Below are 56661 nucleotides of genomic sequence, written 5' to 3'. Positions count from 1 at the left end.
GAAGTCGTCCTCCTCCTCGGACTCCCAGTCGAGGGCGACACCGTCGCCGTCGGTGACCGAGACCACGGTGAGGTCGGTGGGCGCGCCCTGGTACTCGTCGACGAGGGCGCGCTGGATGCCCCTGTTCTGGTCGATCTCCGGGAACTCGGCGGTGAGCCTCTCGACGGTGCGCAGGGTCGCTCTGCCGTCCGCGTCCCGGTCCAGGTGGTAGTCGGCCTCGAACGAGCTGAACGTGAAGTCGCCGACGTCGGCGTTCGCGGGCGCCACGGCGCCGAGGAGGACGAGGACCAGGGCCAGCGCCCCCGAGAGGGCGGCGACGGGGGTGCGCACGGAACCGACTCTAGGGGGTGGGATCCGATTCCCGGGCCGTCGTAGGGTGTCGTCCATGCCGTCCCCGCTCCCGCTCGAGGAGGCGGTGCAGCGCGGCCCCGTCGTGCTCGACGGCGGGCTGGGCACACTGCTCGAGGCGCGGGGGAACGACCTCAGCGGCGGCGTGTGGTCCGCCCGGCTCCTCCGCGACCGGCCCGAGGAGATCGTCGCCGCGCACCGCGAGTTCTTCGACGCCGGCGCCCGCGTCGCCATCGCCGCGTCCTACCAGGCGTCCTTCGAGGGGTTCGCCAGGGAGGGCGTCGAGAGGCGGGAGGCGGAGGCCCTGCTCCGACGCGCGGTCGCGCTCGCCGACGAGGCGCGCGCGGAACGGGAGGCCTGGGTGGCCGCCTCGGTCGGGCCGTACGGCGCCATGCTCGCGGATGGGTCCGAGTACCGAGGCAACTACGGCCTGACGGTCGACGAGCTGCGGGCCTGGCACCGGCCGCGCCTCGAGATCCTCGCCGACGCGGGTGCGGACCTGCTCGCCGTCGAGACGGTCCCCTCGCTCGCCGAGGTGGAGGCGGTCACCGCGGAGGTGGACCGGCTCGGCGTACCGGCGTGGATCTCGGTCACGGTGTCGCTCGGCACGCTGCGCAGCGGCGAGTCGCTCGCGGAGGCCTTCGGGGTGGCGGCCTCCTCGCCCGCGGTGGTCGCCGTCGGCGTCAACTGCAGCGCCCCGTCCGAGGTGCTCGGCTCGATCGCCGTGGCGCGGCAGGCGACCCGCAAGGCGATCGTCGTCTACCCGAACAGCGGCGAGGAGTGGGACGCCAAGAACCGCACGTGGGTCGGCTCCCCCGCCTTCCCCGACGAGCTGATCCGCCGGTGGCGCCACGCGGGCGCGACGCTCATCGGCGGCTGCTGCAGGGTGCGCCCCGAGCAGATCGCGCACCTCGCCGAGGTGCTGGAGGAGGCGGCATGACCCGGACCGGAGCAGCCCGGATCGAGGCGGTGCTCGGCGACATCACCGAGGAGCGGGTCGACGCGATCGTCAACGCCGCCAACAGCTCGCTGCTCGGCGGCGGCGGCGTGGACGGCGCCATCCACCGGGCCGGCGGTCCGGAGATCCTGGCCGCGTGCCGGGAGCTGCGCCGGACCCGCCTGCCGGACGGGCTGCCCGCAGGAGACGCCGTCGCGACGACGGCCGGGCGCCTTCCGGCGCGCTGGGTGATCCACACGGTCGGCCCTGTGCACAGCGACCGGGAGGATCGGTCGGCGGTCCTCGCGTCCTGCTACCGGCGCTCGCTCCAGGTGGCGCGGGAGCTCGGCGCCGCGAGCGTCGCGTTCCCCGCCGTGTCGGCCGGCGTGTACGGCTGGCCGATGGACGATGCGGCCCGCATCGCGGTCAGCACGACCCGGGAGGAGCTCGACGCGCACGGCGCGCCCGAGCTCGTCCGGTTCGTGCTGTTCAGTCCGCCCGCGCTGCGGGAGTTCGAGGCCGCGCTGGGCTAGCCCGCTCCGTGTGACGGTTCCGAGGCTCGCTGCGCTCGCACCGCGACCGCCGGGTACCGCGGGGTCAGAGGCGCTCGCGGAGCACCTGCGCCCACGCCTCGTAGCCGGCCTCGTTGAGGTGCAGCCGGTCGCCGCTGAGCTCGGCGCGGATCTCGCCGTCCTCCTCCGCGAAGACGGGCCAGAGGTCCACCCACTCCGCCTTCACGGTCGGGGCGAACTGACGGAGGTGGATGTTGATCTCGCGCACCCGGTCGGCGAGCTCCCTGTCGCGCGGAAGCACCGACTGCACCAGGATGCGCGCGTTCGGCAGCTCGTTGCGGAGCTTCCACAGGATCGACTCCATGTTGCGGACGATCTGCTCGACGCCGCGCCGCCAGGCGAGGTCGTTGGTGCCCACCATCACGACGACGGTTGCGGGTGCGCTCTCGGTCACGGCGGAGAGCCGCTCGAGGACCTGCTCGGTGGTGTCGCCGCTGACACCCAGGTTCACCACGTCCAGTTCGGGGAAGCGCTCGGCCCAGTTGCCCGCCTCGGTGAGGCTGTCCCCCAGGAAGACGGTGGTCGTGCTGTCGGATTCGGCCATGCTCCGAGGCTACGGCGAGGCGGTCGCCGCCCGCCAGCGAGCGGCCGTGCCGTCCCGAGCGGGACCGTTTCGTCCTCGGCTGGCTGCGGCGAGCGTCAGAGCTCTGCGGCGAGGAAGGCCAGGATCCGCTCGCTCATCGCGGTGTCGAGCATCAGCACGGAGTGCGCGGAGCCGGGCCGCAGCTCCAGCTCGGCCGTTCCGCCCGCGGCCCTGAGCGCCTCGGCGAGCGCGACCGCCGACTGCTCGGGCAGCTCCTCGTCCACCGAGTGGGCGAGGTAGAACGGCGGATCCGTGGGATCGGCCGCGGCCAGCGGCGATGCCTCGACGCCGACCGGGCAGGCGGACGGGTCGGTGCAGTCGAGGTACGCGAGGCCGGTGCGCCGGTCGGCCGCGCCGAGGTCCGGGGTCAGCGCGCCCTCGGTGAAGTCCATGATGCCGGAGAGGGCGACGACCGCCCCGAGGCGGGCGCCCTCGTCGAGCGGCCCCTCCCCCGCCGTGCCGGCTTCGGCCACGAGGATCGCGCCCGCGGAGCCGCCGAAGGCGCCGATGCGGGCGGGATCGATGCCGAACGACGCCACCTGCTCGGGCTCGCGCAGCCAGCGGATCGCCGCCTGCAGATCCTCGAGGGCGGCCGGATACGGATGCTCGGGCAGGAGGCGGTAGTCGATCGAGAACGCGGCGTACCCGGCCTGGGCGAGGACGGAGGCGAGCGGCGCCGCGTCCAGTCCGTCGCGGCTGCCGCTCGTGAAGCCGCCGCCGTGCACGACGACGATCGCCGGGACCGGATCGGCGATCGGCTCCGCGGGCAGGTACGCGTCGAGCGCGAGGTCCGTCCCGTCCACGGTGCGGTAGACGATGCCGGTCTGCCGGATGCCCGATTTCGCCGGATCGCTGGGCGACGGCGACACCGCGGGAGCCGGCTCGCGAGTCTCAGGGCCGGCGTCCGCAGCCGCGGTGCAGCCGGCGAGCGCGAGCAGCACGGCGAGGGCCGCCGCCGTTCCGCTCCGCCTCATTCCTCGACGGTAACCGGCACCGCCTGCCGGGAGGCTGGACGCGTGAGGGCCGCAGGGTCAGCGCCCGGGCGCGCGGTGCACGAGTGCCGCCGCGCCGACGAGCGGCCCCTCCGACCCGAGCCCGCTGAGCACGATCTCCGCGCGGCGGACGAACGCCGGCGTCGTGTCCCGGTCCCGGGAGGCGCGGACGAGGTCGAGGTAGTCGGGCGCGACCCGGGAGAAGCCTCCGCCGATCACGGCGAGGTCGATGTCGCACAGCGCCGTGACGGACGCGATCGCCCGGCCGACGGCGGCGGCGCTGCGGCGCACCGCGGCGAGCGCGGCGGGTGCGCCCTCGGCGTAGGCGGCGGCGAGCTCCTCGCCGGTCGCCCCCGTCCAGCCGAGGCTGTTGGCGTAGGCGACGGTGTTGGGGCCGCTCGCGATCGACTCGAGCATCGCCGCATCGCCGGCGACGCCGGGCTCGGTGAACCCGGCGACCTCGATCTGGCCGATGTGCCCGGCGTTCCCGGTCGTCGCCTGCACCGGGCGGCCGCCGAGCACGAGTCCGCCACCGACGCCGGTCGAGACCACCATGCCGAGCATCGAGGTCACGCCGCGGCCCGCGCCGATCCAGTGCTCGGCCACCGCGATGCACAGTCCGTCGAGCGCGAGGGCGACGGGGAGATCCGGCACCTGCTCCCGCACGAGGTCGACGATCGGGTGGCCGGCGAACGCCGGCAGGTTGAGCGGCGCGACGCGCCCGCCGGGGATGTCGACGGGGCCGGCGCTGCCGATCCCCGCTCCCACCAGTCGCGCATCCGCCGGGGTCGCGGCGAGCGCGGACGCCACCACGCGGCGGATCGAGTCCGCGATGTCCTCGCGCGTGGCGGTCGGGCCGGTCGGTGCCCGGAAGCGGCTGTCCGGGAGCACGGCGCCGTCGGAGTCGACGAGGGCGGCCTCCACCTTGGTGCCGCCGAGGTCGACGGCGAGCGCCAGGTCCATGGCTCCGAGCATAGGAGGAGGAGCCGGGCCGGTCCGGCGGAACCGGGCCTCCGCGGCGGCCCGGTTCCGCCGGACCGGCCCGCTTTCCGGCGGAGTGCCCGGACGGCGCCGGACGAGGGGCCCTGCCGTACGCTTGACGGGTCGCCCCGCGCAGCTTGCGCCGGGCGCGAAGCGGGAGAGAACCAGTGACCATCGACACCGGAGCCGGGGCACGCCCGGCAGGTGCTGCGCCGAGCGCCGGCGCCGCCCGAGCCCTCGATCTCCTCGACGGGCCGGTGACCGACACCACGCTGCGGCGGTATCTCGAAGGCATCCCCGGCGTCGACGCCGTCGGCCTCGAGCAGCGCGCGGCGAGCCTCGGCACGCGCTCCATCAAGACCACGTCGAAGGCCATGGCCCTCGACCGGATCATCGAGCTCGTCGACCTGACGACCCTCGAGGGCGCGGACACGCCCGGCAAGGTGCGCTCCCTCGTGGCCAAGGCGATCACGCCCGACCCCTCCGACCCGAGCTGCCCCCGCGTCGCCGCGGTGTGCGTGTACGGCGACCTCGTGCCCGTCGCGGTCGAGGCGCTCGGCTCGCTGCACGCGCCGAAGGCCCGCGCGGCGGGCAACGGCGAGGGGATCGCCGTGGCCGCCGTCGCCACCGCGTTCCCGAGCGGCCGCGCGTCGCGCGAGGTGAAGCTCGCGGACGTCGCCGACGCGGTTCGCAACGGAGCGGACGAGATCGACATGGTGATCGACCGCGGTGCTTTCCTCGCGGGCCGGTACGGCCAGGTGTTCGAGGAGATCGTCGCCGTCAAGGAGGCGTGCCGCCGCCCGGACGGGAACGACGCGCACCTCAAGGTGATCCTCGAGGTCGGCGAGCTCGTCACCTACGACAACGTGCGCCGCGCCTCCTGGCTCTCGGTGCTCGCGGGCGCCGACTTCATCAAGACCTCCACCGGCAAGGTCACGAGCAACGCGACGCTGCCCGTGACGCTGCTGATGCTCGAGGTCGTGCGCGACTGGCACCGGATGACCGGCGAGAAGGTCGGCGTGAAGCCGGCGGGCGGCATCCGCACCTCGAAGGACGCGATCAAGTACCTCGTGACGGTCGCCGAGACCGCAGGTGAGGAGTGGCTGCAGCCGCACCTGTTCCGCTTCGGCGCGTCGAGCCTCCTCAACGACGTGCTGCTGCAGCGGCAGAAGCTGCACAGCGGCCACTACTCCGGCGCCGACTACGTCACGATCGACTGACCAGCAAGGACCAGAGCCATGAGCTTCCTCGACTACGCCCCCGCGCCGGAATCCCGGTCGGTCGTGCACCTCCGCCCCTCCTATGGCCTGTTCATCGACGGCGCGTTCGTCGACGGGCATGGCACCCCCTTCCCCACCATCTCCCCCGCCACCGAGGAGCACCTCGCCGAGGTCGCGACCGCCGACGAGCACGACGTCGACCTCGCCGTCGCCGCCGCCCGGAAGGCCTACGACCGCGTCTGGTCGCGGATGAGCGGCGCCGACCGGGGCAAGTACCTGTTCCGCATCGCGCGCCTCGTCCAGGAGCGGGCCCGCGAGCTCGCCGTCGCCGAGAGCCTCAACAACGGCAAGCCGATCAAGGAGAGCCGGGACCTCGACATCCCGCTCGTGGCCGCCTGGTTCTTCTACTACGCGGGCTGGGCCGACAAGCTCGACTACGCGGGCCTCGGCGCGAATCCGAAGGCGCTCGGCGTCGCCGGGCAGATCATTCCCTGGAATTTCCCGCTGCTCATGCTGGCGTGGAAGATCGCGCCCGCGCTCGCCGCGGGCAACACGGTCGTGCTGAAGCCGGCGGAGACGACGCCGCTCACGGCGCTCCTGTTCGCGGAGATCCTGCAGCAGGCCGACCTCCCGCCCGGCGTCGTCAACATCGTCACCGGCGCGGGCGCGACCGGGCAGTCGCTCGTCCGGCACCCCGGCGTCGACAAGATCGCGTTCACCGGCTCCACCGCTGTCGGCCGCGAGATCGCGCGCGCGACGGCGGGCACCGGCAAGCGCCTCACCCTCGAACTCGGCGGCAAGGCGGCGAACATCGTCTTCGACGACGCCCCCTTCGACCAGGCCATCGAGGGCGTCGTCAACGGGATCTTCTTCAACCAGGGCCACGTCTGCTGCGCGGGCTCCCGTCTGCTCGTGCAGGAGAACGTGCACGACGACGTCGTGGACCGGCTGAAGCAGCGCCTCTCGACACTGCGCCTCGGCGACCCGCTCGACAAGAACACGGACATCGGCGCGATCAACAGCGCGGAGCAGCTGGAGCGGATCCGCGAGCTGACCGCCGTCGGCGAGCAGGAGGGCGCGACCCCGTGGAGCCCTGCGTGCGAGATCCCGGAGAACGGGTTCTGGTTCGCACCGACCATCTTCACCGGCGTCCAGTCCTCATCCCGCATCGCGCGTGAGGAGGTCTTCGGCCCGGTGCTGTCGATCCTCACCTTCCGCACGCCCCAGGAGGCGATCGCGAAGGCGAACAACACCCCCTACGGCCTCTCCGCCGGCATCTGGAGCGACAAGGGCAGCCGCATCCTCGCGGTCGCCGACGGTCTCAAGGCCGGCGTGGTGTGGTCCAACACGTTCAACCGGTTCGATCCGGCGTCGCCGTTCGGCGGCTACAAGGAGTCCGGCTACGGCCGGGAGGGCGGCAAGCAGGGCCTGTCCGCCTACCTCGCCCCTTCAGGAGGAGTTTCGTGAGCCGTCTCGCCGTTCCCAAGACGTACAAGCTCTACATCGGCGGGAAGTTCCCGCGCAGCGAGAGCGGCCGCAGCTACGAGGTCGTGTCCGCCGAGGGCGCGTTCCTCGCGAACGCCGCACAGGCCTCGCGGAAGGACGCCCGCGACGCGGTCGTCGCCGCGCGGGCCGCGGGAAAGGGCTGGGCCGGAACCACTGCGTACAACCGCGGCCAGGTGCTGTACCGCATCGCGGAGCTGCTCGAGGGCCGCCGCGTGCAGTTCGTGGACGAGCTGGTCCGGTCGGAGGGCCTCACCTCGGAGCGGGCGGAGGCGGCCGTCGACCTCGCCATCGACCGGTGGGTCTGGTACGCCGGCTGGGCCGACAAGTACGCCCAGGTGCTCGGCAACGGCAACCCGGTCGCCGGCCCCTACTTCAACCTTTCGGTACCTGAGCCGACCGGCGTCGTCGCGATCATCGGGCCGCAGACCGGTGAGGGGCACTCCCTCGTCGGCTTCGTCAGCGCGGTCGCGCCCGCCCTGGTCGCGGGCAACACCGTCGTCGTGGTCGCCTCGGAGAAGGCGCCGCTGTCGGCGATCAGCCTCAGCGAGGTGCTCGCGACGAGCGACGTGCCGGGCGGCGTGGTCAACGTCCTCACCGGCTCTCCCCAGGAGATCGCGCCGTGGCTCGCGTCCCACGCGGATGTCAACGCGCTCGACCTCGTCGGCGCCGGCGCGCTCGACTGGGTGCAGCTGCAGGTCGACGCGGCCGAGACCCTCAAGCGCGTCCTCGCGCCCGAGGACGGGGTCGGGGCAGCGGCTCCGTCCCTCGACCGGATCAGCGCGTTCACGGAGACGAAGACCGTGTGGCACACGAAGGGTCTCCTCTAGGGGGTTCCCGCTCCCCCGCCGCGCCGTCCGGTCAAGACGCAACGTCCGATGCAGAACGCAACGCTCTCCTGTTGCGCTTTGCATCGGACGTTGCGTTTTTCCGCTGAGGATCAGCGCCAGGCGGCGAGCCGCTCCACGAGGGCGTCGGCGAACGCGCCCGGCCGCTCCAGGGCGAGGGCGACGCGGCAGTTGCCGTCCGCCTGGTCCGGACTGCCGCGGTAGCGGCCGCGGGTGTCGCACACGGTCGCGCCGCGGGCGGGGCCGGATCCGCACTCCACCTCCACCCGCAGCAGCGGGAAGACGGACGGCACCACCTCGCCCGTGAGCACCGCGGCGGCGAGCGCGTCGTGCTGCGGGGCCGCGCGCCGGCCGAGGATCGGGGCGTAGAAGTCCATGTAGTGGTCGCTGATCGTCGCCACGAAGCGGCCGACCTCGCCGGCCTCCGCGAGGCGGGCGCAGTGCTCCTCGGTGAGCAGCTCGGGCATCGTGACGTCGAGCGGGACGAGGGTCACCGGCCAGCCGGCGGACAGCACCACGGCGGCGGCCTCCGGGTCGTGCGCGATGTTCGCCTCCGCCGCCGGGGTGCGGTTGCCGGGGGCGTCCGCGGCGCCGCCCATCACGACGACGTCGGCGATCCGGGGAACGAGCGCCGGGTCGGCGCGGACGGCGAGGGCCAGGTTCGTGAGCGCGCCGAGGGCGAGGATGCGCAGCCGGCCCTCGTGCTCCCGGGACAGGTCGTCGATCAGCCGGAGCGCACGCCGCTCGTCGAGGAGCGACGGGTCGGCGGAGGCGAGGCCCGCGTCGCCCATCCCGTCTCCGCCGTGCACGGCGGACGAGTGCGGCAGCGGCTCGGCGAGGAACGGGCGCTCGGCGCCGACCGCGACGGGGATGTCCTCGCGTCCGGCGAGCGCGAGCACCCGCAGCGTATTGAGCGCGCAGGAGCGGGCGGGCGCGTTGCCGGACACCGTCGTGATCCCGACCACGTCGACCTCGGGAGAGGCGAGCAGGTAGAGCAGCGCGACGGCGTCGTCGATGCCGGTGTCGCAGTCGACGAGGACGGGTACGGTCATCGGCTCCCCTTCGGCAGGGCGTCCCCCGCGAGATCGTCCTCGAGCATGCGCGGGCGCGTCAGGGCGATGCCCGCGGGGATCGCCGCGACGCCCATCGCGGTGACGAGCAGCAGCGGCGGAGTCCACGACCCGGTTCCCTGGTGCAGCAGACCGAGCAGCAGCGGACCGGTCGCGCCGACCGTGTAGCCGACGCCCTGGGTGAAGCCGCTGAGCGCCGCGGACCCCTGGTGCGTCCGGGTCCGCAGGTTGATGAGCACCATCGCGAGCGGGAACAGGAGCGGCCCGAGTCCGGCTGCGCTGACCCAGAGCCAGGTGGCCGTGCCGGGCACGAGCAGGAGGCCGCCGTAGCCGATCAGGAAGAACGCGACACCGGCGTAGACGAGGAGGCCGGTGTTGCGCATCCGGACCGCGAGCAGCGGCACGAGGATCCCCGCGGGGAAGCCCACGATCGCGTAGAGGGAGAGGAGGGCGCCCGCGGTGAACGCGTCGGTGCCCGCGGTGTCGACGAGGATCTGCGGCAGCCAGGCGAACATGGCGTAGGCGTTGAAGCTGGAGGCGGCGAACACGGTGGCCGTCGACCACGCGACCGGCGATCGCCAGGTGCGGCCGAGCAGCGCAGGCTCCTCCACCTCCGGATCGTCGCCGAGAGCGGCGGCGGAGCGGACACGGCGCTCCCGCAGCCACAGCACGACCCAGGGCACGACGGCGGTGATCGCGATGAGGCCCCACACCGCGAGGTCCGTGCGCCAGCCTGCCGACGTGGCGAGCGGCGCCGAGATCAGGGGCGGCACCGCGGCGCTCATCGCCAGCAGGGCGCTCGTCAGCGCGGTCAGCGCGCCGATCCGCTCCGGGAAGTAGCGCTTCACGGCGGGCGGCAGCAGCACGTTGCCGACACCGACGCCCGCGAGCGCGAGGACGCTGCCGATCAACAGCACCGAGTAGTCGGGCGCGAAGCCGCGCACGAGGTGGCCGACCGTCATGACCACCGCGGAGAGCAGGATGCCCGTGTCGAGGCCGATGCGCCGGCCGATCGCGGGCGCGAGCAGGCCGAAGACCGCGAAGCAGATCGGGGGCAGCGTCCCGAGCACGCCGATCGCGACACTCGACAGCGGGATGTCCGCGTCGATCTCGTCGAACACCGGTGAGAGCGACGCGACCGCCGTGCGCAGGTTGAGCGCAAGCAGGACGATGCAGACGAGAGCGAGGATGCGCCCGGTCCGCACGGGGAGAGGAGCCGCGGTCACCCGCCGGTGCTCGATCCGCGCCCGTCCGGGGCGGGAGCGCCGAGCAGCTGCCGGGCCTCCGCGACGTCCTGCCCCATCTGCGCGATGAGCGGCTCGACGCCCGCGTAGGCGACCATGCCGCGGAGCCGCCGGGTGAACTCGACCTCGACGTGATGCCCGTACAGGTCGAGGTCCTCGTCGAGGACGTAGGCCTCCACCGTCTTGCGCGTCACGTCGTCGAACGTCGGGTTGCTGCCGACCGAGATCGCGGCCGGGTAGCGGGGCGTGCCGGGCGCCGAGGAGTCGGTGAGCCAGCCGGCGTACACCCCGTCGCCGGGGGCGAGGCCCTCCGACTCGGCGGCGAGGTTGGCGGTCGGATAGCCGAGCTCGCGGCCGCGCTGCAGCCCCCGCACCACCTCGCCGCGCACCGTGGGCGCCCGGCCGAGCAGGAGCGCGGCGTGCTCGACGTCGCCCTCGTCCAGGAGCCGGCGGATGCGGCTGGAGGACGCGCGGCCGCCGTCGGCGAGCACGTCGCCGACGACCTGCACCTCGAAGCCGTGCACGGCGCCCAGCTCACGGAGCGTGTCGACGGTTCCGGCGCCGCGCGCGCCGAAGCGGAAGTCGGCGCCGACCAGCACGAGCCGGGCCTCGAGGGCGGTCGCGAGCACGCGCTCGGCGAACTCCTCGGCCGTCCAGGCCGCGAGCTCGCGCGTGAACTCGAGCACGACGGTGGCGGCGACCCCGGCCTCCTCCAGCAGCTCGAGCTTCTGCCCCAGGCTGACGAGGTTCTCGGGGCACGCCTCCGGGCGGAGCACGGCGAGAGGGTTGCGGTCGAAGGTGACGACGACGGGCGTGAGGCTACGCTGCTCCGACGCGGCGAGCAGCTCGGCGAGCACGGCACGGTGGCCGGCGTGGACGCCGTCGAACTTGCCGATCGTCACCGCGCTCGGCCGGACCTCGTCGGGGATCCGGTCGAGCGAGCGGGCGATGATCACGACTCGACCTTCTCCGCTCCCGGGCGGTGCCGGGACAGCCAGAGCATGCCGAGCACGGGCAGCACGAGCGGGACGAGCAGGTAGCCGAGCCCGTAGTAGGACCAGACGGTGTCGCGCGGGAAGAGCGCCGCATCGACGACGCTCAGCGTGCCGACGGTGAGCACGAAGAGCAGCTCGAACGCGATCGTGATCCACGCGATCCGGTACCAGAGCACGCCGCGCGCCACGAGGGCGACGGTCGCGAGGATGTAGACGACGGCGGCGACCGCGGACAGCGTGTAGGCGAGCGGGGCCTCGGAGAAGTCGGTGAGGATCTGCACCGTGGAGCGGCCGGTCGCGGCGAGCGCGAGGATGCCGTAGACCGCGACGAGGACGAGGCCGACGCCGCTGATGCGCCGCCGCCGGACGGGAGGGGCGGACGTGCGAGAGGTCATGGCCCTCCGATTATCCCGCACCGGAGGGGTGACTCGTCCCCGTTCCGGCGATCGGGTGGGGACGATCAGAGCGAGGCGATCAGGCGGACTGGATGGTCCAGATGACGTACATGCGCCACAGCATGATGGCGATGGCGAGGCAGGCGACCCCGACGACCACGGTGCTCCAGTTGCTGCGCTCCAGGAGCGCCCACAGGATGGCGACCGGCGGCAGGATGACGGCGCTGATCAGGTAGGCCCAGAACTCGTACGGGTTGCCGGTGGGCGGGTTGCCGCTGAGGGGCGCGACGATCGCGACCACCACCTGGGCGATCAGCAGCACGCCGACGAGTGCGGCTCCCCCGAGCGTCAGGTCGGATGGCGGCTTCTTCGCGAGGCCGACCGCCACCGCGAGGACGCCCGCGAGCACCGCGATCGCGATCTGCAGGATCGTGAACCAGAGGATCATCGAGCGGCCTCCGTGGTCGGGGACGAGGGGAAGACGACGAGCACCCGCGCCCGCCCGCCTGCGACCTCGACGAGGGCGACGAGCCGGCCGTCCGGTGCGACGGCGGCGATGGGTGCGCCGTCCGGGAGGTCGACCGGGATGCGCTTGCCGTTGCCGAGGTCGGTCGCGGCGGACTCGTCGAGGGCTAGGGTCGGGAAGAGCCGCCCGGCCACGTCCGCGGGTGCCGTCGGCGGGCGGTCGGCGCCGAGGTCGTCGACCGGGGTGGCGTCCTCGACCGCGAACGGCCCGACCGCGGCCCGCCGCAGGGCGGTCAGGTGGCCGCCGACCCCGAGCGCCGCGCCGAGGTCGCGGGCGAGGGCGCGGATGTAGGTGCCGGACGAGCAGGCCACCCGCACGTCGAGGTCGAGCGCGCCGTCCGCGCCCTCCGGGATGCGCCGGTCGAGCAGCGCGAACTCGGACACGGTGACGGGCCGGGCGGGCAGCTCCACGTCCTCGCCGGCGCGGACCCTGGCGTAGCTGCGCTTGCCGTCGACCTTGATGGCGCTGACGGAGCTCGGCACCTGCTGGATCGGCCCGGTCAGCTCCGCCATGGCGGCCGCGATCGCGTCCGGAGCGACGTCGCGCGCATCGGCGGCCGCGCCGAGGGGCTCCCCCTCGCGGTCGTCGGTGGTGGTGGCGCGGCCGAGCCGGATCGTCGCCGTGTAGACCTTGTCGAGCCCCACGAGGTAGGTGAGCAGTCGTGTGGACTGGCCGAGGCCGAGCAGCAGCAGGCCGGTCGCCATCGGGTCGAGGGTGCCGGCGTGGCCGACCTTGCGGGTGCCGTAGGCGCGGCGGGTGCGCGCGACGACGCCGTGGCTCGTGATGCCCTCCGGCTTGTCGACGAGCAGGATGCCGTTCGGGGCGGCCTCCGCAGCGGAGTCGTGCGGGCCCGGCATGCTTCGCACTCTACAGCGGCGGGCGGGCGCGGGCGCGCGGCTAGGATCGGCCCGTGCGGGTGGGCGTTCTCGGGGCGGGCGCCGTCGGCGGCGCTCTCGCCGCCCTGCTCGACCGGGAGGGCCACGAGGTCGCCGTCACCGCCCGGGGCGAGGCCGTCGGCGCGATCGCCGCGCGCGGCATCCGCCTCACCGGCGCGTGGGGCGACTCCACCGCCCGGGTGGCCGTGGCGGACCGGCTGCAGGCGCAGGATCTCGTCCTCGTCACGACGAAGGCGATGGATGCGCCCGCCGCGATCGCGGCGAGCGCGGACGCGTGTGCCGGCGCGACCGTCGTGGTGGTGCAGAACGGGCTCGAGGGGGTCACGGCCGCCGAGCGGCTGCTGCCGGAGTCCCGCGTGCTCGGCGGGCTGGCGCTCTTCGCGGCGTCCCTCGTCGCGCCCGGCGAGGTGCTGATCACCGCCCCCGGCGCCCTGCACATCGGGCCGACCGACGCGGCGGATCCGGTGGTCGCCGCCCTGTCCGCCGCGCTGCCGACGACCGCGGTCGCCGATCTCGTCGGGATGCAGTGGACGAAGCTGGTGGTCAACCAGGTGAACGCCCTTCCGGCGATCACGGGACTCAGCGTGCAGGAGGTCGTCGCCGATCCCGGGCTCCGCCGCCTCCTCGCCCGCTCGATTCAGGAGACGGTGCGCACCGGCGCCGCGGCGGGCATCCGGTTCGGCCGGATGAGCGGCCTCAGCGCCCCGCTGCTGCGCGTCGTCGCGTCCGTGCCCGCTGGTGCGGCGGAGCTGCTCCCCCGGCTGATGGCACGCCGGATGGGCTCCGTCCCCAACCCGGGCTCGACGCTTCAGAGCATCCGCCGCGGCCAGCGCACGGAGATCGACTACCTGAACGGTGCGGTCGCGGCCGAGGCCGCGCGGCTCGGCCGCACCGCGCCGGTGAACGCCGCACTCACCGAGCTCGTGCACGAGGTGGAGTCGGCGGGCCGCTTCCTCCCGCCCGCCGAGGTCCTCCGCCGCGTCCCCTGACCCGCGTCCCCTGACCCGCGTCCCCTGACCCGCGGCGCCGGCCGCGCGCTTGCAACCGAACGGACGTTCTGCAACGGCACGCGGTTGCAGCATGTCCGTTCGGTCGCAGCGGCGGCGGTGCGGGCGCCGGGAGCGGTGGCGTCAGCCGGGGAGGGTGTCGAGGATCGCGAAGAGGTCGTCGAAGCCGAGGTCGGCCCCGCGGCGGCACTCGCGCTCGTACTCCTCGGCCGTCATCCCGGCCGCGACACGGTCGCGGTGGCCACGCGCCTCCTCCCCCTCGGCGGTGACGGGGTTGTAGCCGTAGCGGACGCCGAGCCGGTCGACCGCGCCGAAGATGCGGGCGCCGTCGCGGTGCCGGCCGATCAGGGCGCACACGCCCGCCGCCTGGTGGAAGCCCGCGAGCATCGAGGCGCCGTCCTGGGCATCGGCGGCGAGGCCGATCGAGCGCCGCAGCTCCGCAACGGCATCCTCGGCCCTGCCCCGGTCGGTGAGCACCTTCGCGGCGACGTAGCTGGCGGAGGCGGCCATCCACCAGTAGCCGAGGCGCAGCGACAGCTCGTAGGAGGCGTAGAGGCTCGCGAGGGCCTCCTCCCCCTCGCCGAGGGCGCGGAGCATCTGGCCCTGACACATGAGGAACTCGGCCTTCGCCCAGTCCTCCGCCCGGTCGGCGTAGGCCTTCGCCTCCGCCATCGAGGCCCTGGCGGCCTCCGGCTCGCCGAAGATGGACCGCGCGTAGGCGGTGCGCGCGAGCGCCACCGCGGGCACGGTGCTGTCCCCCGCGGCGACGCCGCGTTCGAACGCGCGCTCGAGCAGCTCGAAGGTGCGCTGCGCGTCCCCGGTCTGATAGGTCAGCACCATCAGGCCGATCGCGGTCTCCGCCTCGAGCAGCGGCGGCAGCCGCCCTGGCACGTCGAGGGCGCGATCGATGCTGCGCATGCCGTCGAAGAGCAGCCCGCGCGTGAAGAAGTGGTGCGCCTGGCTGCCGGCGATGGTCACGGCGGTCACCCGATCGCCCGCCGCGATCGAGTTCTCGAGCGCCAGCCGGAGGTCCGGCCGCAGCAGGTCGAAGGCGGCGTTCGCTTCGCGCGCCCTGCCCGTCCGGGTCAGCGGGCCGGTGCGGCGGGCGAAGTCGGCGAACCAGGCGCGGTGCCGCTCGAACCAGGCGTCCTCGCCGCCGTCGAGCGCGGACGCGACCCGGCGGACCGAGTCGAGCAGCCGGTGGCGCCGCTCCCCGTCGTCGCCCCGGCTGACGGCGACGAGCGACTTGTCGACGAGCCGCTGCAGCACGGCGGTGGGGTCGTCGTCGTCGATGTCGCAGATGCCGAGGACTGCGTCCTCGGTGAACGGACCGGCGAACCGCGACAGCTGGACGAGGAGGTCGCGCTGCGTCGCCGTGAGGAGGTCGATGCTCCAGCGCACCGCGTTCTCGACACTGTCGTGGCGGGCGGCGCCCGTGCCGCGCTCTCCTCCGCCGGCGCCCTGACGCACGGCCTCGAGGAGCTCCGCCCCGCTCAGCACGTCGAGCCGGGCGGCGGTGAGCTCGAGAGCGAGAGGGATGGCCTCGACGGATGCGCAGATGCGCGCGAGAAGCTCGTCGGCCTCGCGGAGGTCCCCGCCTCGGGCGTCGGCGGCCCGCTCCACGAAGAGGGCGAGAGCGTCGTGGTCGTTCAGGGGCGCGACGGTCACGACGTGCTCGCCGGGCAGACGGAGCGGCTCACGGCTCGTGACGAGCACCGTGACGTCCCTGCTTCGGGCGAGCATGCCCGCCGCCACGGCGGCCGCCGCCCCGACCACGTGCTCGGCGTTGTCGAGGACGACGAGGGTGGGCCGGTCGACGAGGCGCGCCGTGAGCGAGTCGAGCGTGTGACCGACCGCGCCGATCGTGTCGGCCACGACGGGCAGCACCCGCTCGGGTGCGGCGGCGGCGACGAGGTCGACGAACCACTGCTCGTCATCGCCCGTCCACGCCCTGGCCGCCTCGAGGGCGAGGCGCGTCTTGCCGACGCCGCCCGGCCCCACGAGCGTGATCAGCCGGTGCCCGGCCCTGCGGGCGGCGGACACGGCGGCGAGGTCGTCCGGGCGGCCGACGAAGCGGGTGACCGGATTCGGCAGCCCGGCCCGCGAGGTGGTGCGCGCCGCTCGCCCGCCGGCGGCGTCCGGTGCTCCCGCCAGCGGGTCGTGGAGAGCGGGTTGGGGCGGGGCACCGGCGTCCATGGCACGAGACTACGAAGGCCGATCGCCCGCGGGCGAGCATCGTCCCGCGCTGTTGCGCGCGTGCAACCTCGCCCGCTGGGACGGCCGGTCTCAGCAGCTGTCGGCGAAGGTGCGGCGCGGGTGCTCGGGATCGGTGTTGTCGACGTTCGCGATCGCCTTGACGCGGGGCTGCACCCGGTCGAGGTAGAGCTCCTCGGCCTGGGCGCGAATCGACGACGGGTCGAGGCCTGCTCGGGCGAACGCCTCGTCGGCGGGGACGAAGAGGACGACCGTGGAGCTCCAGGAGCCGATCAGCTCAGGGCGGAGGAGGAATACGCCGTCGACGATGAGCACCGCGTCGCCCTCGAGCGTCCGAGGATCGCCGCCCGGCACGAGGGCGAAGGGCTTCTCGCGGCGGAAGGGGCGCGCCAGCTGGTCCTTGAACGCGTCGTAGTCATGGGCCTCGGCGTAGAAGCGGGGAACCGCGGCGTCGCCCTGCGGCAGGGCGGCCGGGAAGTCGGCGATGGATGCGCGCACGACCTGGGTGCCCCTGCGCCGGAAGGCGTCGGCGAGGTCGTCGGCGAAGGGGCCGGTGCCCGAGCCGGTGAGGCCGTCGACCGCCACCGTGACCCGGCCGCGGGGATAGTTGTGCTGGATCTCGCCGACCAGCTCGTCGAGGATGTCCGCCTTCGCGGGAGCCCATCGCGCCATGCCGTCAGCCTAGGCTCGCCGGACGGCCGGGAGCCGGGCGCCCGCCTAGAGTGTGCGGGTGACCGTTCCGGGAGAGCTCGCGCCCCCGATCCGGGACTGGTTCGCGCGCGCCGGCCGCGACCTGCCCTGGCGGCGGCCGGGCTTCTCCGCCTGGGGCACGCTCGTCAGCGAGTTCATGCTCCAGCAGACGCCCGTGGTGCGGGTCGTCCCCCGCCTGCTCGAGTGGCTGGAGCGGTGGCCGACCCCCGCCGACCTCGCGTCCGCGCCGCCCGGGGAGGCGGTGCGCGCCTGGGGTCGCCTCGGCTATCCGCGCCGGGCCCTCGCGCTGCACGCGTGCGCGACGGCCATCGCGGAGCGGCACGGGAACCGGGTGCCCGAGTCGGTCGACGACCTCCTCGCGCTGCCCGGCGTCGGCCCGTACACGGCCCGCGCGGTCGCGGCCTTCGCGTACGGGCATCGCCACCCGGTGGTCGACACGAACGTCCGCCGGGTGCTGGCGCGCACGGTGCTCGGCCAGGCGGAGCCGGGGCCGCCGTCGACCACGCGCGACCTCGCGCTCATGGCGGAGCACCTGCCGCTTCCCCGCGCGGAGGCGAGGGCGTTCAACGCGGGCGTCATGGAGCTCGGCGCGATCGTGTGCACCGCGCGGACGCCGCGCTGCGACGAGTGCCCGGTGGCGCACCTCTGCGCGTGGCGAGCCGCCGGCTACCCGGAGTACGAGGGACCGCGGAAGGCCGCGCAGAAGCGGTACGAGGGCTCGGACCGGCAGGCCCGCGGACGCATCCTCGCCCTCCTCCGGAACGCGACGGTGCCGGTGGACGAGGAGCTGCTCCTCGCCGAGGCGGACGACGCCGCACAGGCGCGACGGGCGCTCGAGGCCCTGCTGCGCGACGGGCTCGCCGAGCGCACGCCCGCCGGAGTCGTCCTCCCGGCCGGCTGAGCCCGCCGACCAGCGTCGGCGCCCCCATCCGCGCGCCCCCCGATGTGGGTCTGCCGGCCGGCGGAGCCAGCGGCGAGCATGGGAGTGAGCCGCCGGCGACACGCCACCCGGTCGCCGGCGCTCCTCACAACGGCCGCGCCGTCTCTTCTCGAGCCGCCGCCGCGGGTTCAGCGTTGGAGCGCTGCCGCTGCCGCCGCGAGGATCGCCACCCGGCCCTCGCGGCGGTCAGCGGCGGCCCGGACCTCTCGAGCCCCGCGGGCGCGGATCAGCGCTCGTCGTCCTCGAGGTCGCGCGGCTTCACGTACGGGTCCTCGTCGCCGGCGTACTGCGCGTTCTGGGCGAGCGCGCGCGACGCCTCGTCCCGCTGCCGGGCCTCCTGCAGGAGGGACTCGATCTGTGCCGCGTTCTCCGGCACGGCGTCCGGGACGAACTCGAGGCTCGGCGTGAGCCGGGCGGTGAGGTTGCGGCCCACCTCGGTGCGCAGCATGCCCGTCGCCGCCTTCAGGGCGGCGGCGCTGTCCGCGCGCTCCTCATCCGTCCCGTAGACGGTGTAGAAGACGGAGGCGTGCTGCAGGTCACCGGTGAGCCGCACGTCGGTGATCGTCACGAAGCCGAGACGCGGGTCGCGGATGCCGCGCTCCAGCCGGCGCGCGACGATCTCCTTGATCCGGTCCGCCATCTTCGCGGCGCGGGTTCCGTCAGCCATGTGTCTCTCCTTCACCACCGGTGACCGGCGTTAACCGGCTGTTCCGGCACAGGGTTGCCGTTATGGCACCCTGCGCCGGAACAGCGCGTGCGAGCAAGGGGGTTGTGACGCCCTCCTACGCGCGGATCTTTTCCTTCATCTCGATCGTCTCGATCTCGTCGCCGACCTGGATGTCGTTGAACTTGCCGAGGCCGATGCCCGCCTCGAAGTCCGTGCGGACCTCGGTGACGTCGTCCTTGAAGCGGCGCAGCGACTCGATGGAGAGGTTGTCCCCCACCACGACGCCGTTGCGGATGACGCGCGCCTTCGCGTTGCGCGTGATCGTGCCCGACCGGACGATGACACCGGCGATGTTGCCGAACTTCGACGAGCGGAAGACCTCGCGGATCTCCGCGACACCCGACTGGACCTCCTCGAACTCGGGCTTGAGCATGCCCTTGAGCGAGTTCTCGATGTCCTCGAGCGCCGAGTAGATGACCGAGTAGAACCGGATGTCCACACCCTCGCGGGCGGCACGCTCACGGGCCTTCGGGTCAGGGCGCACGTTGAAGCCGACGATGATCGCGTTGTCGACGGTCGCGAGGTTGACGTCGCTCTCCGTGACAGCACCGACACCGCGGTGGATGATGCGCAGCTGGACCGACTCGTCCACGTCGATCTTGAGCAGCGCCTCCTCGAGCGCCTCGACGGCACCGGAGACGTCACCCTTGATGATGAGGTTGAGCGAGTCGACCTTGCCCTCTTCGAGAGCACGCGTGAAGTCCTCGAGCGAGATGCGCTTGCGGGCCTTCGCCAGCTGGGCGTTCCGCTGGACGGCCTCGCGCTTCTCGGCGATCTGGCGCGCGGTGCGGTCCTCCTCGGTGACGAGGAAGGTGTCGCCGGCACGCGGGACCGTGGAGAGACCCTGCACCTGGACGGGACGCGAAGGCCACGCCTCGGTGACCGTCTCGCCGTTCTCGTCCATCATCGCCCGCACGCGGCCGTAGGCCGTGCCCGCGACGATCGCGTCGCCGACGCGCAGCGTGCCGGACTGGATGAGCACGGTCGCGACGGCGCCGCGGCCCTTGTCAAGCTTCGCCTCGATGGCGACACCGCGCGCGTCCTTGTTCGGGTTCGCGCTGAGGTCGAGCCCCGCATCCGCGGTGAGCAGCACGGCGTCGAGGAGGTCCTCGATGCCGGTGCCGGCGAGCGCGGACACGTCGATGAACATCGTGTCGCCGCCGTACTCCTCCGCGACGAGGCCGAACTCGGTGAGCTGCTGGCGCACCTTGGCGGGGTTGGCCCCCTCCTTGTCCACCTTGTTCACCGCGACCACGATCGGCACGTTCGCCGCCTGGGCGTGGTTCAGGGCCTCCACCGTCTGCGGCATGATGCCGTCATCGGCCGCGACCACGAGGATCGCGAGGTCCGTCACCTGCGCACCACGGGCACGCATGGCGGTGAACGCCTCGTGACCCGGGGTGTCGATGAACGTGATGGCGCGCTCGATGCCCTCGTGCTCGGTCCACACCTGGTAGGCGCCGATGTGCTGCGTGATGCCGCCGGCCTCGCCCGCGAGGACGTTGGTCTTGCGGATCGCGTCGAGCAGTCGCGTCTTTCCGTGGTCGACGTGGCCCATGACGGTGACGACCGGCGGGCGGATCTCGAGATCCTCCGCCGTCTCGTCCTCGAGCTCCTGGTCGAGGTCGATGTCGAAGCCCTCGAGGAGCTCCTTGTCCTCGTCCTCGGGCGAGACCATCTGGATCTTGTACCCGAGCTCGTCGCCGAGGACCTCGAAGGTCGCCTCGTCGAGCGACTCGGTCGCGGTCGCCATCTCACCGAGGTGGAACAGCACCGTGACCAGGTTGCCCGGGCTCGCGTCGATCTTGTCCGCGAAGTCCGTGATGGACGCGCCGCGGCGCAGTCGGATGACCGTGTTGCCGTCGCCGCGGGGAACGCTCACGCCGCCGAGCGACGGGGCCTCCCGCATCTCGAACTCTTGGCGCTTCGTCCGCTTCGACTTGCGGGCCTTGCTCTTGCCGCCACCGCGACCGAAGGCACCCGCGGTGCCGCCGCCGGGGCCACGACCGCGACCGCCGCCGCCGGCCGGGCGGGGACCGCCGAAGCCGGTGCCGGGGGCGCCGCCGGGACGCTGGAAGCCGCCGCCAGCGCCCGCCGGACGGCCGGGGCCGCCGGGACGCTGGAAGCCGCCGCCGGGACGTGCGCCCGGAGCACCGGGACGCGCACCCTGGCCGGGAGCACCCGGACGCGGGGCGCCGGGGCGGGGAGCGCCGGGACGGGGAGCGGCCGGACGCGGGATGTTGCCCGCGGGACCGCGGCCCATGCCCTGCTGGCTCGCGAAGGGGTTGTTGCCGGGACGCGGGGCGCCCGGACGGGCCATGCCCTGGCTGCTCGCGTACGGGTTGTTGCCCGGACGGGGCGAGCCGGGACGCGGGACCGGGCGCGGGATGGCGCTGCCGGGATTGGGCGTCTGAGCCGCCGGACGCTCCGCCTCGGCGGGGCGCGGCGTGTCGCCGCCGGGACGCGGGGCGCGGGGGGCGTCCGTGCGCGGCGCCGGGGTGCGCGGGGTGTCGGTGCGCGGGGTCTCCGTGCGGGGAGTCTCGGTGCGCGGGGTCTCGCTGCGCGGGGCCTCGGCGCGGGGCGCCTCGGACCGCGGTGCGGCGGGCGCGCCGGGGCGCGGGCCGGACGAGCGAGGGGTCTCCGCGGCGGGGCGCGGGGCGGGCGCGGCGGCGGCCGGCGTGGGCGCCGCCTTCGCAGGAGCGGCCGGGGAGGCGGGCTTGGCGCCGCCGGTGATCCCCTCAGCCGCGAGTGCCGCCCTCAGCTTGCGGGCGACGGGGGGCTCGATGCTGGACGACGGTCCCTTGACGAACTCGCCCATCTCCTTGAGCTTCGCGAGTGCGACCTTGGTGTCGATCCCGAGGTCACTGGCGACCTCGTGCACGCGTGGTTTCGCTGGCACATTTCTCCTGTCTGGGATCCACCCGGACAGGGTGGACCATTAGTGGTGAGGGGAACTCATTTCGAGTCGCTCATCAGTTGTCCATAAGCCGTTCAGCCTGTTCTCTCGGTCGATCCCGCTCTCGGCGCAGAGGCGCCCAGCGTCGAAGACGACGCCGAAAGAGGGGAACCGGACAAGTCTAACCGCAACCGGGAGCCGCGCGACCGACGGGAGCGCCGATCCGGGAACCCGGTGCTTCTCGAACAACGGGAACCGGGGCGTCCCTATTCCCCCAGCCACTCTCCCCCAACAGGCAGAGATCCCCTCAACAGGCAGAATCGGCCGGATCCTGCCTGTTGGAGGCGGAAGTGCCTGTTGAACGACAGAAGCGGGGCCGAGGAAGCGGAGGACCGGGCAGCCAGGTCAGGTGTGGCCAAAGCGGGGAGGTCAGGGCAGGCGGAGGAGGGCGCCCTCGGAGCGGCAGGTGGCCGCCGCGATGCCCATCGCCCGGGTGAGCGCCTGCTGCCAGAACGCGATGTCGCGCGCGTCGGTGGAGAGCAGCGAGTCGGTGACCGACGCGGTGGTGGCGTCCCCGGCGCCCATCGTGTCGATGATCGGGCCGGGCAGCGGGACGATCGACTCGTGCACCCGGATGCCGTCCTGGGTGGCGATCCCGGCACCGTGCCGGCCCGCGGTGCCGAGCACGGCGCGGGCGCCGAGGCCGAGGAGCTGCTCCTCGGCGTCGCGCAGGCCGGAGCCGTAGAGGAGCCGGGCGTCCTCGTCGCCGATCTTCACGAGGGCGGCACTGGAGCTCGCCCGGTTCGCGTTGGCGCCGAAGCGGTCGAGGTCGTGGATCAGGCCGGGGCGCGGGTTGGCGTCGAGCACGAGGCGCCGCTCCGGCTCCTCGACCGCCTCGGCCAGCGCGTCGGCCTGGAACTGGTCGTCGAACGGGAAGCAGCTCGCCACGACGAGGTCCGCGTCCGCGAGGGCGGCGCGCTGCTGCCGGTCGAAGGCGATGCGGCGGTTGAGGGCGGCGTCGTTGAACTCGTAGCGCGGCTCCCCCGCGGTGCGGTCCGACACGGCGCGCGACGAGCCGTTCGGGGCCCGCGTGGCGATCAGCGCGACGCCGTGCTCGTCGAGGAACCGGCGGATGCTCGCGCCGTCCTCGTCGTCGCCCACCATCGCGAGCAGGGTCGGCCGGTGGCCAAGCACGGCGAGGCCGACGGCGACGTTGAGGGCCGCCCCGCCGACGAAGTCCCGCGACCCGCTCTCGTCCCGGATCTCGTCGATGAGCGCGTCCCCGACGACCACCACCGTCTGTGCCATAGCCGTCCTCCCGCGAGTTCCTGATCCTTCACGCTAGCGGCCGGATCCGGTGGTTGAGGAGCCCGCCGAAGGCGGACTCGCGGATCACAGGACCCAGCCACGGTGGTGGCCGGGTCCCGAGGTCCGTTGCGTGGTTTCGAGACGCCGCCTTCGGCGGCTCCTCAACCACCGGGAGGGGCACTCCCCGCCTCACTCGCTCCGAAGGAGCGGTGAGGCGAGGGGCATCGCCGAGGCGAGTTTTGCGGGCCACGCTTGGCCCGCAACTGTCTGAGCAGCGGTGATGCCCCTCGCCTCAGCGCGTCACATCAGCGACAGCTCTACTTCGTCGAGAACGCCGCGTCGAACGCCGCAGCAGGAGCGTCGAACGAGAACCGACGCACGAACTCGAGCGCCTCAGGGGCACCGACGAGACGGTCCATGCCGGCGTCCTCCCACTCCACGGAGAGCGGGCCCTGGTAGTCGATGGCGTTGAGCATCCGGAACGCGTCCTCCCACGGCACGTCGCCGTGGCCGGTGGAGATGAAGTCCCAGCCGCGGCGGGGGTCGGCCCAGGCGAGGTGGGAGGACAGGCGCCCGTTGCGGCCGTTGTGCAGGCGCTTCTTCGTGTCCTTGCAGTGCACGTGGTAGATCCGGTCCTTGAAGTCCCAGAGGAAGGCAACCGGGTCGAGGTCCTGCCACACCATGTGGCTGGGATCCCAGTTGAGGCCGAACGCCTCGCGGTGGCCGATCGCCTCGAGCGCGCGCACGGTCGTCCAGTAGTCGTAGGCGATCTCGGACGGGTGCACCTCGTGCGCGAAGCGGACGCCGACCTCGTCGAACACGTCGAGGATCGGGTTCCAGCGGTCGGCGAAGTCCTGGTAGCCGGCGTTCACCATCTCCTGGGAGGCCGGCGGGAACATGGCCACGTACTTCCAGATCGACGACCCGGTGAACCCGGTGACGGTCTTCACGCCGAGCTTCGCGGCGAGGCGGGCCGTGTTCTTCAGCTCCTCGGCGGCCCGCCGGCGGACGCCCTCCGGGTCGCCGTCGCCCCAGACCACGTCCGGCAGGATGTCGCGGTGCCGCTGGTCGATCGGGTCGTCGCAGACGGCCTGACCCTTCAGGTGGTTCGAGATCGTGAACACCTTGAGGTTGTTGCGCTCGAGGACGTCGAGCTTGCCCTGGACGTAGGCCTCGTCGTCCCAGCGCCACGGGTCGAGGTGGTCGCCCCAGCAGGCGATCTCGAGGCCGTCGTAGCCCCACTCGCCGGCCAGCCGCGCCACCTCCTCGAAGGGCAGGTCGGCCCACTGGCCGGTGAAGAGCGTGATCGGTCGTGCCATGTGCGGTTCTCCTTCGTCGCGTCGTCGCTGCGGGTGCTGGGGATCAGGCGATCGGGGTCCAGGCGCTGCCGGAGCCGGCGCTGCGGTCGACGGCGTCGAGCACCTGCTGGATCTGCAGGCCGTCGGCGAAGGACGGAGTGGGCTGCTCCCCCGCGGCGATCGCCTCGACGAGGTCCTTCGCCTGGTGGGAGAAGCCGTGCTCGTAGCCGATCATGTGGCCGGTCGGCCACCAGTTCGCCATGTAGGGGTGCTCCGGCTCGGTGACGAGCACGCGCGTGAAGCCCTGGCGGTCGGCGGGCGCGGTGCGGTCGTAGACCTGCAGCACGTTCATGTCCTCGAGGTCGAAGCTGAGAGCGCCGTCGGAGCCGGCGACCTCGATGCGGAACGCGTTCTTCCGGCCGGTGCTGAAGCGCGTCGCCTCGAACGAGCCGACCGCGCCGCCGTCGAAGCGGCCGGTGAAGAGGGCGAGGTCGTCCACCGTGACCTCGCCGCGCTCCTCCGAGGCGGTGCCGGAGAGGCCCGAGCTCTCGGCGAGCAGCGGGCGCTCCTTCACGAACGTCTCGAGCATCCCGGAGACGGTGGTGAGCCGCTGCCCGGTGATGTACTGGGCGAGGTCGATGGCGTGCGCGCCGATGTCGCCGAGGGCGCCGGAGCCCGCGAGCTCCTTCTTCATGCGCCAGGTGAGCGGGGCGTCGGCGTCGACGAGCCAGTCCTGCAGGTAGTTCGCCCGCACCTGGCGGATCTCGCCGAGGGCGCCGGACGCGACGAGGTCGCGTGCGAACGTGGCCGCGGGCACGCGGCGGTAGGTGAAGCCGACCATGGCGTAGACGCCGCGCTCGGCGGCCCGCGCCGCGGCGTCCGCCATCTGCCGCGCCTCCTCCACGGTGTTGGCGAGCGGCTTCTCGCACAGGACGTGCTTGCCGGCCTCGAGCGCGGCGATGGCGATCTCGGCGTGCGTGTCACCGGGGGTGACGATGTCGACGATGTCGATGTCGTCGCGCTCGAGCAGCGACCGCCAGTCGGTGGAGGTCTCGCTCCAGCCCCACTTGGCCGCCGCGGCCTCGGTGCGGCCGGCGTCGCGGCCGACGAGGACGGCCATCTCCACGTCGCTCGGCAGGTCGAAGAACTTCGGAGCGACGCGCCAGCCCTGGGAATGGGCGGCGCCCATGAAGCCGATACCGATCATTCCCACACGGAGAGCGGGCATCTGTTCCTCTTTCGTCGTTGAAGCGCTCCGAGCGAGCGCAGGGCTTTTGTTCGATGTTGCCGCATTTCGCGGCGGGCGTGGGACCGATTTCAGGAGCGCATGTCGACGACCGTCTTGATGGACTCGTGTCCGGCGGGGTCGGCGAACAGCGCGGGCAGGTCGCGGAGGGGGATCGTCCGGTCCGCGAGCTCGGAGGGGCGGACGAAGCCGAGGGCGCTCAGCCGCTGCGCGCGGTCGATCCAGCGCAGCACGTCCTCCCGGCTGCGGTGGTGGAGACTCAGCACCTTGAGCGCGCGGTAGTTCCAGCTCTCCATGTCGACGGTGCGCTTGCCGCCCGAGGACTGGTGGTAGCCCATGATGCCGAGCGTGCCGGCGATCCGCACGAGGTCGGACGCGAGCTGCAGCCCTGAGGCGGCGCCCGTGGCCTCGACCACGACGGAGCAGCCCTGCCGGAGGTCGTCGGGCACCTCGTCGGGATGCAGCACCCGGTCGGCTCCCCACGCGGCGGCGAGGTCGCGGGCGTGCTCGCGCGGCTCGATCACGGTGACGCGGTGGCCGTTCGCGACGAGGAGCCGCAGCGCCATCAGGCCCATGAAGCCGCTGCCGACGAGCACGATCTCGCGCTCGTGGGCGAGGTCGAGCATCTCGATGCCGCCGATCACGCAGGCGAGCGGCTCGGCGAGCGCCGCGTCGACGAGGGAGCAGTCGGCATGCACGGGCACGATGCGCTCAGCGGGCACGATCAGCTCGGTCGCGTAGCCGTCCTCGACGTAGGCGACGACGCGCGTGCCCACGGTGAGGCCGGGAGCGGCGCTCTCGACGACGACGCCGGACACCTCGTGGCCGAGCCGGGCGGGGAAGGGCCCGCGGCCGCCCGCCACCCGGGCGGTGTCGGAGTGGCAGACGCCGACGTAGGCGACCTCGACGCGGACGGAGCCGGTCGGCAGGGCGGGCGCGCCGTCCTCGGCCACCTCGACCGTCTGCGGCGCGGTCTCGAGCAGGTACTTCATGCGGTGCTCCCGGTGCGTCCGGCCGCGAACGACTCGCGGTCGGGATTCGTGACGGTCGGCACGGTGCGGGCTCGGCCGGGCTGCGCCGCCCAGCGGACCCCGTTCGCGAGCACCTTGCGGACCGTCGGGTGGTGGTAGACGGGGTACTCCTGGTCGCCCGGGCTGAAGTAGAAGATCCGCCCGTGCCCGCGGGTGAAGGTGACACCGGAGCGGAACACCTCGCCGCCCTCGAACGAGCTGATGAAGACCAGGTCGTCGGGGGTCGGGATGTCGAACAGCTCGCCGTACATCTCCTGCCGCGGGATGACGATGGGGCTCTCGATGCCCTCCGCGATCGGATGTCCGGGGGCGACCGTCCAGACGAGCTCGCGGCCGCCGTCGTTGCGCCAGGCGAGGGAGCACGTGGTGCCCATCAGCGAGACGAAGATCTTCGAGAAGTGGCCGGAGTGGAGGACGAGCAGCCCCATGCCGCCGAGGACGTGCCGCTTGACCCGCTCGACCACCTCGTCGGCGACCTGATCGTGCGCGGCGTGACCCCACCAGAGCAGCACGTCGGTGCCGGCGAGCACCTCCTCGGTCAGCCCGTGCTCGGGATCGGCGAGCACCGCGGTGCGGATGCGGGCGTCCGGAAGGTGCTCGGCGAGCCCGGCGGCGATGGCGCCGTGGATGCCGTCCGGGTAGTCCTCACCGATCGAGGGCGGCGAGTTGCGGGCCTCGTGCACGCCCTCGTTCCAGACGGTGATGCTCAGCTCGGTGTTCGGCACGGTCTCGTTCTCCTCGGGTTCGGGGCGCGGGCAATGGACGGGAGAGGGTCGTCCCCTGCTTCAGTCGCTCTGCAGTCCAGCCTGGTCCACCGCGCCGTGCGGCAGGAGCAGGATCTTGCCGCAGACGCCCCGGTCCTGGATGTCCATGGCGTCCGCGACCTGCTCGAGCGGCAGCACGTGGGTGATCATCAGGTCGATGAGGTCCCCGGCCTTGCGGACGGTGCGCCACATCTCCTCGGCGAGGGTGAGGCTGTTCCAGTGCCACACGCCGAAGATGTCGAGGCCCTGCGGCACGAGAGGCGGGAAGGTCACGTCCCCGGCCCAGGCGACGACGCTGAGCCTGCCGCGCGACCGGATCGACAGCGCGAGCGACTTCGCCCCGTTCGGCGCGCCGCTCGTCTCGATGCCGGCGTCGGCGCCGCGCCCCGTGAGCTCGCGGACGAGGGCGGGCACGTCCTCCTCGAGCGGGTTGAAGACGCGCTCGGCGCCGAGCCTGCGCGCGAGCTCGGCCCGGTACGGGTGGGTCTCGATCGCGAAGACGCGGGCACCGCGCGTCACCCCCTGCACGACGGCGCCGAGCCCGACGGGACCGCAGCCCGACACGAGGAGGACGTCGAGCGCGTCGACGCCCATCCGCTCGAGCGCGCCGAACGTGGGGCCGAAGCCGCAGCACGCCATGGCGCCGTGCTCGAGCGAGATGTCGTCGGGGATCCGGATCACGAGCCAGTCCGGCTTCAGCAGGTACTGGGAGTAGGTGGCCGTCCCGTACTCCTGCCCGGTCTCCGCGAGCACGTCCCGCTGGTCCGGGCAGTGCATGTAGTCGCCCGAGGTGCAGAGGTAGCACTCGCCGCAGCCGTGGTGCGGCATGACGGCCACGCGGTCGCCCACGGCGAACCTCCGTGACTCCCCCGCGTCGACGATGACACCGACCGCCTCGTGACCGAGCGAGCGGTCCTCGATGCCGTTCTGGCGCTTCTTGAACTCGGTGCACATCGGGGCGACGAGCACCTTCACGACGACGAGGTCGCCGCTCGCCTTCGGCACGGGCCGCTCGACGACCTCGACGACCCCCTTGCCGGTGATCTCGGCGGCGATCACGAGGCGAGGCTCGGCTGGGTCGACGCGAGGAGCTCGACGAGGCGGGCGCGACTGCGGACGACCTCGGGGAACGGGTCGTAGTGCTCGGGCTCGTGCTCGACGCTGATCGGGCCGGTGTAGCCGATCTCGCGGAGCGCGCGCACGCAGTCCTCGATGGGCACGATGCCGTCGCCGTACGCGCACGTGTCGTGGGCGCCGGCGGCGCGGACGTCCTTCAGATGCACGTAGAAGACGCGGTCACCGAGCTCGCGGATCGCCTGCGCGGCGTCGAAGCCCTGGGTGCCGAACCAGCCGGTGTCGACGGTGGCGCCGATCACGTCTGCGCCGTCGTCGCCGATCTCCTCGAGCAGCTCGGCGGCGGAGCGCTGCGGGTGGTTCTCGAGTCCGAGGACGTTGCCGTACTCCTGCAGGATCGAGACCACGGCTGCGCGGTCCGACTTCAGCAGCGCGGTCTGCCCGCCGAGGATGCGCGTGCCGAGCGCCTTCGCGACCTCGTTCGCGGCCCGGAACTGCTCCGGGGTGTCACCGTAGTAGCTGCCGTAGCTCGCGACCGTGACCCCGTGCCGCTGCAGCACGCGCTGCGCGGCCGCGAGATGCTCCTCGGTCGCCCACTCGTAGCTCAGCTGCGGGTGCCACACGTCGACCGTGTCGAAGCCCGCGTCCACCGCGCTCGCGACGAACGCGTCGAAGCGCTCCTCGAAGGTCTCGAGAGGCCGGTACCACTCGTTGGCGGCCGTGTCGCCCTGGTTCCAGCCCTTCGTCATGTTCCAGTCCAGCTGCTGGGCGACCAGGTTGGCGCCCATGAACGAGATCGCGTTCACTGTGGCGGCGGCGTCGGGGACGGTCATGCTGCTCCTCGCTTCGTTGCTCAGGATGGGGAGGGCCGGTCGTTCCGCGCCTTCCGGAAAAGTATATGCCCGCATACCTTTCGCGCACAGCGCCCCCGCCGGGTCAGTCGGGGGCCGGCCGCAGCCGCGACAGGACGCGCTCGGTGTACAGCGCGAAGGAGCGCTCGAGGTCGAACGCGGGATTCAGCAGGAACTGGATCTCGAGCCCGTCGAGCGCCGCCAGCAGGTACTCCGCCTCGTGGGCGATGTCCGCCCGGCTGAGCGGGCGCAGGTGGCCCGCATCCACCGCCTCCTGGAACCACCCGCGCATGCTCGCGAGGGCGTCCCGGTAGCGGCGGGTCATGAACTCGTGCGCGGGATGCTGGGCCGACGTCGCCTCGGCGGCCATCGTCGTGTACAGCTGCAGGAGCCCGGGATGCGCGACGTGGTACCGCATCAGCTTCGCGAAGCCGTCGAGGTGCGCGTACGGCGCGGTTCCCTCCAGGACGATCTCGTTCGTCACCGCGCCCCAGTGCTCGAGGACGGCGATGAGCAGCTTCTCCTTGGTGCCGAACAGCTTGAGCACCGCGGCCGGCGTTCCGCCGACCCGGTCGGCGACCTGCTGCAGCGTGCCGCCGCGGAAGCCGTGCTCGCCGAACACCTCGGTGGCGGTGATGACCACCTGCCGGCGCCTCTCGATGCCCCGCCGGTAGGGACCGCGCAGCGCCGGCGCGCTCACCGCTCCCCCGGCCGGAGGATGCCGCCGGGGCTCCTCCTGCTCAGCCCGCCCTCCGGCCCCGAGCGGCCGCGAGGACGCGCACGTCGGCGGCGAAGGCCTCGAGGTCCGGCGCCGCCACCCCGTCGAGGACGAGCCCGTGCAGTCGGCGCCAGGCGGCGCGATGCGCGCTCTCGTACGCGGTGACGAGCAGCGTCTCGCCGTCGGGACCGCTCACGACCGCGCGTCCCGGCGCCGCCGTGTCGGGTGCCGGGACGGTGAGCTCGACCGCGTCGGCCGGCTTCACGATCCGGACCGCCGCCGATGCGGGGCGCGAGTCGGTGAGGATCACGCTCAGCATGCCGGAGGCTCCGCTCCCGAAGCTCGCGACCGCGTCCCAGCCGGTGCGGGCGTGCCGCACGAAGTCCAGCTCGGTGACGGGTCCCGTGGCGCGGCGGAGGAGCGCGAGCACATCGAGAGCGGCCTGGTCGAGGTCCGAGCCGACCGGCAGGTCGACACGAGCCTCGATCAGTGCTCGCTCGTCGGCGAGCAGGGCGAACGAGGGCGCGCTGCGCCCGACCGCAGGATTGGGGGCCCAGAGCGAGTCGAGGACGACGGGCACGGACCGCTCGCCGGCGAGCGCCGTCAGCTCCGTCACGTCCGCGGCGACCGGCTCTGTGACGAGCACGCCGCGCGCGCCGGAGCGGATCGCGTCTGCGGCCGCCCGGGGCCACCCCTCGATGCCGAGCACGCCGACCACGTCCGCGGCGTCGCCGGCGCGGCGGAGCGACTCGGGCAGGGTGACCACCGCCGCCAGGGTGTCCGCGTGCGGCGCGGGGGCCGTCCCCACGGTCAGCTGCCGGCTCATGCGTGCACCTCCGCCTGCTCCGCGGCCTCGCGGACGGTCGCGGTCGCGGTCTCGGCGATGCCGAGCGCGAACTCCAGGTCGTCGACGAGCACCTGCGTGTCGAGGGGCTCGGCCTCGCCCTTCACGAGAGCGGCGAGGTAGCGCCACTCCTCCTCGTAGCCGTTGGCGCGGTACGGGCCGTAGGTGCGGGTCTCGTTCGCAGAGCGGAACGTCGCCCAGCCGGAGCCGGCGTGCACGTAGGGCGGCGGGAAGTCGACGACGAGCGAGACGTCGTCGGCGATCGCCTCCACCCGCCACTCGGGCCGCCATGACTCGTTGTTGAGGCCGTGGACCTGCACATGCCTCTCGCCGATGCGGAGGTTCAGCAGGTAGCCGCCCGGCTCGAGGGTCCTCGCGGAGAGCAGCTCGACGTCGCGGAAGTCCGGGCAGAGTTGCCGGACGAGGGGGAGGTCGTGGATCGCGAGACCCATGATGCTGCCGAACATCATCCCGGCAGCCCGCTCGGCCGGGGTCAGCTCGGGCCAGCTCCGCTCGGGCCGGGAGTGGATCTCGGTGGCGAAGTCCTCGGACCGTGTATTGGGCGTCAGGACGATCGAATACCGGATCGTGTGGACCTTCTCCACGAGGTCGCCCCAGTTCAGGGTGGCCGCGATCCAGGCCGGGTCGAACGTGTGCATGGCCCCGACGACGATCGGCACGCCGGTCTCGGCGGACATGGCAGCGATCTCGCGCGCCTCCTCGTGGCTCACCGCGAGGGGCTTCTCGCAGAGCACGGCCTTCTTGCCGGCGCGGCAGGCGGCGATCACCTGCTCGGCGTGGAACTGGTTGGGACTGCAGACGAGCACCACCTGCACGTCCTCGTCCGCGATCACCTCGTCCGCGCTCGTCGTCCAGGCGCTGTCCGCGCGGCTGGCGACGGCCTGGGCGACGTCGGCATCGACGTCCATCACCCGGGCGACGTGGAAGGTCTCGGCGAAGCGGGCCAGCGTGGGCAGGTGGATCGCCTGCGTCACGGGGCCGCAGCCGAGGATCCCCACCCCGAAGGTCGGAAGGGTCATCTTGGGCTCCTTCTGCGGACGGCGCCCGGGAGCGCCGTCGGCGGAGCGTCGGCTGCGGGGGTCGTCCTGATCGGAAAACGGCGTGCCCCCGGCGGGAGGCACCCGACCCGGGAACGTCGCTGTGCCCCGTGCCGTCACCACTTCCCCGGCGACAGGAAAAGTATATAGACCTTTACCTTTCGCGCAACGGATGCCCGCGGACAGCACCGCGGCCCGGCGCCATCAGGGCAGGCCGGGCCGCGGGGGTCCATGCGAGAGCGGTGAGCCGATCAGCGGCTGCGCCCGCTCGGGAGTCAGTCCTCGTCGAGGATCGGCTGTGTCCTCCGGATTCAATCCTCGTCGAGGATTGAATCCGGTTGGATATCGATCTTGGCGCCGGTCAGCTTGGCCGCGAGGCGGGCGTTCTGGCCCTCCTTGCCGATCGCGAGCGACAGCTGGTAGTCGGGGACGAGCGCCCGGACAGCCTTGATGTTGGGGTCGAGCACGAACGCGCTCGACACCTTGGCGGGCGAGAGGGCGTTCGCGACGAAGGTCGGCAGGTCGTCCGAGTAGTCGACGATGTCGATCTTCTCGCCGGAGAGCTCGGCGCTGACCGCGCGGACGCGCTGGCCGAGCTCGCCGATGCAGGCGCCCTTCGCGTTGACGCCGGGCTCGGTGGCGCGCACCGCGATCTTCGACCGGTGGCCGGCCTCGCGGGCGAGGGACACGATCTCGACGACGCCGCTCGCGATCTCCGGCACCTCGAGGGCGAAGAGCTTGCGGACGAGCGACGGGTGGGTGCGGGAGACGGTGATGGAGGGGCCCTTGGCGCCCTTGGCGACGCTCGTCACGTAGACGCGGATGCGCTCGCCGTGCGGGTAGGTCTCCCCCGGCACCTGCTCCTCGGGCGGGAGGATCGCCTCGATCGTGCCGAGGTCGACGTGCACCATGCGGGGGTTCGGCCCCTGCTGGATGACGCCGGCGACGATGTCGCCCTCCTTGCCGCGGAACTCGCCGAGGATGCGCTCGTCGCCGATGTCGCGCAGGCGCTGGTTGATCACCTGCTTCGCGGCGAAGGCGGCGATGCGGCCGAAGTCGTGCGGGTCGTCCTCCGCCTCGCCGATCACCGCGCCCTCGTCGTCGAGCTCGGGGACGTGGACGGTGACGTGACCGGTCTTGCGGTCGATGTGCACGCGGGCGGGAGCCGGCTCGGTGCTGCCGTGCTTCGGCTCGGGCTTTCCCACGTGCTTCAGGTATGCGGTGAGGATCGCCTGCTCGATGATCCGCACCAGCTCCTCGAACGGGATCTCGCGCTCGCGCTCCATGAGGCGCAGCACGCTGAGGTCGATATCCACGGGCCGGACTCCACTATTCGCGATGTGACACCTCCCTGCGGGGAGGCTCCGTCTAAAGTACCCGATCCGCCCCGGCACCGTGCCCGGGGTTGCGGCGGGAGGGCCGCCCGCCCCATCTGCGCGGATCAGGAAACCCGGGCCGCGAGACGGCGTGTTCTCCTGAACGGCGTGCGAAACCGAGCGGATGTCCTGATCCGCGCGCGATGTCCTGATCCGCGCACATGGCGGGAGGGGGAGGCCCGGCCCGTTCGGCGGCGGCTCAGGCGCGCAGCTCGGCGAGGAGCGTCGCGGCGGCCTGCTCCACCGGAACCGGCGTGCGGGCGCCCGTGCGGCGGTCCCACAGCTCGACGATCCCGTCCGCGAGGCCCTTGCCGACGATGAGGATGGTCGGCACGCCGAGCAGCTCCGCGTCGCCGAACTTCACGCCGGGCGACACCTTCGGGCGGTCGTCGTAGAGCACCTCGACGCCGCTCGCCTCGAGCTCGGCCGAGATCGCCTCGGCAGCCGTGTAGACCGCCTCGTCCTTGCCGGTCGCGACGATGTGCACGTCGTAGGGCGCGATCTCGCGGGGCCAGACGAGCCCGCGCTCGTCCGAGTTCGCTTCGGCGACGAGGGCCAGGTTGCGCGTGACGCCGATGCCGTACGAGCCCATCGTCACCGTGACGAGCTTGCCGTTCGGGTCGAGCACCTGCAGCCCGAGCGCCTCCGCGTACTTGCGGCCGAGCTGGAAGACGTGGCCGATCTCGGTGCCGCGATCGAGCGCGACCGGGCCGGAGCCGTCGGGCGCCGGGTCGCCTGCGCGCACCTCGGCCACCTCGACGAAGCCGTCGGCGGTGAAGTCGCGGCCCGCGACGAGGCTCAGGACGTGCTTCTCGTGCTCGTTGGCACCCGTGATCCAGGCCGTGCCGTCGACGACGCGCGGGTCGAGGAGGTAGCGGATGCCCGTGGCCGACTCGAGGCCGAGCACGGGTCCGCGGGGCGACCAGGGGCCGATGTAGCCCTTCACCAGGGCGGTGGTGCGGTCGAAGTCGCCCTCGGACGCGGCCTCCACCTCGGCGGGCTGGAAGGCCACCTCGGCCCGCTTCAGGTCGACGTCGCGGTCGCCGGGGAGGCCGACGACGACGAGTTCGCGGGTGCCGTCGAGGTGCGTGAGCGCGAGCACGACGTTCTTGAGCGTGTCGGCCGCGGTCCAGGGCCGGTCGTCGCGCGGCTGCTCGGCGTTCGCGAGCGCGACCAGCGTCTCGATGGTCGGCGTGTTCGGCGAGTCGAAGATGCGCGCCTCCGGCCGGCCGTCGATCGGAAGCGCCTCGGGCGCGAGGGTCGTGAACGCCTCGACGTTGGCGGTGTAGCCGCCCGGCGAGCGGACGAAGGTGTCCTCGCCGATCGGGGTGGGGTGGAGGAACTCCTCGCTCTTGCTGCCGCCCATCGCGCCGGCGTCCGCGGCGACGATGACGTACTCGAGGCCGAGGCGGTTGAAGATCCGCTCGTACGCGTCGCGCTGCAGCTGGTAGCTCGCGTCGAGGCCCTCGTCCGTCCAGTCGAAGGAGTACGCGTCCTTCATCGTGAACTCGCGGCCGCGGAGCAGACCGGCCCGGGGGCGTGCCTCGTCGCGGTACTTGTCCTGCACCTGGAAGATCGTGAGCGGCAGGTCCTTGTACGAGGAGTAGAGGTCCTTCACGAGCAGCGTGAAGACCTCCTCGTGCGTCGGGGCGAGCAGGTAGTCGGCGCCCTTGCGGTCCTTGAGGCGGAAGATGCCGTCGCCGTACTCCTCCCACCGGCCGGTCGCCTCGTAGGGCTCGCGTGGCAGCAGCGCCGGGAACAGCACCTCCTGTGCCCCCGCGGCGGCCATCTCCTCGCGGATGACCCGCTCGACGTTCGCGCGCACCCGCAGGCCGAGCGGCAGCCAGGCGAAGACGCCGGGAGCCTGGCGGCGGATGTAGCCGGCGCGGACGAGGAGGCGGTGGCTCGTCACCTCCGCGTCGGCGGGGTCCTCGCGCAGGGTGCGGACGAACAGCTGGGACAGACGTGTTGGCACGGCGAACGAGTCTATCCGCGGGTCCCCCGTCCCCGGCCGCGCGGGTGCTGCGGATCGGTGCACCCCCGCACACCGTCGCGACCTGTCCGCGCGACCCGCGTCGGGGTCAGCGGATGCGGCCCCGCGCGGCGACGACCGCGAAGACGGCACAGCCGAGGGCGGGCACGATCAGCGGCGGCAGCTGCCACGTGAAGACCGCGAGCAGCGCCACGCCGAGGAGCGCCGCGCCCGCGGCGAACGGGTCGCGCCGCACGTCGGCGGGCAGCGTGCGCAGGGCCCGCCGCCAGCCGGCCTCCGGGGTCCAGGCATCGGCGGCGAGCAGGAGCGCGGCGGCGAGGACGGCGAGGCCGCCGGCACCGACCGCGCCGACGAGCGCGCCGCCCGGCAGGCGGCCGCCGACGGCGAGGAGCACGTCGAACGCGAGCAGCGCCGCGACCGCGACGGCGCCGAGGCCGACGACCGCTCCTCCGGCGACGGCGGCCCGGAAGTCGCGGGCGAAGGGCCGGAACCCGGACTCCTCGGCGCGCAGGTAGCTCCGCAGCGAGCGGGAGCCGGCCGCGAGCGCCGCCGGCAGGGTGACGACCGGCAGCGACGCGACCGCGACGAGGATGCCCGTCCAGAGCACCTCGGTGAACAGCGCGAACGCCCCCTGCGCGCCGGGCCAGCGCAGCCCGCTGCCGTCCCGCTGGGGGCGGGGTCGGCGGGCGCGGGCGGCGCGCATGGTCATCCCTTGAGGCCCTGCGTCGCCACGCCCTCGACCAGGAACCGCTGGAACACGATGAAGAACAGCAGCACCGGCAGCAGGGCGAGCACGGACACCGCGACCGTGGCCCCGTAGTCGGACGTGCCGGTCTGGTCGTTGAAGATGCGCAGCGCGAGCGGCAGTGGGTACTTGTCGGGCGAGTTCAGGTAGAGCAGCGGGGCGAGGAAGTCGTTCCAGCTCCAGATGAACGCGAAGATCGACGAGCTGATCAGAGCCGGCTTGATGAGCGGCAGCGTGATCGAGAGGAAGATCCGCGGGTGTCCGGCGCCGTCGATGCGGGCGGCCTCGTCGAGCTCGCGCGGCAGGTTGCGGATGAACTGCACCATGAGGAACACGAAGAAGGCCTCGGTGGCGAGGAACTTGCCGATCAGGATCGGCAGGAACGTGTCGATCATGCCGAGATTCCGGAAGAGCACGTACTGCGGGATGATCAGCACGTGGAACGGCAGCAGGAGCGTGCCGATCATCAGCGTGAAGTAGAGCGGCCGCCCGCGGAACTCGAGCCGCGCGAACGCGTACGCCGCCATCGAGGATGAGATCACCGTGCCGATCACAGATCCGACGGCGAGCAGCAGCGAGTTGAGGAAGAACGTCGAGAGCGGCACGCCGCCGACCCCGTCGAGCACCGACAGGTAGTTGTCGATCGTCGGGTTCTCCGGGAAGAAGCCCTGGTTGCTGCCGAACTCCTCGTTGGGCTTGAACGAGGCGAGCACCATCCAGATGAGCGGGTAGAGCACGATCGCGGCGATCAGGACCATGACGATCGCCCACACCGCGGTGGTGGCCCTGCGGCGGCGGCCGCGGGCGCCCGGGGACGGGCGCCGCTCGTCCTCGGGCGAGACGATCAGCGGAGTCGCGGTGGCGGTCATCGGCTGTCTCCTGTGTAGTGGACCCAGCCCCGCGAGGTGCGGAACAGGATGAAGGCGATCACACCGACCGCCGCGAGCAGCACCCAGGCCATCGCGGACGCGTAGCCAAGCTGGTTGTTGGTGAACGCACGCGTGTAGAGGTACACGGTGTAGAAGTTCGTGGCGCCCGCCGGGCCGCCGGTGCCCGAGCCGATGATGTACGCCGAGGCGAACACCTGGAACGCGTTGATCATCTCGAGCAGCAGGTTGAAGAAGATGACCGGCGAGAGCATCGGCAGCGTGACGCTGCGGAACTTGCGGAAGGGGCCGGCTCCGTCGACGGACGCCGCCTCGTAGAGCTCGGCGGGGATCTGCTTGAGGCCGGCGAGGAAGATGACCATCGGGGCGCCGAACTGCCACACGGCGAGCAGGATCATCATCGGCAGCACGAGCGCCGGGATGCCGACCCAGCCGCCGATGTCGATGCCGAAGATGTTCAGGGCCCCGTCGACGGGTCCGTTCGTCGAGAACATGGCGCGCCAGACGATGGCGATGCTGACGCTCGCGCCGATGAGCGAGGGCGCGTAGAAGGCGGACCGGAAGAAGCCGGTGCCGCGGCTGCGGAAGTTGAGCAGCATCGCGACGGCGAGGGCCGCCGCGAGCTTCACGGGGGTGCCGACGAGGACGTAGACGAGCGTGATCTGGACGGACTGCCAGAACCTGCCGTCCTCCATCATCCGCTCGAAGTTGCCGAGCCCGATCCACTCGGGCTCCTGGAAGATGTTGTAGTCCGTGAACGCCAGGTAGAGCGAGGCGAGCATCGGGCCCGCCGTGAGCGCGAAGAACCCGATCAGCCACGGCGAAAGGAACACGTAGCCGGCGAGGGTGTCGCCCCGGCGGCGCTTGCGGGCGGGGCCGGTGGGCCGGTGGCGTGCCACCGGCCCACGGGCGGAGTCGGGTGCGGCGACCGCATCGGGTCTGATTGCCGGACTCGCTGTCATCGTCCTGACTCCTTCGTCGCGTCGATCGTGCGGGTGCGAGCTCAGCCGAGCGTCGCGCTCGCCTCGTCGAAGAACTGCGTGACCGCGTCGTCGACCGAGACGGCCCCGAGCCCGATGGACTTGCCGAGGTCCCAGAAGGTCTGCTCCAGGGCACCGTAGCCGACGACCGGGACGGGAGGAGCATCGCCGAGACGGTCCTCGACGGACTCGAGGTACTCGGCCACCTGGGCGTCGACGCCCTCGAGTGTGGCGCCCTCGAGCTTCGACGTGGAGGCGGGGAAGCCGAGCGACGTGCCGAAGATCTCGCCGGCCTCCGGGCTGTTCACGACGTAGTCGAGGAACAGGGCCGCGGCCTCCGGGTGCTCCGTGTCCGCGGAGATGGCCATCTGCAGGCCGCCCTGGCGGTACAGGTCCTTCGCGTCGGGGTCGGTGGTCGGCGGCGGCACCATGGTGATGTGGCTCGCGGCCGTCGTCGAGGAGTAGGCGGCGAGGAAGTTGCTCCACGACATCTCGCTCGCGGTGAACTTCGAGTCGAAGCCGGAGAGGGGCACGACCTCCTCGAGGCGGTTCTGCGGTGCGACGACGCCGTTGCGGTCGGCGTCGCCCCGCTCCCAGAACTCGCGCAGGTCGTCCTCGTCGAAGGCGAGCTGGCCGTCCTCGGTGAAGAGGTTGCCGCCCTGCTGGCGGAGGACCAGCTCGAAGTTCTGGATGCGCTGCGTGTAGTCGGTGCCGCCGTAGACCGCGCCGCCGGAGGCCTCGGTGACGCTCGCCATCCACTCCGAGTACTCCTCGTAGTCCGTGCCGCCCTCGTAGGGCTCCACGCCGGCCTGCGTGAGCAGGTCGTCGTTCTGGAACACGGCCCAGGCGCTGTAGCCGGTGGGGAGGGAGAGCTGCTGGCCCTCGAGCTGACCGGTCGCGAGCAGGCCCTCCGAGAAGGTGCTGAGGTCGATCTGGTCCTCGAGCTCGCCGAGGTCGGCCAGGAGGCCGGACTCGCCGTACTGGCGCAGGTAGGTGTCGGAGAACTGCCACACGTCCGGCAGGCCGCCGCCGGCCGCCTCGGTCTGGCGCTTCTCCCAGTAGCTCGGGAAGTCCGTGAACGTCCCGTTGATCGTGATGTTCGGGTACTCCTCGTTGAACGACTCGATCAGGCGGTTGTAGCGGTCCGCGCGGTCGTCGTTGCCCCACCAGGTGAAGTTGAGGGTGACGGGCGCCTCGGGATCGAACTCACCCCCGCCCCCTCCGCCGCCGGATCCGCCGGCCGAGCACCCGGTGAGACCGAGTGCTGTGGCGAGCAGAAGTGCCGATCCTGCGATGACGCTGCGCCGTTGGCGAGGGAACATCGTTGTCCTCCATAGGGGGTTTCGCTGCTGTGCGGACGCTTGGGAAAGCGTTATCCCGGTAGCATAGGCACGAGAACCGGAAGGGTCAACCACACGCCCCCGACCGCGTGTCGAGACGGAGGAGCACGAGGAATGCCGCAGTTCGACCAGCCGCTGGAGCGCCTGCAGGAGTACCGCCCCGAGCGCGAGGAGCCCGCCGACTTCGACGACTTCTGGGACCGCACCCTCGCCGAGGCGGCGGAGCACGCGCTCGACGCGCGCTTCGCCGAGGTGGACGCGGGGTACACCAGGCTGCACACGTACGACGTCACCTTCGCGGGCTGGGGCGGGCATCCGATCCGGGCCTGGCTCCTGGTGCCCCGCGGCGTCGAGGGCCCGCTGCCGACCGTCGTCACGTACATCGGCTACGGCGGCGGGCGCGGCCTGCTCGGCGAGTGGACGGCGCTACCGTCGGCCGGCTTCGCGCATTTCGTGATGGACCTGCGCGGTCAGGGCGCCGGGCACCGGGTGAGCGACACCCCGGACCCCGGCGTGGGCGGGCCGCACTGGGGCGGCTTCCTCACCCTCGGCATCGAGTCCCCGGAGACGTACTACTACCGGCGCCTGTTCACGGACGCCGTCCGTGCGGTCGCCGCCGCGCAGGCGCATCCCTCGGTCGACGCGGCTCGGATCCTCGTCTCGGGCGGCAGCCAGGGCGGCGCGATCTCGATGGCGACGGCGGCGCTCGCGCCGCGAGTGCTCGACATCGCGCCGCGCGCAGCGGTCATCGACGTGCCGTTCCTCACCCACATCCGGCACGCGACCCGCCTCGTCGAGACGCTGCCGTACGGGGAGCTCGTGCGGTTCTTCCGCACCCGCCGCGGCTCCGAGGAGGCCGCTTTCCGGACGCTGTCCTACTTCGACGGCGTCAACTTCGCGGCGCGGGCGCAGCTGCCGGCGATGTTCTCGGTGGGCCTGCTCGACGACGTCTGCCCGCCGTCGACCGTCTACGCCGCGTACAACGCCTACGCGGGCGAGAAGCGCATGAAGGTCTACCCGTACAACGGGCATGAGCAGGGCGGGGCGTTCCAGGACGTGGAGCACCTCCGCTTCGCGCGGGAGCTGCTCGGCTAGGCAGGATCCGAGGCCTGGAGCCGCAGCCGCGGCTCCAGGTCCTCGATCCGAAGCCGCCACCGCCAGGTGGCCGACTCCCCCGCGCCGAGGCGCCACTCCTCGTCGAAGAACGGCGCCGCGCAGAGCATCGGCGTGGCGCCGGTGCGCACGAACCAGGGCGCGGACGCCACCGGGTTCCGAGGGTCCGCCTCGAGCGCGACCTCGACCTCGGCGGTCCGCAGCGCGCAGCGCGAGCCGCGGCGGCCCATCGCATCGTCCGCGGTCCGCCCGACTTCGTCGAGGATCACGTCGGCGTCCGCGAACGAGGGCGCGAGGCGCAGGAAGAGCCCGCCGTAGCCCGCGGCGGGACGCCCCGCGGTCGTCGGGCTGCCGAAGCCGAGCGGGCCCTCCAGAGCGTCGAGGCGGGACTCCCAGTCGAGCACCCAGACGCGGTCGCTCTCCCGGCGAGGGGACATCCTCCGGGACTCCCGCAGGAAGGCCCGCCCGGCCGGCGTACGCCACTCGAGGCCGAGCTCGAGCCCGCCGGGGATGCGCCGCTCGGCGACCACGTCCTGGCTGCCGTTGTTCGGCAGCTGCACATAGCCGCCGCCCGCGAAGGTGACCCCACCCCAGAGGTTGACCGGATGCGGCTCGCCCGGCACGGCGAGGTTCGCGACGGCGAGGCTGAGCCCCCAGTGCCAGGCGTGGTCGGCGGGGCGGTGGTCGGACACGATCCGGCCGGCGAGCGAGCGGATCGGATGCAGGTAGGGGCGCGGCGACTCCAGTCGAGGCGCTCCGTCCCGCTGCACGATGGTGGCGACCGCGGTCCCGTCGACGGTCAGGTCGACCGTGTCCGCCGTCATGCGGGCGGCGTCTCGAGGGGCGCCCGCAGGGCGGCGCCGAGCTCCGGGCGGGCGAGCAGCTCGGCACGGCCGATGGGAGCACCCTCCCTCGCGGACGCGTAGAGCGCCGCGACGATCGACAGGGCCCGCGACGGCTCGTCCGCGGAGGGCGGCACCGGAGCGCCGTCCCGGAGGGCGGCGTAGACGTCGGCGAGGAGCGCGTCGTGGCCGCTCGGCACGTCGGCGTCCGGGAACGCCCAGCTCCGTGCCTCGTCCTCGTCGATCCCCGGCGCGGGGGTGATCGTCCAGTTCGCCGTCGAGTGCCCGTAGAGGTGGACGAGCTCGACGGTCGCCTTCTCGGTGTCGATGCGGAGGCGGCTCTCCTGCCGCGGCGACAGCACGCTCGTCACGACGGACGCCACGGCGCCCGACTCGAACACGAGCGAGCCGACCGCGACGTCCTCGGTCTCGATGGGCCGGTCGAGCCGCCAGAACCGGGACGAGGCGGAGCTCCACTCGCCGAGCAGGTGCGCGAGCAGATCGATCTGGTGGATAGCGAGACTGAACGTCGGCCCCCCGCCCTCCCCCGCCCACGTGCCCCGCCAGGGCGCCTCGTAGTACGCGCCGATGCGGTGCCAGAGCGTCTGGCAGAGCGCGACCAGCGGACGGCCGAGCGCGCCCGACTCGAGCAGCCGCTTCACATGGGCGGCGGCGGTGCCGCTGCGCTGCTGGAAGACGACGGCGAGGCGGCGGTCCGCGGCGTCCGCGGCGGCCTGCATGTCGGCGACCTCGGCGAGGGTGAGCGCGGGCGGCTTCTCGACGATCGCGTGCGCGCCCGCGGCGAACGCGGCCTTCGCCTGGTCGGCGTGGCCCGGCGGCGGCGTGCAGATGTGCAGGACGTCGAGCCCGCCCTCGGCGAGCATCCCCTCCAGCGACCCGAAGGTCCGCTCGGCGCCGTGCTCGGCCGCGAACGCCGCCGCGCGGTCCGGGTCGACGTCGCTCACGGCGACCAGGCGGGCGCCGGGGAGCTCCGCGAGCGCCCGGGCGTGCAGCACCGCGACACCTCCGGTCCCGAGTATCCCGGCCCTCAGCTGCTGCCCCTCCGTCACGCGACCTCCTCGTCCTCGCGGCCACCGTAGCAAGGAAAGCGCTTGCCGGATATGCCACCCCGGGTCCCCTCCGGACGCATGCCCGTGGCAGTATGGCCTCCACCGAAAGGACGATGATGCCTCCTGGGACGCCGCGGAGCCCCGCGACCCTGCACGACGTCGCGCGCGAGGCCGGGGTCTCCCTGGCGACCGCGTCCCGGTCGCTCAACGGCAGCACCCGCCGGGTCAACGAGGAGTACCGCGCGAGGGTGGTCGCCGCGGCCGAGCGGCTCGGCTACATCGCGAACTTCTCGGCCCAGGCGATCGCCAAGGGCATGTCCCCCACGGTCGCGCTCGTGGTCAGCGACATCGCCGACCCCTACTTCTCCTCGATCGCGTCCGGCGTGATGCGGGGCGCCGACGAGTCGGGCCTCCTCGTCACGATGGCGGTGACCGAGCGGAGCGCCGCGCGCGAGCTCGGCATCGTCAAGAGCCTCCGCGGCCAGCGGCCCCGGGTGCTCATCCTCACCGGCTCCCGCTTCCTCGACTCCGCCGGCGAGGAGGAGGCGCTCACCCGCGAGCTCGCCGCGTACGAGGAGTCCGGCGGCCGGGTCGTCGTCGTGGCCCAGCAGTCCCTGCCGTTCGACACCGTCCAGATGCGCAACTACGAGGGCGCGCGCGACCTCGCCCGAGCCCTCGCCGACCGGGGCAACCGGCGCTTCGCCGCCATCACCGGGTCCCGGTCGCTGCTGACCTCGGCCGACCGCCTCCAGGGCTTCCGCGACGGCTTGGCCGAGTCCGGCATCGAGCTCCCCGACGAGCTCGTCGTCGCCGGCGAGTTCACGCGCGACGGCGGCTACGCGGCGGCCGGCGAGCTCCTCGAGCGCGGCCTCGACGGCGTGGACGTCGTCTTCGCGGTCAGCGACGTCATGGCGATCGGCACCCTGTCCCGTTTGCGCGACGCCGGCGTCGACGTCCCGGGCAGGATCGGAGTGGCCGGCTTCGACGACATCGCCACCGCCGCGGACGTCACGCCGGCCCTCACCACGGTGCGCCTGCCCCTCGTCGAGATGGGCCGCCTGGCGCTCGAGATGGCGCTGCGCGAGCGCGAGGACGGTGAGCGCCAGGTGCGCACCGTCGGCGGCGCCGTCCTGCTCCGCGCCAGCACCCGCTGACGAGCCCGCCGCCCGGCGCCCCGTCCGGCGGCATCTGCACGAGCGGACGCGCCACGCCCCCTGACCTTGATTCGGGTCCTCCTCGGACGTATGGTGGGTAAACGCTTTCCGGCGCCCGCCGGAACTCGAGACCAGGAAGAGCGCACCGTGTCAGAGTCGACAATCGGAATCATCATGAACGGCGTCTCCGGGCGCATGGGATACCGCCAGCACCTCGTGCGGTCGATCCTCGCGATCCGCGAGCAGGGCGGCGTCGAGCTGTCCGACGGACGCCGGGTCCAGGTCGAGCCGATCCTCGTCGGCCGCTCGGAGGCGAAGCTCGCGGAGCTCGCCGCGAAGCACGGCATCGAGCACTGGTCGACCGACCTCGACGCGGTCCTCGCCGACCCGCGCTGGAGCATCTACTCGGACTTCCTCGTCACCAAGGCCCGCGCCGCGGCGATCCGCAAGGCGATCGCGGCCGGCAAGGCGATCTACACCGAGAAGCCGACCGCCGAGACCTTCGAGGAGGCCCTCGAGCTCGCCCGCCTCGCGACCGACGCCGGCGTGAAGAACGGCGTCGTCCACGACAAGCTCTACCTGCCCGGCTTGCAGAAGCTGAAGCGCCTCGTCGACTCCGGCTTCTTCGGCCGCATCCTCTCCGTCCGCGGCGAGTTCGGCTACTGGGTGTTCGAGGGCGACTGGCAGCCGGCGCAGCGGCCCAGCTGGAACTACCGGGCCGAGGACGGCGGCGGCATCGTCGTCGACATGTTCCCCCACTGGAGCTACGTGCTCGAGAACCTGTTCGGCCGGGTCGAGTCCGTCTACGCGCGCGCCGTCACGCACATCCCGGAGCGCTCGGACGAGAAGGGCGAGCCGTACGCGGCCACCGCCGACGACGCCGCCTACGCCGTGTTCGAGCTGGAGGGCGGCATCATCGCCCAGCTCAACTCGAGCTGGACCGTGCGGGTCAACCGCGACGAGCTCGTCGAGTTCCAGGTCGACGGCACGCACGGCTCGGCCGTGGCGGGCCTCTTCGGCTGCAAGATCCAGCCGCGCAACGCGACACCCAAGCCGGTGTGGAACCCCGACCTCGCCGACACGCACGACTACGACGACGACTGGATCGACGTGCCGACGAACGACGTGTTCGAGAACGGCTTCAAGACGCAGTGGGAGCAGTTCATCCGCCACGTCGCCGAGGACGCGCCGCACCCGTACGACTTCCTCGCCGGCGCCCGCGGAATGCTCCTCGCCGAGCAGGGGCTCGCCTCGTCGCGCTCCGGCCGCCGCCTCGAGCTGCCCGAGGTCACCCTCGACACGGACCTGGACGGCACGGAGGCGGACCGGGAGATGCTGGCCGGCACTCCCGCGGGGCGCTGACCGTGACGGATCTGCCGCTCCTCGACCAGGACGGCCGCGTCTCCGCGGCCGCCCTCGCGCCCGCGCCCTCCTTCTCCCGCCCGGCCCGGCCGCTCGTGGCCCGCACCGTGTACGCGGCCGCCCATGTCGTGCCGCTCCCCTGGGCCGACAACGTCCCCGGCGCTCCCGCGCAGCTCGACTGGGACGCGACCCTCGCCTACCGCCACCACCTCTGGTCGTGGGGCCTCGGCGTCGCCGACGCGATGGACACCGCCCAGCGCAACATGGGTCTCGACGCCGCGGCGACGCGGGAGCTCGTCTCCCGCAGCGCTGCGGAGGCGGCCTCTGCGGGCGGCGCCCTCGTGGTCGGGGTCAACACCGACCACCTGGAGGACGAGGTCGTCCCGCTCGACCGGGTGATCGACGCCTACCGCGAGCAGCTGCACTACGCCGAGGACGCGGGCGCGGGCGTCGTGCTCATGGCGAGCCGCCACCTCGCGCGCGCCGCATGCGGCCCCGACGACTACCGCCGGGTGTACGCGGAGGTGCTGGGCTCGGCGGGCGCGCCCGTGCTGCTGCACTGGCTCGGCTCCGCCTTCGACCCGGCCCTCGCCGGCTACTTCGGCTCGACGTCGTTCGACGAGGCGTCGGCCACCCTCGTGCGCATCATCTCCGGAGCGGGCGACCGGGTGTCCGGGATCAAGATGAGCCTGCTCGACGCGGACGCCGAGATCTCGGTCCGGCGCCGGCTGCCGGCGAGCGCACGCATGTTCACGGGCGACGACTTCAACTACGTCCGCCTCATCGAGGGCGACGAGCAGGGCCACTCCGACGCGCTGCTCGGCGCCTTCGCGGCGCTCGGCCCGCACGCGTCGGCCGCGGTGCAGGCCCTCGACGCGGGCGACCCGGGCGAGTACCGCCGCATCCTCGGCCCGACCGAGGCGCTCTCCCGGCAGATCTTCGCCACGCCCACCTGGTTCTACAAGACGGGCGTCGCGTTCCTGTCCTGGCTGAACGGGCACCAGCAGTCCTTCACCATGGTCGGCGGCCTGCACGCCGGACGGAGCCTGCCGCACCTCTCCGAGATCGTGCGGCTCGCCAACGGGTGCGGCGCCCTCGAGCAGCCCGAGCTGGCCGCCGAGCGGTGGAGCCGACTGCTCGAGCTGAACGGCGTCCGCACCCCGGTGGCGGTGGCCTGATGGCGCACCCCCGGCTCTCCCTCAACCAGGCGACGATCAAGCACGCGCCGCTCGAAGCCGCCCTCGACCGCACGCGCGCGGCGGGGATCGAGAGCATCGGCCTGTGGCGCGAGCCCGTCGCCGAGGTCGGCCTCGCCCGCGCCGCGCGGCTGCTCGCCGACTCCGGCCTCCGCTTCTCGAGCCTCTGCCGCGGCGGCTTCTTCACCGTGGCCGACGCGGCGGAGCGCCGCCGCTCGATCGACGCCAACCGGCGGGCGATCGAGGAGACGGGCGTCCTCGCCGGAGCGGGAGCGCCCGGCTCCGCCGCGGTGCTCGTGCTCGTCGCGGGCGGGCTGCCCGAGGGATCCCGGGACCTGATCGGCGCCCGCGCCCGGGTCCGGGACGCGCTCGGCGAGCTCGAGCCGCAGGCGCGCGCGTCCGGCGTCACCCTGGCCATCGAGGCCCTCCACCCGATGTACGCGTCCGACCGTGCCGTCGTCTCGACGCTCGGGCAGGCGCTCGACCTCGCCCAGCCGTTCCCCGCGTCGAGCGTCGGCGTCGTCGTCGACACGTTCCACATCTGGTGGGACCCGGACGTGCTCACCTCGATCGCCCGCGCGGGCGCCGAGGGGCGCATCGCGAGCTACCAGGTCTGCGACTGGGCGACTCCGCTGCCCGCCGACGTCCTCCTCGCCCGCCACTACCCCGGCGACGGCGTGATCGACTTCGGCTCCCTCACCGCCGCCGTCGAGGCGACCGGCTACACCGGCGACATCGAGGTCGAGCTGTTCAACGAGCAGATCTGGGCGGACGACTGGGCGGCGGTCGCCGCCCGCACCGCGTCGGCCTTCGACGCCGCCGTGGCCCCGCACCTCGGCGCCCGCGTTCCGGTCTGAGCGCTGCCCCGGAGCTGAGCCGCCGCTAGCCCGCCTGGGTGGCGTGCAACTCGGCGTACCGCCCGCCGGACGCGAGCAGCTGGTCGTGGGAGCCCACCTCGACGATCCGGCCGCGCTCCAGCACTGCGATGCGGTCGGCGGAGCGGATGGTGGAGAGCCGGTGCGCGACGACGAGCGTCGTCCTGCCGGCCATCAGCCGGCGGAGGGCGGCGCCCACCTCCGCCTCGGCCTGCGGGTCGAGGGCGCTGGTCGGCTCGTCGAGCAGCAGGATGCGCGGGTCGCGCACGAGCGCCCGCGCGATGGACAGGCGCTGCCGCTGCCCGCCGGAGAGCCGGGCGCCGCGCTCCCCCACGATCGTGTCCCAGCCCTGCGGCTGCGCGGCCACGACGTCCGCCGCGTTCGCGGCGCGCAGCGCGCTGCGGATCCGCTCGTCGTCCACCCCGCGCAGGCCGTAGGCGACGTTCTCCCGGATGGTGCCCTCGAAGAGCACCGAGTCCTGCGGCACGACCGACACGAAGCGCCGCACAGAGCGGAGGTCGAGCTCCTCCATGTCGGCGCCGTCGAGCAGGATGCGTCCCGAGGTGGGCCGCAGGAAGCCGAGCACGAGGTTCAGGAGCGTGCTCTTGCCGGAGCCGGACGAGCCGACGAACGCGATAGTCTCGCCGGGACGGATGTCGAGCGAGACGCCGTGGAGCGCCGGAGTCTCCGTGGCGTCGTAGGCGAAGCCCACATCCTCGAGGCTGATCCGGCCGGCCACCGCGTCGACGCGGCGCTTGCCCTCGTTGCGCTCGAGGTCGGGCTCCTGCATGACCTCGCCGATGGACCGGACGGACTCCGCCCCGCGGGCGATGATCGGCAGCAGCCCGAGCACCTGGTTCGCGCTGTTCGTGAGCAGCGCGAAGTAGGAGCTGAGCAGCACGACCTCGCCCGCGGTGACGGGCAGGAATCCGGCGATCGAGGCCCAGCCTGCAAGGGCGAGGCAGCCGACGCCGAGGAGCTGGAGGCTCACCCAGGAGACCGACGCGAAGCGGCCGTTCAGCATGTCGAGCTCGAAGCCCGCGACGCGGACGCTCTCCGCCCCGCTCGCGACTCGGTCGACGGCGGTCCGCTCGAGCCCGTGCGCACGGGTGATCGGCAGCAGCGTCGCCATCTCGCCGACGCGGGCGGAGAAGTGCTCCACCTCCCGCCGGAACCGCTCGTTGCGCTCCACGCTGCGGCGCTGCAGCCAGGCGCGGAGCACGACCGCGACGGGGATCGCGAGGGCGTAGACGGGGAGGAAGGCGGGCACCGCGAGGGCGGTCATCGTGACCGCGCCCACCGCCACCATCGTCGCCGACAGGAGCGGGTGAGCCGTCTGCTGCAGCATCACCTCGACGTTCTCGGCGTCGCGCACGACCTTCGTCTGCACGACGGCGGAGTTGGCGCGCGAGTGGAAGCCGATGGACAGCGCCTGCAGTCGCGCGGCGAGGCCGTTGCGGAGGTCGGCCCCGATGCGCCGGACGGCACCCATGAACAGCCGGGTCCAGAGGACGTGGTTCGGATAGTTCTGCAGCAGGGCGAGGACGGCGATGCCCACCCAGAGCCACAGCTCGCCGAGGGGCCCGCCCGCCACGACGACGTCGATGACCGCCGCGGTCACGACGGGCATGAGCCAGAGCGGGGTGTCCTTCAGCGCGAAGAAGAACACCGACAGCAGCACGCGGCCGCGGTGCTGGTCGAGGAGCCGGAGGATGGACCGCGCCGGCCGACGTCCGTCGATGGCGTTTCCGGCAAGCGCTTTCCGAGACACTCCCGCATCATGTCACGCGCCCGCTCCCCCGTCGAGGGGTCGGCGAGGACGTGCTTCTGCACGGATCAGGAAATGCCTCCCGCTGGACGGCGTGTCGTCCTGATCCGCGTGCGGGAGCACGTGCGGAGCCTGATCCGCGTGAATCTCCTGATCCGCGTAGAAGGCAGAAGGAGGAGGGGGCGCGTCAGGCGGTGACGACCTCGGGGGTGCCGGTCGCGGCGCCCGGGCCCATCTCGTCGGCGATGCGGTTCGCCTCGGCGATGAGGGTCGCGACGATCTCGCTCTCGGGGACGGTCTTGATGACCTCCCCCTTGACGAAGATCTGGCCCTTGCCGTTGCCGGACGCGACGCCGAGGTCCGCCTCGCGCGCCTCGCCCGGCCCGTTGACGACGCAGCCCATGACGGCGACGCGCAGCGGCACGCTCATGCCCTGCAGGCCCTCCGTCACGTCGTTCGCGAGCGTGTAGACGTCGACCTGGGCGCGGCCGCAGCTCGGGCAGGAGACGATCTCGAGCTTGCGCTCCCGGAGGTTGAGCGACTGCAGGATCTGCAGGCCGACCTTCACCTCCTCGACCGGCGGGGCGGAGAGGGAGACGCGGATGGTGTCGCCGATGCCCTCGGCGAGCAGGATGCCGAACGCGGTCGCGCTCTTGATCGTGCCCTGGAAGGCGGGGCCGGCCTCGGTCACGCCGAGGTGCAGCGGCCAGTCGCCGCGCTCGGCCAGCAGCCGGTACGCCTTCACCATGACGATCGGGTCGTTGTGCTTGACCGAGATCTTGAAGTCGTGGAAGTCGTGCTCCTCGAAGAGGCTCGCCTCCCACTGGGCGCTCTCGGCGAGTGCCTCAGGGGTCGCCTTGCCGTACTTCTGCAGCAGCCGCGGGTCGAGGGAGCCGGCGTTGACGCCGATCCGCAGCGAGATCCCGGCGTCCTTCGCGGCCTTGGCGATCGCGCCGACCTGGTCGTCGAACTTGCGGATGTTGCCCGGGTTCACCCGGACGGCCGCGCAGCCGGCGTCGATCGCCTGGAAGACGTACTTCGGCTGGAAGTGGATGTCTGCGATGACGGGGATCTGGCTCTTCTTCGCGATGATGTGCAGCACGTCGGCGTCGTCCTGGCTGGGAACGGCGACGCGCACGATGTCGCAGCCGGAGGCGGTGAGCTCCGCGATCTGCTGCAGGGTGCCGTTGATGTTGGTCGTCGCGGTCGTCGTCATCGACTGGACGCTGACGGGAGCGTCGCCGCCCACGAGGACCTTGCCGACGCGGATCTGCCGGGACTTCCGCCGGGGTGCGAGGACCTCCGGCACTTTGGGCATTCCGAGATTCAATGCAGGCACACCGGAAGCCTACGCCGGGTCGGCTGGGCGGACGCGGCGGACGCTCGCTCCTGCCACCGAGCGCGCCCCGTGCCACCGAGCGCACCCTGGGCACGGGGCGCGCTCGGTGCTGCGGGGCGCGCTCGGCGCAACGGTCAGCCGCGGGGCGGCGCATCCCGGTTCGCGCGGAGCACCTCGAGGCGGGCGCGGTACTCCACCTCGTCGATGTCGCCGTTCGCGAACCGCAGTGGGTCCGCGTACTCCGCACGGAGTACGCCGCGCGCGGGTCGTGCGGACGACTCACGGCGGCCTGCGCGGTGGCGGAGGTCCGCACGCCCCGGAGCTGCACGGCCGCGCGGCTACAGGATCGAGATCGGCTTCACGATGTCGGCGTAGATGAGCAGCACGCTCATCGCGCCGAGCAGGATGACGACCGCGAACGTGAGCGGCATGAGCTTCGCCGTGTCGACGGGTCCCGGATCGCGGCGGCGGAACAGCTTCGCGAAGCCGCGGCGGATCGCCTCCCAGAGCGCGCCCGCGACGTGCCCGCCGTCCAGGGGCATGAGCGGCACCAGGTTGAAGACGAGCAGGGCGACGTTGAGCGAGGCGAGCACGCCGAGGAGGCTCGCGACGCGGGAGGCGATCGGGACCTCGTCGAGGCTCGCGATCTCGCCGGCGAGCCGGCCGACGCCGACCACGCTGACCGGCCCGTTCGGGTCGCGCTCGCCGGGCCCGAAGGCGGCGTTCGCGACGTCGATGAGCCGCTGCGGCAGGTTCAGGATGATGCCGGCGACGGCCTGCATGTTCTCGCCGACCATCGGCAGCACCGCGGTCGCGGGCTGCTGCACGAGGGCGGTGGTCGGCCCGATGCCGAGGAAACCGACCTCCTCGGTGACGGGGTTCCCGGCGGAGTCCTCGGCGATCCGGCCCTGCTCGTCGTACACGTAGCGCTCGGTGAGCAGCGGGGTCGCGGTCAGCTCCAGCTGCTCGCCGTCCCGCTCGACGACGATCGAGAGGGGCTCGCCCGGGCTGTCGCGGATGACGGCAGTGCCGTCCTCCCACGAGGTCACGTCCCGGCCGTCGATGCTGACGAGGGTGTCGCCCGGCAGGATCCCGGCCTCCGCGCCCGGCGCCGCGGGGTCGGCCGGCTCGCAGGTCGTGCGCTCGGTGGTCGCGGGCAGGACGCACTCCGACACGGAGCCGATCGTCGTCGTGGTCTGCGCGACGCCGAAGCCCATCAGCACGATCGCGTAGAAGAGGATCGCCAGCAGCAGGTTCATGAACGGCCCGCCGAGCATGATGATGATCCGCTTCCACACGGGGAGCCGGTAGAAGGCGCGGTGCTCGTCGGCACCGACCGACTCGGCGCTCGAGTCCCGGGCCTCCTGCACCATCGTGTTGAAGAAGCCGGTGCTGGCGTTGCGCATGTGCCCGCCGGGCCGCGAGGGCGGGAACATGCCGATCATCGAGATGTAGCCGCCGAGCGGGAGGGCCTTCACGCCGTACTCGGTCTCACCGCGCCGGAAGGAGAACAGCGTCTTGCCGAAGCCGATCATGTACTGGGTCACCTTGACGCCGAAGAGCTTCGCAGGGGCGAGGTGGCCGATCTCGTGCAGGGCGATCGACAGGGCGAGGCCGACGACGATCACGAGCACGCCGAGGGCATAGAGCAGGACGGTGTCCACCCGGCAACCCTAGTTCTCGGCGTCTTCGGATCCGCCGTGCGCGGGGCATGCAGGGGCCAAGGGGCGCCGGCGACCCCGAACGGGGTCGCGGCTACCATAGGAGGCGTCCGCTGCCCTCGGGAGGTTCCGTGACGTCTACCCCGGCGAGCGCCGCCTCCGTCGGCGTGCTCGGCGGCCGCTACCGCCTCGGCGAGGTGCTCGGGCACGGCGGCATGGCCGTCGTGCACCGCGCGACCGACCTCCAGCTGGGCCGTGAGGTCGCGGTGAAGCTGTTCCGCTCGGACGTCGCGGTGGCGACGGATCCGCGCCGCATCCAGGCGGAGATCCGGATGCTCGCGAGCGTCAACCACCCGAACCTCGTCACGCTGCACGACGCGTCGCCGGGCTCCGCCGACGAGCCGGCCTACCTCGTGATGGAGCTCGTCGACGGCGACCACCTCGGCAGGCTGCTGCCGGAGCTGAGCCCGCACGAGCTCGCGACGATCGGCGCCCAGCTCGCCGCAGCGCTCGCGCACGTCCACGAGAGCGGCATCGTGCACCGCGACGTGAAGCCCGCCAACGTGCTCGTCACCCGCCGCGGCTCGGCCCTGCGGGCGAAGCTCGGCGATCTCGGCATCGCGCGCCTCGTCGACGGCACCCGCATGACCGACGTCAACACCCTGCTCGGCACGGCCGCCTACCTGAGCCCGGAGCAGGTGCTCGGCAACCCGCCGACGCCGGCGAGCGACGTGTACGCCCTCGGCCTCCTGATGCTCGAGGGGCTGACCGGCGAGCACCCCTTCCCCGGCACCCGGGGGGAGTCCCTCGCCGCGCGCACGTCCCGGCCCCCGCACCTCCCCGCCGGGCTCTCGCCCGCCGACGCCGCCCTCCTCTCGGGGATGACCGCCCCGGACCCCGCCGCTCGGCTCACCGCGGCGGCCGCCGAGATGGGCCTCCGGGCATGGAGCTCGCCGGGGCCGTTCGCCCGCCCCGCCGCCGACGGCGACACCCAGGCGGCGCCGGCACCGACGCAGGTGCTGCCCGCCTCCGCCACTGCCGCCCTCCCGACGGCCGTCCTCGACAGCACCGCGCCCGCCGCCCCTGCCTCCGCGGCCCACCCGGCCACGGAGGAGACGGCGGTCGAGTCCCGCCCTCGCCGCCGCGCCCTGACCGTCACGGCCGCCGTGGTGGTGGTGCTGGCCGTGGTGCTCGCCGGTCTCTTCCTCCTCCGGCCCGGGCCCGAGCAGCAGGCGCCGGCTCCGGAGCCCACCTATCCGGTCGTCGAGGGTCCCCTCGGCGACCACCTCGAGCAGCTGCAGGAGACGGTGGTGCCCGGATGACCCGCAGGATCGCACTCGCCGCCGGCCTCGCCGTCACGCTGGCCCTCGCCGGCTGCGCGGGAAAGCCGGAGCTCGCCTCCTCGGCCGCCGAGCAGCTGCAGCAGCAGGTGCTCGCGGTCTCCACCGCGGCGGCGGGCGGCAGCCATCCGGACGCGCTCGCCGCCCTCGACACCGCCGAGCAGGAGCTCGACCGCGCGCTCGCGGCCGAGGAGGTCTCGCCGGAGCGCTACTCCGAGATCCGCGAGGCGATCCGCCTCGTGCGCGCCGACCTCGAGACCGCGATCGCCGAGGCCGAGGCGGCGGCGCAGGCGCAGGCGGAGGCCGAGCAGGCCGCCCGGGATGCCGAGCTCGCCCAGCAGCTCGCCGATCTGCAGGCCCAGCAGGCGGCCGAGCAGGCCGCTGCCGAGCAGGCGGCGCGCGAGCAGGCCGAGCAGGCGGCGGCGGAGGAGGCCGCGTCGGACGAGGACGACGAGGACAACGGCAACGGCAACGGCAACGGCAACGGCGGCAACGGGAAGGGGAAGGGCAAGGACTAAGGCACGTCCGCCGATCGCGCCACCCCCTCACGGATGCCGTCCGCCCGTCGGTAGCATTGTGAGCTACCCGGCGAAAGCGAGTCCCCCCGTGACGAGTACGTGGCCCGACACGGGCAGCGGTGAGATCCTGGGCGGGCGCTACCAGCTCGGCGAGATCATCGGCTCCGGCGGCATGGCCACCGTCCGCCGCGCGCACGACCTCGTGCTCGATCGCGACGTCGCCGTCAAGGTGTTCCGCACCGACATGAGCGAGGCCCACGACTCGCGCCGCGTGCAGGCCGAGGTGCGGATGCTCGGCAGCGTCAACCACCCGAACCTCGTCACCCTGCACGACGCGTCGCTGAGCGACGACCTCGAGACGGCCTACCTCGTCATGGAGCTCGTCGAGGGCGAGGACCTCGGACAGCTCCTCGCCGAGCGCCGGGTGAGCCCGCGCGACGCGATCCGGATCGGAGCGCAGATCGCGAGTGCGCTCGCCCACATCCACCGCAAGGGCATCGTCCACCGTGACGTGAAGCCCGCCAACATCCTCGTGCGGCGCGACCAGGACGGCCGGGTCTGGGCGAAGCTCGCCGACCTCGGCATCGCACGCATCGCAGACGCCACCCACCTCACCGCGGCCGGCACCATGCTCGGCACGGTCTCCTACCTGAGCCCCGAGCAGGTCGCGGGCGGGTACGTCGACGGCGCCAGCGACGTCTACGCGCTCGGCCTGGTCCTGATCGAGTGCCTCACGGGTCAGCGGGCCTTCCCCGGAACTCCGCAGGAGTCGGCCGCGATGCGCACCGTGCGCCCGCCGGAGCTGCCGCACAATCTGCCCGAGATCAGCAGCGCCGTCCTCCGTGCCATGACCGCGATCGACCCGGCGGCCCGGCTCAGCGCCGCGCAGGCCGAGGAGTCGCTGTCGCGCTGGGAGGCGATGAGCGGGATCGGCACGTCCGGCATCCCGCTCGTGTCCGGACCGGTTCCCGGCTTCACCGGCCCGGTGGCGGCGACCCCCTACGACGGGATCACGCAGCCCCTCGCCGCGCCCGCCGCGGCGACCCCGTATCCCGGCATTCCCCAGCCCGTCGGCACCGCGCCGACCGGGACCGAGCCGACGATGCACCTGCCGACGGGCCTCGCCTCCACGGGCGCCGTCGAGCACACGGCACCCCTGCCGTCCGGACCGGTCGCCACCGGCCCCGCGACGACCGGGTCGCTCGCCGCGACCCCGATGACGACCGGCTCCACGCGGGTCGTCCGGCGGCAGGACCGCCGGGCGCGCGTGATCGCGATCATCATGTGGCTCCTCGTGGTCGCGCTGCTCGTCGCCGCCGTCTTCCTCACCCCCCTCGTCCTCGACGCCCTCGCCCCGGGCGAGGCGTCCGGCACCCCGAGCTATCCGCCGGTCCCCGGCGAGCTCGACGGCGTGCTCCGCCAGCTGCAGGAGGCCGTCCGATGAGGCGCCGCATCGCCGCGATCGCTCTCGCCGGCACCCTCGCGCTGTCCGGGTGCGCGAGCACGAGCGGCTATCCCGACCAGGTGGCCGACCAGCTCCAGAACACCGTCATGCAGGTCACCACGTCCGCCGCCGCGGGCGACCTCCAGGCGGCCCTCGATGCGCTCGCCGACCTGGAGCAGCGCACCAAGGATGCGCACACCGCGGGCGAGCTCTCGGACGACCGGTACACCGAGATCATGGCGGCCATCACGGCCGTCCGGGAGAAGCTCGAGGCCCAGCTCACGGCCGCCGGGGGCACCCCGGCACCCACCCCGTCCGAGGACTCGGAGAGTGGTGGCACCAGCTCCGCCGGACGCGGCAGCAGCCCCGCCCCCCAGGAGGACGAAGACGCCGAGCCCGCTCCTGCCCCCGAGGAGCAGCAGGAGGAGGATGACGAGCAGGCTCCCGCCCCCGACGACGAGAACGAGGCGGAGCCAGCCGCGCCGCCTGCGAGTCAACAGCCCGAACCCTCTACGGCACCGTCGGTAGCCCCGTCGACCGCCCCGTCCGCGGCACCGTCTTCGCCGGTGAACACCGAGGGCAACCAGGGCGATGAACAGCCGGCCGAGGGCAATGGCGGGGCAAAGCAATCCGGCACCGGCACCGGCACCGGCACCCCCGCGGGCTGAATCCTCGGCGGACGGCGGAGAGCCCTGCGGGTTCCTCCAGCCTGCCGTGATAGTCAGAAGGGAACGGGAGGAGGCCGGACGTGACCGACACGACGCCCGTCGACGCCCTCCTCGCCGGACGCTACCTGCTCGGCGAGATGATCGGCTCCGGCGGCATGGCCACGGTGCACCGGGCGCACGACGAGCGGCTCGACCGCGACGTGGCCGTCAAGCTGTTCCGGCCCGACGTGGCCGATGCGCAGGACCTCCGCCGCATCCGCTCGGAGATCCGGATGCTCGCGGCCCTCAACCATCCGTCGCTCGTGACGCTGCACGACGCCAGCACGGGTGAGGCCGGGGACACCGCCTACCTCGTCCTCGAGCTCGTCGACGGCCCCAACCTCGCCGAGCTGCTCGCCACCCACCGGGTGTCAGCAGCGGAGTTCACGCGCCTGCTGTCGCAGGTCGCCGACGCGCTCGGCTACATCGCGGCCCGCGGCGTCGTGCACCGCGACGTCAAGCCCGAGAACGTGCTGGTCGCCCGCGACGACGACGGCTCGCTCCGCGCGAAGCTCGCCGATCTCGGCATCGCGCGCATCGCCGACGAGTCGCGGCTCACCACGGTGGGCGCGGTGATCGGCACCGCCCGCTACCTCAGCCCGGAGCAGGTGACGGGAGCCGACGTCGGCCCGGCGAGCGACGTCTACTCGCTCGGCATCGTCCTCCTCGAGGGCCTCACCGGCGCCGACCCGTTCCCCGGCACCGGGACGGAGCAGGCCATCTCGCGCACGGTCCGCCGCCCGGCTCTGCCCGCGCGCCTCTCCCCCGGAGACGCCGACCTCGTCGCCGACATGACCGCCGTCGATCCGGAGGACCGCCCGAGCGCCCGGGAGGTGCGCGACCGCCTCCTCCGCTGGTCGTCGCCCGGGCCGTTCACGCCAGCGGGACGCCGGGCGGAGCCTGCGACCGCGGTGCTGCCCGTCGGAGACCGCACGGAGGCGCTGCCGGTGGACGACCGCACCGCTGTGCTCCCGCTCGACGACTCCACCGACGTCCTTCCTGTCGAGGACCGCACGGCCGTGCTTCCCGTCGCCGACCGCACCGCGGTCCTGCCCGTGCACGAGCGCGGCGTCGTGCCGAGCGACGATCCCACCGCCGTCCTCCCGTCCGCGAGGCCGCTGACTCCCGTCGCGCCGCCCGCGGACGTGCCCGCG

General features: G+C 73.0%; 52 protein-coding genes (2 of these 52 running past the window's edge). 17 read left to right on the top strand and 35 right to left on the bottom strand.

Features of this window, described 5'->3' with window-relative positions; genetic code table 11:
• Positions 1–330, bottom strand: the start of a protein-coding gene (locus J3P36_RS13630) for a DUF2207 domain-containing protein (RefSeq protein WP_210508751.1). Its footprint begins 1485 nt before the window's first position; the window shows 330 of its 1815 coding nt (coding positions 1–330); the start codon lies at positions 328–330; the stop codon falls past the left edge of the window.
• Positions 331–385: 55 nt separating this feature from the next.
• Here J3P36_RS13630 and mmuM point away from each other — a divergent pair, with 55 nt between their 5' ends.
• On the top strand, positions 386–1288 hold the full coding sequence (gene mmuM / locus J3P36_RS13625) for a homocysteine S-methyltransferase (protein WP_210508750.1): 903 nt from the start codon (positions 386–388) through the stop codon (positions 1286–1288).
• A complete protein-coding gene (locus tag J3P36_RS13620; protein WP_210508749.1) occupies positions 1285–1818 on the top strand; it encodes an O-acetyl-ADP-ribose deacetylase in 534 nt (177 codons plus the stop codon). The genes mmuM and J3P36_RS13620 overlap by 4 nt, the downstream gene beginning before the upstream one ends.
• A 64-nt stretch (positions 1819–1882) precedes the next feature.
• Here the strand turns inward: J3P36_RS13620 and J3P36_RS13615 are convergent, their stop codons facing one another.
• From J3P36_RS13615 to J3P36_RS13605, 3 genes are all read right to left on the bottom strand, one after another.
• Positions 1883–2401 (bottom strand): GDSL-type esterase/lipase family protein, encoded by a 519-nt coding sequence (locus J3P36_RS13615; RefSeq protein ID WP_210508748.1) that lies wholly within the window; start codon positions 2399–2401, stop codon positions 1883–1885.
• Positions 2402–2496: 95 nt separating this feature from the next.
• Entirely contained in the window at positions 2497–3414 is a 918-nt protein-coding gene (locus J3P36_RS13610) for an alpha/beta hydrolase (protein WP_210508747.1), read from the bottom strand.
• Between the two features lie 57 nt (positions 3415–3471).
• A complete protein-coding gene (locus J3P36_RS13605) occupies positions 3472–4395 on the bottom strand; it encodes an ROK family protein (RefSeq protein WP_210508746.1) in 924 nt (307 codons plus the stop codon).
• A 191-nt stretch (positions 4396–4586) separates the two neighbouring features.
• On the opposite strand from J3P36_RS13605, the gene deoC reads away from it, so the two are divergent.
• From deoC to J3P36_RS13590, 3 genes are read left to right on the top strand one after another with little or no spacing between them, the layout of a single operon-like run.
• Positions 4587–5633 (top strand): deoxyribose-phosphate aldolase, encoded by a 1047-nt coding sequence (deoC, locus tag J3P36_RS13600; protein WP_210508894.1) that lies wholly within the window; start codon positions 4587–4589, stop codon positions 5631–5633.
• A gap of 18 nt (positions 5634–5651) precedes the next feature.
• Complete coding sequence (locus J3P36_RS13595; RefSeq protein WP_210508745.1) at positions 5652–7100, top strand: aldehyde dehydrogenase family protein; 1449 nt, start codon at positions 5652–5654, stop codon at positions 7098–7100.
• Complete coding sequence (locus J3P36_RS13590) at positions 7097–7966, top strand: aldehyde dehydrogenase family protein (protein ID WP_210508744.1); 870 nt, start codon at positions 7097–7099, stop codon at positions 7964–7966. The genes J3P36_RS13595 and J3P36_RS13590 overlap by 4 nt, the downstream gene beginning before the upstream one ends.
• Before the next feature lie 110 nt (positions 7967–8076).
• Here J3P36_RS13590 and J3P36_RS13585 read toward each other — a convergent pair whose 3' ends face one another.
• From J3P36_RS13585 to truB, 6 genes are all read right to left on the bottom strand, one after another.
• Positions 8077–9036 (bottom strand): nucleoside hydrolase, encoded by a 960-nt coding sequence (locus J3P36_RS13585; RefSeq protein WP_210508743.1) that lies wholly within the window; start codon positions 9034–9036, stop codon positions 8077–8079.
• On the bottom strand, positions 9033–10280 hold the full coding sequence (locus J3P36_RS13580) for a CynX/NimT family MFS transporter (protein ID WP_210508742.1): 1248 nt from the start codon (positions 10278–10280) through the stop codon (positions 9033–9035). Before J3P36_RS13580 ends, J3P36_RS13585 begins: the two co-directional genes overlap by 4 nt.
• A complete protein-coding gene (locus tag J3P36_RS13575) occupies positions 10277–11254 on the bottom strand; it encodes a bifunctional riboflavin kinase/FAD synthetase (RefSeq protein ID WP_210508741.1) in 978 nt (325 codons plus the stop codon). Before J3P36_RS13575 ends, J3P36_RS13580 begins: the two co-directional genes overlap by 4 nt.
• Positions 11251–11688: a hypothetical protein gene (locus J3P36_RS13570; protein ID WP_210508740.1), complete on the bottom strand. Its 438-nt coding sequence runs from the start codon at positions 11686–11688 to the stop codon at positions 11251–11253. Before J3P36_RS13570 ends, J3P36_RS13575 begins: the two co-directional genes overlap by 4 nt.
• A 79-nt stretch (positions 11689–11767) precedes the next feature.
• Positions 11768–12136, bottom strand: a complete 369-nt coding sequence (locus J3P36_RS13565) for a hypothetical protein (protein ID WP_210508739.1) — start codon at positions 12134–12136, stop codon at positions 11768–11770.
• Entirely contained in the window at positions 12133–13071 is a 939-nt protein-coding gene (gene truB / locus J3P36_RS13560; RefSeq protein WP_210508738.1) for a tRNA pseudouridine(55) synthase TruB, read from the bottom strand. Before truB ends, J3P36_RS13565 begins: the two co-directional genes overlap by 4 nt.
• Before the next feature lie 53 nt (positions 13072–13124).
• Here truB and J3P36_RS13555 point away from each other — a divergent pair, with 53 nt between their 5' ends.
• Positions 13125–14099 (top strand): ketopantoate reductase family protein, encoded by a 975-nt coding sequence (locus J3P36_RS13555; protein ID WP_210508737.1) that lies wholly within the window; start codon positions 13125–13127, stop codon positions 14097–14099.
• A 141-nt stretch (positions 14100–14240) separates the two neighbouring features.
• On the opposite strand, the gene J3P36_RS13550 is transcribed toward J3P36_RS13555, so the two are convergent.
• Complete coding sequence (locus J3P36_RS13550; RefSeq protein WP_210508736.1) at positions 14241–16313, bottom strand: hypothetical protein; 2073 nt, start codon at positions 16311–16313, stop codon at positions 14241–14243.
• A gap of 90 nt (positions 16314–16403) precedes the next feature.
• Positions 16404–17003, bottom strand: a complete 600-nt coding sequence (locus J3P36_RS13545) for a hypothetical protein (RefSeq protein ID WP_210508735.1) — start codon at positions 17001–17003, stop codon at positions 16404–16406.
• Between the two features lie 58 nt (positions 17004–17061).
• Here J3P36_RS13545 and J3P36_RS13540 point away from each other — a divergent pair, with 58 nt between their 5' ends.
• Positions 17062–17943, top strand: coding sequence for an A/G-specific adenine glycosylase (locus J3P36_RS13540; protein WP_210508734.1), 882 nt, complete (start codon positions 17062–17064; stop codon positions 17941–17943).
• Positions 17944–18208: 265 nt separating this feature from the next.
• Here the strand turns inward: J3P36_RS13540 and rbfA are convergent, their stop codons facing one another.
• The 18 genes from rbfA to J3P36_RS13450 all read right to left on the bottom strand — a co-directional run bounded on the left by rbfA (position 18209) and on the right by J3P36_RS13450 (position 39100).
• The gene (gene rbfA, locus J3P36_RS13535; protein ID WP_210508733.1) at positions 18209–18649 is read right to left on the bottom strand and encodes a 30S ribosome-binding factor RbfA; all 441 of its coding nucleotides are present in this window, start codon (positions 18647–18649) and stop codon (positions 18209–18211) included.
• A 115-nt stretch (positions 18650–18764) separates the two neighbouring features.
• Complete coding sequence (infB, locus tag J3P36_RS13530; protein WP_210508732.1) at positions 18765–21608, bottom strand: translation initiation factor IF-2; 2844 nt, start codon at positions 21606–21608, stop codon at positions 18765–18767.
• Positions 21609–22034: 426 nt separating this feature from the next.
• Positions 22035–22913 (bottom strand): carbohydrate kinase family protein, encoded by an 879-nt coding sequence (locus tag J3P36_RS13525; RefSeq protein WP_210508731.1) that lies wholly within the window; start codon positions 22911–22913, stop codon positions 22035–22037.
• A gap of 317 nt (positions 22914–23230) precedes the next feature.
• On the bottom strand, positions 23231–24232 hold the full coding sequence (locus J3P36_RS13520) for a sugar phosphate isomerase/epimerase (RefSeq protein ID WP_210508730.1): 1002 nt from the start codon (positions 24230–24232) through the stop codon (positions 23231–23233).
• 43 nt (positions 24233–24275) lie between these two features.
• Positions 24276–25439 (bottom strand): Gfo/Idh/MocA family protein, encoded by a 1164-nt coding sequence (locus tag J3P36_RS13515; RefSeq protein WP_246854753.1) that lies wholly within the window; start codon positions 25437–25439, stop codon positions 24276–24278.
• Between the two features lie 89 nt (positions 25440–25528).
• Positions 25529–26449 carry a zinc-binding dehydrogenase gene (locus J3P36_RS13510; RefSeq protein ID WP_210508729.1) on the bottom strand — a complete coding sequence of 307 codons (921 nt, stop codon included), beginning with the start codon at positions 26447–26449 and terminating at the stop codon, positions 25529–25531.
• Positions 26446–27213: a ThuA domain-containing protein gene (locus tag J3P36_RS13505; protein ID WP_210508728.1), complete on the bottom strand. Its 768-nt coding sequence runs from the start codon at positions 27211–27213 to the stop codon at positions 26446–26448. Before J3P36_RS13505 ends, J3P36_RS13510 begins: the two co-directional genes overlap by 4 nt.
• Positions 27214–27273: 60 nt before the next feature.
• Positions 27274–28311 (bottom strand): zinc-binding dehydrogenase, encoded by a 1038-nt coding sequence (locus J3P36_RS13500; protein ID WP_210508727.1) that lies wholly within the window; start codon positions 28309–28311, stop codon positions 27274–27276.
• Complete coding sequence (locus tag J3P36_RS13495; RefSeq protein WP_210508726.1) at positions 28308–29159, bottom strand: sugar phosphate isomerase/epimerase; 852 nt, start codon at positions 29157–29159, stop codon at positions 28308–28310. The genes J3P36_RS13500 and J3P36_RS13495 overlap by 4 nt, the downstream gene beginning before the upstream one ends.
• 103 nt (positions 29160–29262) lie before the next feature.
• A complete protein-coding gene (locus J3P36_RS13490; protein ID WP_210508725.1) occupies positions 29263–29877 on the bottom strand; it encodes a TetR/AcrR family transcriptional regulator in 615 nt (204 codons plus the stop codon).
• Positions 29878–29917: 40 nt separating this feature from the next.
• A complete protein-coding gene (locus tag J3P36_RS13485; RefSeq protein WP_210508724.1) occupies positions 29918–30721 on the bottom strand; it encodes a hypothetical protein in 804 nt (267 codons plus the stop codon).
• Entirely contained in the window at positions 30718–31779 is a 1062-nt protein-coding gene (locus J3P36_RS13480; RefSeq protein WP_210508723.1) for a Gfo/Idh/MocA family protein, read from the bottom strand. Before J3P36_RS13480 ends, J3P36_RS13485 begins: the two co-directional genes overlap by 4 nt.
• A 329-nt stretch (positions 31780–32108) precedes the next feature.
• Complete coding sequence (gene nusA / locus J3P36_RS13475) at positions 32109–33113, bottom strand: transcription termination factor NusA (protein ID WP_210508722.1); 1005 nt, start codon at positions 33111–33113, stop codon at positions 32109–32111.
• A 259-nt stretch (positions 33114–33372) separates the two neighbouring features.
• Positions 33373–35148: a proline--tRNA ligase gene (locus J3P36_RS13470; RefSeq protein WP_210508721.1), complete on the bottom strand. Its 1776-nt coding sequence runs from the start codon at positions 35146–35148 to the stop codon at positions 33373–33375.
• Between the two features lie 106 nt (positions 35149–35254).
• Complete coding sequence (locus J3P36_RS13465; RefSeq protein WP_246854752.1) at positions 35255–35869, bottom strand: hypothetical protein; 615 nt, start codon at positions 35867–35869, stop codon at positions 35255–35257.
• Positions 35870–35871: 2 nt separating this feature from the next.
• Positions 35872–36780 carry a carbohydrate ABC transporter permease gene (locus J3P36_RS13460; RefSeq protein ID WP_210508719.1) on the bottom strand — a complete coding sequence of 303 codons (909 nt, stop codon included), beginning with the start codon at positions 36778–36780 and terminating at the stop codon, positions 35872–35874.
• Positions 36777–37760 (bottom strand): carbohydrate ABC transporter permease, encoded by a 984-nt coding sequence (locus J3P36_RS13455; protein ID WP_210508718.1) that lies wholly within the window; start codon positions 37758–37760, stop codon positions 36777–36779. Before J3P36_RS13455 ends, J3P36_RS13460 begins: the two co-directional genes overlap by 4 nt.
• A gap of 41 nt (positions 37761–37801) precedes the next feature.
• Complete coding sequence (locus J3P36_RS13450) at positions 37802–39100, bottom strand: extracellular solute-binding protein (RefSeq protein WP_210508717.1); 1299 nt, start codon at positions 39098–39100, stop codon at positions 37802–37804.
• Positions 39101–39232: 132 nt separating this feature from the next.
• Here J3P36_RS13450 and J3P36_RS13445 point away from each other — a divergent pair, with 132 nt between their 5' ends.
• Positions 39233–40213 carry an acetylxylan esterase gene (locus J3P36_RS13445; protein WP_210508716.1) on the top strand — a complete coding sequence of 327 codons (981 nt, stop codon included), beginning with the start codon at positions 39233–39235 and terminating at the stop codon, positions 40211–40213.
• Here J3P36_RS13445 and J3P36_RS13440 read toward each other — a convergent pair.
• Together J3P36_RS13440 and J3P36_RS13435 are read right to left on the bottom strand one after the other, a co-directional pair.
• Positions 40210–41055, bottom strand: a complete 846-nt coding sequence (locus tag J3P36_RS13440; protein ID WP_210508715.1) for a PmoA family protein — start codon at positions 41053–41055, stop codon at positions 40210–40212. The genes J3P36_RS13445 and J3P36_RS13440 overlap by 4 nt on opposite strands.
• On the bottom strand, positions 41052–42143 hold the full coding sequence (locus J3P36_RS13435) for a Gfo/Idh/MocA family protein (protein ID WP_210508714.1): 1092 nt from the start codon (positions 42141–42143) through the stop codon (positions 41052–41054). Before J3P36_RS13435 ends, J3P36_RS13440 begins: the two co-directional genes overlap by 4 nt.
• 116 nt (positions 42144–42259) lie before the next feature.
• Between J3P36_RS13435 and J3P36_RS13430 the strand changes: the two genes are divergently transcribed.
• From J3P36_RS13430 to J3P36_RS13415, 4 genes are all read left to right on the top strand, one after another.
• Positions 42260–43297 carry a LacI family DNA-binding transcriptional regulator gene (locus J3P36_RS13430; RefSeq protein ID WP_210508713.1) on the top strand — a complete coding sequence of 346 codons (1038 nt, stop codon included), beginning with the start codon at positions 42260–42262 and terminating at the stop codon, positions 43295–43297.
• 174 nt (positions 43298–43471) lie between these two features.
• Positions 43472–44659 carry a Gfo/Idh/MocA family protein gene (locus J3P36_RS13425; RefSeq protein WP_246854751.1) on the top strand — a complete coding sequence of 396 codons (1188 nt, stop codon included), beginning with the start codon at positions 43472–43474 and terminating at the stop codon, positions 44657–44659.
• A 2-nt stretch (positions 44660–44661) separates the two neighbouring features.
• The gene (locus tag J3P36_RS13420; RefSeq protein ID WP_210508711.1) at positions 44662–45837 is read left to right on the top strand and encodes a dihydrodipicolinate synthase family protein; all 1176 of its coding nucleotides are present in this window, start codon (positions 44662–44664) and stop codon (positions 45835–45837) included.
• Positions 45837–46712 carry a sugar phosphate isomerase/epimerase gene (locus J3P36_RS13415; protein WP_210508710.1) on the top strand — a complete coding sequence of 292 codons (876 nt, stop codon included), beginning with the start codon at positions 45837–45839 and terminating at the stop codon, positions 46710–46712. The genes J3P36_RS13420 and J3P36_RS13415 overlap by 1 nt, the downstream gene beginning before the upstream one ends.
• A 25-nt stretch (positions 46713–46737) precedes the next feature.
• On the opposite strand, the gene J3P36_RS13410 is transcribed toward J3P36_RS13415, so the two are convergent.
• From J3P36_RS13410 to J3P36_RS13400, 3 genes are all read right to left on the bottom strand, one after another.
• Positions 46738–48501: an ABC transporter ATP-binding protein gene (locus tag J3P36_RS13410; protein WP_210508709.1), complete on the bottom strand. Its 1764-nt coding sequence runs from the start codon at positions 48499–48501 to the stop codon at positions 46738–46740.
• Positions 48502–48685: 184 nt separating this feature from the next.
• The gene (gene ispG, locus J3P36_RS13405) at positions 48686–49837 is read right to left on the bottom strand and encodes a flavodoxin-dependent (E)-4-hydroxy-3-methylbut-2-enyl-diphosphate synthase (RefSeq protein ID WP_210508708.1); all 1152 of its coding nucleotides are present in this window, start codon (positions 49835–49837) and stop codon (positions 48686–48688) included.
• Between the two features lie 338 nt (positions 49838–50175).
• Complete coding sequence (locus J3P36_RS13400) at positions 50176–51501, bottom strand: RIP metalloprotease (RefSeq protein ID WP_210508707.1); 1326 nt, start codon at positions 51499–51501, stop codon at positions 50176–50178.
• Positions 51502–51629: 128 nt separating this feature from the next.
• Here J3P36_RS13400 and J3P36_RS13395 point away from each other — a divergent pair, with 128 nt between their 5' ends.
• The 5 genes from J3P36_RS13395 to J3P36_RS13375 form a co-directional block, all read left to right on the top strand.
• Positions 51630–52820 carry a serine/threonine-protein kinase gene (locus J3P36_RS13395; protein ID WP_210508706.1) on the top strand — a complete coding sequence of 397 codons (1191 nt, stop codon included), beginning with the start codon at positions 51630–51632 and terminating at the stop codon, positions 52818–52820.
• Entirely contained in the window at positions 52817–53356 is a 540-nt protein-coding gene (locus J3P36_RS13390; protein ID WP_210508705.1) for a hypothetical protein, read from the top strand. Before J3P36_RS13395 ends, J3P36_RS13390 begins: the two co-directional genes overlap by 4 nt.
• Positions 53357–53444: 88 nt before the next feature.
• The gene (locus J3P36_RS13385; protein WP_210508704.1) at positions 53445–54800 is read left to right on the top strand and encodes a serine/threonine-protein kinase; all 1356 of its coding nucleotides are present in this window, start codon (positions 53445–53447) and stop codon (positions 54798–54800) included.
• Positions 54797–55468 carry a hypothetical protein gene (locus J3P36_RS13380; RefSeq protein WP_210508703.1) on the top strand — a complete coding sequence of 224 codons (672 nt, stop codon included), beginning with the start codon at positions 54797–54799 and terminating at the stop codon, positions 55466–55468. The genes J3P36_RS13385 and J3P36_RS13380 overlap by 4 nt, the downstream gene beginning before the upstream one ends.
• A gap of 80 nt (positions 55469–55548) precedes the next feature.
• Positions 55549–56661 carry the 5' portion of a serine/threonine-protein kinase gene (locus J3P36_RS13375; RefSeq protein ID WP_210508702.1) on the top strand. The gene runs 609 nt beyond the window's last position, so only the first 1113 of its 1722 coding nucleotides appear in the window; the start codon lies at positions 55549–55551; its stop codon lies beyond the right edge, outside the window.

The organism is Naasia sp. SYSU D00057, from assembly GCF_017916505.1.
In the GTDB taxonomy this organism is placed as follows: Bacteria; Actinomycetota; Actinomycetes; order Actinomycetales; family Microbacteriaceae; genus Naasia.
Note: the sequence above shows the minus strand (reverse complement) of the source record. Positions and strands in the feature narration are given on the sequence as shown.

What these genes read in the sequence shown, in the direction of transcription:
- J3P36_RS13550 (WP_210508736.1), bottom strand. Translation starts at nt 16,313, where the DNA reads ATGGACGCCGGTGCCCCGCCCCAACCCGCTCTCCACGACCCGCTGGCG.
- J3P36_RS13570 (WP_210508740.1), bottom strand. Translation starts at nt 11,688, where the DNA reads ATGACCTCTCGCACGTCCGCCCCTCCCGTCCGGCGGCGGCGCATCAGC.
- J3P36_RS13615 (WP_210508748.1), bottom strand. Translation starts at nt 2,401, where the DNA reads ATGGCCGAATCCGACAGCACGACCACCGTCTTCCTGGGGGACAGCCTC.
- J3P36_RS13390 (WP_210508705.1), top strand. Translation starts at nt 52,817, where the DNA reads ATGACCCGCAGGATCGCACTCGCCGCCGGCCTCGCCGTCACGCTGGCC.
- J3P36_RS13460 (WP_210508719.1), bottom strand. Translation starts at nt 36,780, where the DNA reads ATGACCGCCACCGCGACTCCGCTGATCGTCTCGCCCGAGGACGAGCGG.
- J3P36_RS13450 (WP_210508717.1), bottom strand. Translation starts at nt 39,100, where the DNA reads ATGTTCCCTCGCCAACGGCGCAGCGTCATCGCAGGATCGGCACTTCTG.
- J3P36_RS13510 (WP_210508729.1), bottom strand. Translation starts at nt 26,449, where the DNA reads ATGAAGTACCTGCTCGAGACCGCGCCGCAGACGGTCGAGGTGGCCGAG.
- J3P36_RS13545 (WP_210508735.1), bottom strand. Translation starts at nt 17,003, where the DNA reads ATGGCGCGATGGGCTCCCGCGAAGGCGGACATCCTCGACGAGCTGGTC.
- J3P36_RS13480 (WP_210508723.1), bottom strand. Translation starts at nt 31,779, where the DNA reads ATGACCCTTCCGACCTTCGGGGTGGGGATCCTCGGCTGCGGCCCCGTG.
- J3P36_RS13520 (WP_210508730.1), bottom strand. Translation starts at nt 24,232, where the DNA reads ATGGCACGACCGATCACGCTCTTCACCGGCCAGTGGGCCGACCTGCCC.
- J3P36_RS13440 (WP_210508715.1), bottom strand. Translation starts at nt 41,055, where the DNA reads ATGACGGCGGACACGGTCGACCTGACCGTCGACGGGACCGCGGTCGCC.
- J3P36_RS13445 (WP_210508716.1), top strand. Translation starts at nt 39,233, where the DNA reads ATGCCGCAGTTCGACCAGCCGCTGGAGCGCCTGCAGGAGTACCGCCCC.
- J3P36_RS13495 (WP_210508726.1), bottom strand. Translation starts at nt 29,159, where the DNA reads ATGACCGTCCCCGACGCCGCCGCCACAGTGAACGCGATCTCGTTCATG.
- J3P36_RS13585 (WP_210508743.1), bottom strand. Translation starts at nt 9,036, where the DNA reads ATGACCGTACCCGTCCTCGTCGACTGCGACACCGGCATCGACGACGCC.
- J3P36_RS13525 (WP_210508731.1), bottom strand. Translation starts at nt 22,913, where the DNA reads ATGGCACAGACGGTGGTGGTCGTCGGGGACGCGCTCATCGACGAGATC.
- J3P36_RS13455 (WP_210508718.1), bottom strand. Translation starts at nt 37,760, where the DNA reads ATGACAGCGAGTCCGGCAATCAGACCCGATGCGGTCGCCGCACCCGAC.
- J3P36_RS13425 (WP_246854751.1), top strand. Translation starts at nt 43,472, where the DNA reads ATGAACGGCGTCTCCGGGCGCATGGGATACCGCCAGCACCTCGTGCGG.
- J3P36_RS13515 (WP_246854753.1), bottom strand. Translation starts at nt 25,439, where the DNA reads ATGCCCGCTCTCCGTGTGGGAATGATCGGTATCGGCTTCATGGGCGCC.
- truB (WP_210508738.1), bottom strand. Translation starts at nt 13,071, where the DNA reads ATGCCGGGCCCGCACGACTCCGCTGCGGAGGCCGCCCCGAACGGCATC.
- J3P36_RS13565 (WP_210508739.1), bottom strand. Translation starts at nt 12,136, where the DNA reads ATGATCCTCTGGTTCACGATCCTGCAGATCGCGATCGCGGTGCTCGCG.
- J3P36_RS13620 (WP_210508749.1), top strand. Translation starts at nt 1,285, where the DNA reads ATGACCCGGACCGGAGCAGCCCGGATCGAGGCGGTGCTCGGCGACATC.
- J3P36_RS13380 (WP_210508703.1), top strand. Translation starts at nt 54,797, where the DNA reads ATGAGGCGCCGCATCGCCGCGATCGCTCTCGCCGGCACCCTCGCGCTG.
- J3P36_RS13430 (WP_210508713.1), top strand. Translation starts at nt 42,260, where the DNA reads ATGCCTCCTGGGACGCCGCGGAGCCCCGCGACCCTGCACGACGTCGCG.
- J3P36_RS13415 (WP_210508710.1), top strand. Translation starts at nt 45,837, where the DNA reads ATGGCGCACCCCCGGCTCTCCCTCAACCAGGCGACGATCAAGCACGCG.
- rbfA (WP_210508733.1), bottom strand. Translation starts at nt 18,649, where the DNA reads ATGGCTGACGGAACCCGCGCCGCGAAGATGGCGGACCGGATCAAGGAG.
- J3P36_RS13465 (WP_246854752.1), bottom strand. Translation starts at nt 35,869, where the DNA reads ATGCGCGCCGCCCGCGCCCGCCGACCCCGCCCCCAGCGGGACGGCAGC.
- J3P36_RS13610 (WP_210508747.1), bottom strand. Translation starts at nt 3,414, where the DNA reads ATGAGGCGGAGCGGAACGGCGGCGGCCCTCGCCGTGCTGCTCGCGCTC.
- J3P36_RS13605 (WP_210508746.1), bottom strand. Translation starts at nt 4,395, where the DNA reads ATGGACCTGGCGCTCGCCGTCGACCTCGGCGGCACCAAGGTGGAGGCC.
- J3P36_RS13485 (WP_210508724.1), bottom strand. Translation starts at nt 30,721, where the DNA reads ATGAGCCGGCAGCTGACCGTGGGGACGGCCCCCGCGCCGCACGCGGAC.
- mmuM (WP_210508750.1), top strand. Translation starts at nt 386, where the DNA reads ATGCCGTCCCCGCTCCCGCTCGAGGAGGCGGTGCAGCGCGGCCCCGTC.
- J3P36_RS13595 (WP_210508745.1), top strand. Translation starts at nt 5,652, where the DNA reads ATGAGCTTCCTCGACTACGCCCCCGCGCCGGAATCCCGGTCGGTCGTG.